The following is a 56,775-nucleotide window of genomic DNA, read 5'->3' on the forward strand; positions in this document are numbered from 1 at the left end:
TTGCAATCGCCGCCGCATAGACCAGCGCGCCCGCGCTCAATGGCTTCAGTTGACGTCTCACTCTTGTGCACCCCTCATCGTTGTCGTTGGATTGATGACGCGATGGCATGGCGGCTATCGCGCCGTTTGCCCGCTGGTGCGAACGTACGCGGTTCACGCGGTGCGTAAAAAGAAAGGGTTAACGAGTGGGGAAGTCGCGACAGCGAATTGCAAGGTGGCGTCGGCACACGCGGCGAGCCTTATGGGACGGACGCGCCGCGATGACGAGGTGCGAGTTTCACGCGATGTTCAACGGGATTGCGGCGGGAAGTGCGATAAACAAAATTGATGGCGGCGTTAAGCCTTTGAATTGACCGGGCGGTACTTCTTTTTCTTAAGCCCGGTGCGTGCCGTTCACTTCAACGTATTCGCGTATCGAGGCGGGATGCGTGCTCGTCAATACGTTCGCGTATCGAGGCGGGATGCGTGCTCGTCAATACGTTCGCGCACCGTTCGGCCGGTTCAGGCAATCGGATATCGGGCGCGAATACATTGCCACTCAGGATCGCGGCGCTTCTCGAATCGAAGGCATTGCCGAGTGTTCGTCAAGCACGCGATTCGAAGCCTCCCGGTTCAGCGTGCTGATTGCGCCCGACGGCCGCGGCGGGCGCGAAATAGCGCGCGACGCACAGCACGTAGGTGATCAGCGCGGAGACGGTGTACATCGCGGATCGTTCCATGAAGAACAGCAGCAGCACGGCGATCGCGAGCAACAGCAGCTCGATGCGAGGCGCGATCGCGGAGAGTTGCAGATCGCGGCGCTCCAGCGCGGTGCCGAGAAGAATCACGAGAGGGATCAGGGCGACGACCATGTGAATCGGTTCGAGGATCGGCGCGGCGAGCAGCATCGTCATGCATGCGAGCGCATAGTCCATGCGTTTGTCGCGGCTGCGGAAGAAAACGAGGTAACACGCGAACACGCAAATGATCGCGGCGAAGATGGTCGAAGTGGCGTGGAGCGTCGCCTCGGATGCGGGCGTGCCGAGCCTTTCGGAGATCGTCTGCAACGCGCCGCGCACCGAGCTGTTGCCGGGCAGCCCGCCCGCGCCAAGGATGTATGTCTGCGCCCGTCCGATCTCGACGGTCAGGTATTCCCAGATCACGCGAAAGCCGAGACGGCTCGCGGTGAAGAGTGTGATCGCGATGGCGCAGATGCCCGCCGATATCACCGTGCGCCATTCACGCCGCAAGAACAGCAGGCCGACGATGGCGAGCGGCGTCACCTTGAAGACGACGGCGAACGCGAGAAAGAGGCCTGCGAACCAGCGATTGCCGCGTTCGATCAGAAAGAAAGACGTTGCGAGGAGAAAGAACAGAAGCTGGTTCGACTGCGCGAGGTATGCGTCGTGCAAAACGGGGAAGCTCAGCAGTGTCACGCCGATCAGCAGCGCGGTCACGCGCCTGTCTTCGCCGCGATAAGACATCTTCGCGAGCAACACCGCGCCGATGATGCACAGCACGACAGACATCGCCACCCAGACGAGCTTCGCGGTGAACGAAGGCAAGAGCGCGAATGGCGAGAAAATCAGCGCGAATTGCGGCGGATAGCAATAGATCAGGATATCGTCGAGATTGGCGCCGAGATTCGACAGGTACGACACCAGACGCTCGTTGTTGTAGATGAGCGACGGATCGTGCGGCGAATTCAGCACGGTGCTGAACGCGTAATAGTAGAAATTGAAATCGCTGAAGGCCCGTGGATGATCGGCCGAATAACTCAGCGAATAGTGATAGATGATCACCATGCGGATCGCGAGAAATCCCGCAGCGACCAGCATCAGCAAAGCCGCGATGATCCGGACGTTATCCGCGGATCTGGCGCCAACCCGAGCGTTCAGCATGGACGTTCTCCCGTGTGCCGGCTAACACGTTGTAGGGCGCGGTAATAATTTCCTTCGCAATCGATTTGCTATTCATCGCACGAAAGCGAGCAGGAAATGGTATGGCGGAACGTATGGCCTACGAATCGTGACAGCATCACAGGGGCCGCGTCAATCGAGTTTTTGCGCACTGCAATGACCGGGCCATTTTTGAAAAACGGATGACGTCCGTTTATTTTTATGCCTCTCGCAATGCGAGAAAGCGAAGCGCTTCATTCGGCCGGTCCGGGGTAGCGCCACGCGAGGCTGTTTTCATCGGCATGGAGCGTCGTGCAGCGTGCGCGCACGCTGCGCAACTCCGCGACAGCGTGGAATCAGCGGAGATGGCGCACTTCCGTTCGCTATTATTCCGCGACGATTTTGTCCTGCGTGCGTGTGTCGAAGTCGGATGCGTCATGACGTTCATGCAACTGGCTCGAAGGCTCGCCGAAGGTGCGGTTCACCATGCGGCCACGTTGCACGGCGGGACGCGCGCCGATCTTGTCGGCCCAGCGGCGCACGTGTTTGTATTCGTGCACGGAGAGGAACTCGGCGGCGCTGTAGAGCCATCCGTTCACGAGGCCGCCGTACCACGGAAAGATTGCGATATCGGCGATGGTGTAGTCGTCGCCGGCGATATAGGCGCTGTCGGCGAGACGCTTGTCGAGCACGTCGAGTTGCCGCTTCACTTCCATGGCGAAGCGGTCGATCGGATATTCCATCTTGCTCGGCGCATAGGCATAGAAATGCCCGAAGCCGCCGCCAAGGTACGGCGCGCTGCCCATTTGCCAGAACAGCCAGGATAGGCATTCGGCGCGCTTGGCCGCCTCTGCCGGCACGAACGCACCGAACTTTTCCGCGAGATAGAGCAGGATCGCGCCGGACTCGAAGACGCGCACGGGCGTCGCGCCGCTGCGATCCACGAGCGCGGGAATCTTCGAGTTCGGATTGATGTCGACGAAACCGCTGCCGAACTGATCGCCATCGCCGATGCGAATCAGCCACGCGTCGTACTCCGCGCCGCGATGTCCGAGCGCGAGCAGCTCTTCGAGCATCACGGTGACCTTCACACCGTTGGGCGTGGCGAGCGAATAAAGTTGCAACGGATGACGGCCCACCGGCAGCGCCTTCTCGTGCGTCGCTCCGGAAACCGGCCGATTGATTTTGGCAAAGTGCCCGCCGTTTTCCCTGTCCCAGGTCCACACGGCGGGCGGCACGTATTCGGGTAACGCGCTCATGCTTCACGCTCCTTCATAAGATGATTCGCACGAGGTTATCAGGTCGACCGAAAACATGCTTGAGTGGGCTTTGTACAATCGGCGCAGCAATTCACGCGAGAAAACGAATGAGCCAGCGCCCGTCCCACAAACCGTTCAGGCCTCGAAAGATGCCGGCGCAGTCGCGCTCCGAAGCCACCGTGACATCCATCGTCGAAGCGGCGGCGCAGGTGCTCGAAAGCGAGGGCTTCGAAGGCTTCAACACGAATGCGGTCGCGCGTCGCGCGGGCGTCAGCATCGGTTCGCTCTATCAATATTTCCCGGGGAAGGATGCGCTCACGGTCGCGTTGATTCGTCGCGAAAGCGCGCGCTTTCATGAAGACGCGTCGCTTGCGCTCGCGAAGCGCAGCGGCAAGGCGGCGCTCGAATATTTGATCGGCGCGGCCGTGCGCCAGCAGTTGCAACGTCCGATGCTTGCGCGTCTGCTCGACATCGCGGAGGGACGCCCGGCATTGCGCGACGAGGTTGCCAAAGGCGAGATGGAGGAACTGGTCCGGACGGTCGTCGGCCGCGCCGCGCCTCGGCATCCGTGTCCCGATGTCGCGGCGGCCGACCTGCTCGCCATCGTCAAGGGCATGGTCGATGCGGCGGGCGAACGCGGCGAGCGCGATCTCGACGATCTGGAGCGCCGCGTTCGGGCCGCTGTTTTCGGCTATCTGTCGAGAAGCGGCGGCGCCTGAATGCGAGCAATCGGATAGAGCGTGGTGACGTCACCCGCATGGCAGCGCGCTTTCGGCGGGTATCCGCGATGCGAGTAGTCGAATGTGAGCTTTTACTTATATTCTGAAGTCCTCGGGCGGTCATGGCATAGGGCCATCGCCCATCGAACCATGAGAGACCGACGAATGAACGATTCGACTCGAGCCATGAAGCTCAATCACCTCAGTTTTCCTTCCGCCGATACGTCCGCGACCGCGCGCTTCTTCGAGCAGTATCTCGGCTTCACGATAGCGGGAACGTGGGACCGCTCATACATCCTCAAGCGCCCCGGCTTCGATGTGGTGATCGATCATGCGCGTGACGAAACGCCGGCGTGGCCGCGTGCGTTTCACATAGGCTTCGAATTGCCGGCCCTCGACGATGTGCGCGACCTCTACGAGCGCTTCAAGTCCGAAGGCGTGGCAATGGAGACGGACATCTTCAACAATGGGCGCGGCTCGCGCTTCTTCTGCCGCGCCCCGGGCGGCGTGATGTTCGAAATGAACACTCGCTCCGACGCCGCGCCCGAGTATCAGAGCACGTTCGATAACTGACGCGGCCACCGCGCGACATCATCGGCCTGCTTCGCGCTTTTCCTGTTCGTCTACGGTAAAGATGGCTTCGGGCATCGCTTCGAGGCGCGCTTTGGGAATGGGCGCGCCGCTTTCGTCCGAAATACCGTATGTGCCTTCCGCGATCTTTTGCAACGCGCGCTCGATATCGCCGATACGTCCGTCGTTCACGTTGCGCAGCGCCTGATTCGCGATGTCCTGCTCCATGCGCTGCGCATCGTCCTCGTACTCTTCGGCCTCCGAGCCGCGCTCTTCCTGCAACCGTCGCGCGTCTGCGATGGTGCCTTCCTCGCCGCCGAGCAGTTCTCGCTTGAGCGCGAGAAGGCGTTCGCGTTGCGTCGCAATGAACTCGTCGCTCAAGCCGCCTGATTGACTGGGCATGATCGTGCTCCATGAAGGAATGTTTATTCCGATAAAGCTATTCACCCGCTGCGATGGAAACGGATGCCTCGCTCGTCAGCATCAGGAACGTGAGCGTTTCGCGCAGATAGAGCTGCACGGTCGTGTCGGTATGGCTCGTATAGCCGATCGACAAGTCCTGTCCGAGATGCAATTCGTAATCGCCGCCACGCGTCGATAACACGCAGCCGCCCTGTAGTGCGGGCGCCCATACGAGATCGCCGCTCACGATGCGCTTGATGTGCTGAATGACCGGATAACCCTGATCGCTCGCTTCGGCGAGCGCGGTATAGGCATCTGCGCCGAGCAGCACGGAGTAGGGACCATCGACGCCCGCAAGGCGTAATTTCTCGAGCGCCTGGCTGATCGCGGCGGGATAGTCGGCGACGTCCGAGGGCAGAAACGTGGGCGCGTTCGAGCTGCCTTCGCGTATGCCGGTGATGCCGGCGGCCGCGAAGCCGTCGAAGATGGCGCTGTCTTCCGCGAGCGCCAGTTCGTTCGCGGCGGTCTTGGCGGGCTGCCAGTCGCCATCGTTCGAGCCGCGCTCCACGCTGTCGACCGCTTCGCGCTGCAATGTGAACGGCACGGTGAGCTGCACGAGTTGCTTCACGTCATACAGCTTCGCGGCGACGCCCTTCTTCGGCGCTGCGATGTTCGTCTGATGACCTGTGCCGATGCCCGCCAGCGCGACGCCGCCGGGACTCTTCACGTCGACGACGCGACGGCCCGCGAGTGCGCGCTTGAAGGTTCGCGCGACTTCCGCTTCGATCTGCGACCATGCGGCGCCGGAGATCGGCGCGAGCTCTCGATGCAAGTTATTCATCTTGTGATGTTCCTTTGAGTGAGCCAATGTTCAGCGTCCCTTCACGGCTATCGTCTTGCGGGTTATCGCCGTCAGAGGACGACGCGGCATCCGGGTTACGGTCGGGGAGCGCGTCGAGCAGATCGGCGGACGGCACGAAGAAGAGGCCGCCCGTCACCGCGCGGCTGTAATCGAGCAGGCGATCGTAATTGCCCGGCGGCTTGCCGACGAACATGTTCTCCATCATCTGTTCGATGGGCGCGGGCGTGCGCGCATAGCCGATGAAATACGTGCCGAACTCCTTCGCACCCGGACGTCCGAATGCCATGTTGTGCCGCAGGATCTTCACTTCCTTGCCGTTCTCTTCGATCGTCGTGAGCGAGCTGTGCGAGCAGGATGGCTTGATCGAATCGTCGAGCTCGACATCGGATAACTTTTCGCGTCCGATGATCAGTTCCTGCTGCTCGACGGTGAGGCCGTTCCACGCATCCAGGTCGTGCAGATACTTCTGCACGATCACGTAGCTGCCCCCGGCGAAATCGGGATCTTCGTCATCGATGATCGTGTAGTGCGCGGCGCGCTTGCCCGAAGGGTTTTCGGTGCCGTCGACGAAGCCCACCATGTCGCGCAGATCGAAGTAGCGAAAGCCGTGCACTTCATCGACGACGGTCACCGCATCGCCGAGCTTGTCGAGCATCTGAGCGGCGAGCTCGAAGCACAGGTCCATGTGATCCGCGCGGATATGCAGGAGGATGTCGCCGGGCGTCGCGATCGCGCGGCGATCGCCGGAGCCGAACTCGCGAAACGGATGCAGCAACGCGGGGCGTGGCGCGCCGAAGAGCAGATCCCATGCATCGGCGCTGAAGCCGCATACGCAGGACAGGTCTGCGGCCGGTGCGCGCGCGCTGACCGCGCGCACCAGCGCCGCGATGTCGCCGCACCATGAGCGCACCGCATCGGCCTTGTCTTGGCCGCGCGCCACGGTGGCGACGATGAAGATCGCACTTCGGGAAATCGGATTACAGACGGCTTGTGGTTCGGGTGTGTTGTTGGGCATCTTATGAGGTCGATTGCGTGAAGCGGTTGCTCGAACCGGTCGTCAGGTCACGCGAGGGCTTGCGTGGTTCGAATGCGATGCTCGCGTGATTCCCCGCGGTAGTGCCGGAGATCCCGGACGCGTCGTGCAAAAGCGCATCCGGGATGAAGAAATCATCTTAGGCGCCGGGCGTGATGGTATGACCGGAGCGTCGTTCGGTTTCAGTCGTGAACCACGTTTGCGCGTGCCGGCGCGTTACGACCCAGGAATGATCGGCGCTGTCAGTGAGGTGCTGCCGGATGACGCGCCGCGCCCGCTCGATACCGTCGCGTACCGCCTCGTCCGAAGTGCGCCACTCCGGCTGGACGGTCTCGGGCCACGGGGCGAACGCGGCTTTGCCATCGCGATTCACGGTCAGATCCGCGACCCATGCGCCGCGCTCGTTGCGTCGCGTCGCAACTGAGATATCGAATCCCGCAAAGACGTCAAAGGCAGATTCCATCTGGTCCTCCGATGCGATCCATAAGATTATATGCTGACGCCTTTCACGCGCTTTGAGCGAAAGCAGTGAACCGACGATACACCAACTCCATCCAAATCATCTTCATCCACCGACAGGAGCGATCGTGAAACTGACTGACTTCGACACGCTGACCTTCGACTGCTACGGCACGCTGATCGACTGGGAAACGGGAATTTTCGAAGGGCTGCGCCCGTTACTGGATCGAGTCAGGCCCGCGCTGACGCGCGATCAGGTTCTGGAAGCCCATGCCCGGCACGAGTCGTCGCAACAGAAGTACACGCCGGGAAAGCGCTATCAGGAGTTGTTGGCCATCGTATATATGCGGCTCGCCGAAGAGTGGTGCGTTTCGTTCACGCAGGAAGAGTGCATTGCCTATGGCCGCTCGATTCGCGACTGGCCCGCATTCCCCGATTCCGCCAATGCGTTGCGCTATCTGAAGCAGCATTACAAGCTCGTGATTCTCTCGAACGTCGACAACGAGAGCTTTACCCATAGCAATGCGAGACTAAAGGTGGAATTCGACGCGATCATTACGGCGGAAGATATCGGATCGTACAAGCCTTCGCCGCGCAATTTCGAATACATGCTGGAAAAACTGGGCGAACGCGGCATCCGCAAAGAAAAGATTCTGCACACGGCCGAAAGTCTGTTCCACGATCACAAGCCCGCGAATGGATTCGGTCTCGCATCGTGCTGGATTTATCGCCGTCATTCGCAACCCGGCTTCGGCGCGACGATGGACCCGGGCGCTCAGCCGAAGATCGACTTCCGCTTCAACAGCATGGCGGATCTGGCGCAGGCGCATCGGGACGAACTGACAAATACGTAGACGCAACGCTGAATTGAATCGGATGACTAACTATGTTCGTCAATTCAAGTAAGCAACTAACCGTCTTTGTCCTTCACCGTCTTCAAAAGCTTCGCCACTGATTTTGTCAGCAGCAAAGCGGCCGGTGCTTCAATCGAAGTCCAACTCGCCGCTGCGTCGCAATATATCCAGACGCCGGATCTGCGCGGGCATGATCCGGCCCAGCGACAGCGGCGGAAGTGCATCGAGAGTGAAGAACTCGACCGCATCGGTTTCCACGCCGATCACATCGCCGGTTCGAACGATCTCGCCGAGGAAAACGAGCTTCCAGATGTGAAAGACCGACGGCGGATGCGGATGCTTCGCCGTATCCCACGCGGCAAGCAGGCGCACGATGTCGACCGTATAGCCGCTTTCCTCGCGCACTTCCTTGGCGGCATTCTCCGCGGGCGACAGACCCACATCGGCCCAGCCGCCGGGAAGCGACCACAGTCCATCGGCCGCTTCGCGCACGAGCAATATCTGTCCGGCGTCGTCGAATACGGCGCATCGCACGTCGAGCTTCGGATTGGCATAGCCCGACTCGAACGCGAAGAGCTCGGCGACCTTGCCTGTTTCCATCGATGCGATGTCGGCGATCTGCTCATGTGCGATAGCTTCGATTTCTTCGTAGCGTTCCTTGTCGAAGACGCCCGTGGTGTAGTGCAGTCCCGTCTGCGCGAGTGCGAGCAGGCGTCGCGCCTGATCGAGTCGTCGATTGGCTGGCATGGTCGTGTTCACTCCTCGGTCTCGATATATGACTGCGCGGTGGCCAACAGCCAGTGCTCGAACGTCCGCAACAGCGGAGCGTTCTGTTTGCGCTCGGGATAGACGAGGTAATAACCTTTGTCGCTCGGCAAGGACAACTCGAAAGGCCTTACCAATTCTTTCGAACGGAGTTCGTGCGCAACCAGAAATCTCGGCACCAGCGCAATCCCGAGGCCTGTCTTGGCTGCTTCGACGAGCATCGAGAACAACTCGTATCGCTGGCCCTTCATGCTGTCGACATCATGCACGGCTGCTTGAGCGAGCCATTGCCGCCACGCGTCCGGACGCGCCGACTGATGCAGCAGCGTAAAGCCGGCGACGTCGCGCGGCGCGAGCTTCGTTTTGCCGGCCAGCAGATGCGGACTGCATACGGCGGTGATTTCCTCGCCGAACAGATACTTCGCCACCGAACCCGGCCACACCGGATCGCCGAAATGAATCGCGGCGTCGAATGGCGTGTCCTTGAAGAGAAACGGCGCGGCTCGCGTGGTCAGGTTGACGACGATGTCATCGTGCGCTGCATAGAATTCCGGAAGCCGCGGAATGAGCCAGCGCGTGGCGAATGTCGGAATGACGGCGAGTTCGAGGATGCCGCCCGCGCTTCGGTGCGCCATCGCGGCCAGCGTGTCGCGCTCGATGCGCTCGAGATTTTCTCGCACGCGCTTCGCATAGATTTCACCCGCTTCAGTGAGGCTGATTCTTCTCTTGAACCGGTTGAAAAGCGGTGTTCCGAGAAACTCTTCCAGGCTCGCGACCTGACGGCCCACCGCACTTTGAGTCAGCGACAACTCTTCGGACGCGCGCGTGAAGCTCAGGTGCCGTGCTGCCGCTTCGAACGCGATCAATGCATCGATGCTCGGTATTTTGCGTCTCACACATCCTTCCTGTTACGCACAACGTTGAGTATTTATATCGTTTGCAGGTCATTAATGGTGCCACGAGAATTGTTCCGACATCACCGCTTTTCAAACGAACGTTCTCCATTTCGACATGAACCATTACATCGACGACGACGCATTCTCTTTCCAGGCTTTCTTGCAGACGCATTTTCCCATGTCGAGGAACGTCATCGACAAGGCGCGCAACTCGTCGTATTCGAAGCTGCTGGAAGGACCGGTTTCCATCATGGCCGGCAATGTGCCGGAACGCTCGGACGCTAACTCGGCCGCCATACTGGGCTACAACTGACGAGAGGGCTGCAGATGCATCGGATCGTAATCGTAGGGGGCGGCGCTGGCGGTCTGGAACTGGCCACACGGCTCGGCAACCGGCTGGGAAAGGCCGGACGCGCGCACGTGACCCTGGTCGACCGTTGTGCCGTGCACGTGTGGAAGCCGCTATTGCATGAAGTCGCCGCAGGCAGCCTCGACACGCATGCGCACGAAATCGCATACGCAGCCCATTCGCACTGGAACGGCTTCACGTTCGTGCATGGAGAAATGACCGCGCTTGATCGCGCGAGCCGCTGCGTGAAGATCGGCCCGGTATTCGAATCCGATGGCAGCGATGCCGAGGTGTTGCCGTCTCGCGGCCTCGAATACGACACGCTGGTGCTGGCGCTCGGAAGCCGGACGCATTTCTTCGGTGTGCCGGGTGCAGAAGAACACGCGATCGCGCTCGACACCCTTGAGCAGGCCGAACGCCTGCGCAAGCGTCTGCTTCAGGTGTGCCTCAGAAAGCGCGCGCACGGCACGACGGACACCAGCGAGGCGGTGGACATCGCCATCATCGGCGGGGGCGCGACGGGCGTCGAGCTCGCGGCGGAATTGCGGCGCATGGAGCACACGTTGAAGCAGTTCAGGCTGCTCTCCGAGAGCCCGCATGCGGCCATGCGCATCACGCTGCTGGAGCGAGGCGATCGTGTGTTGCCCGCGCTCGCGCAAAGAGTATCCGATACGACGCGAGCCACGCTCGAAAAGATGAACATCTCGGTGAGGGTATCGACAGCCGTGACGCGCGTGCTGCCGGAAAGTGTCGATATCGCCGATGGTTCATCGATTCCCGCCGACATCACGATATGGGCCGCCGGCATCAGGGCGCCGGGCGTGCTGGCATCGCTCGATGGTCTCGCCGTCAATCACATCAATCAGGTCAGGGTCACGAGCTCGCTGCAGAGCGAGACCGATACGAACATCTTCGCGCTGGGCGATTGCGCGACTTGCACGTGGACCGCCGGCATGCCGGTGCCGCCGAGGGCTCAGGCCGCGCATCAGCAGGCGATGTTTCTATGCAAGGCGCTCGGTGCGCGCATCGAAGGGCGATCGATCGGCGTCTTCATGTACAAGGATCACGGATCGCTCGTCTCGCTGGGCTCGCCGACGGCGGTGGGCAGCGTTGCGGGCATCACCAGCACGGGGAAGTTCTTCGTCGAAGGGTTTATCGCCAAGCTGATGTACGCGGCGCTCTACCGGAAGCATCTCGTGGCAGTCTCGGGCGTGCGCCGGACGATCTTCGGCATGGCCGCGCACGGACTCGGCCGGCTGCTGGCCCCGAGGGTCAAGCTGCACTGACGCGTCTCATCGCTGCCTCGATTCGAGCGCGCACAACGTGCGCTTCAGACGGTCGATGCGCTGCGCGAGCGGCAGCGTCAGGGTCGGCACTCTGAGCGAATCGATGCGTGCGTGCCAGTATTCGAACGGAAACGTGCCGTCGGAAGCGCGCTGAACGACGCGTTCGAGATGCAGAAGATCTCTTTCGATGATGAATGGAAGCATGGTCATTGAAATGGGGATGCAAGTCCGTGACCGGATCACTGGTCACGGGCCGCAAGGCACGACGACAACGGACGGCCCTCTGGATGACGCTGCGCGCTTTCGTGATCTTCTCTGAGATCATCGGCGCGCGGCGTTGAATTCATATCGTATGAAGCAACGGACGTGCCAGCACCCGAACCCCTGTGCCGGATCGGATCGGGCGCGCGGACCGATGAGAACGAGCGGACGGTCGCGTCCGCGCGGACGAGACGATGTGGACGATTTCGTCCACATCGGCCCGGATCACGAAACCCGCAAGCGCGTGGCCGTGAGTCCGTGCAAGCGAGATTCCTCGCGAAGCGAGGCAAGAAGGTCCATCGCGGCATCCGCGCGCGGCGTGAGGCCGGGCTGGAGCGCGCGCACGCCGCGCTCCAGCGTGTCGATGCTTTCGTCGAGACGGCCGGTCTCGCGCAGCAGCATCGCGAGATGATGCGCGGCGTCGACGCGCGCGGGCACCGAGCCGAGCGCGAGCGCCGTCGAAAGCGCCGTGCGCAATCCCGACTCCGCGGCGCTGGCGTCGCCGAGCGCCCATAACGCGCGCGCCTGCGTGACGAGCAGCTCGCCCATGTAGACGCGTTCCTGGCGCGCGAGCGTCTCGTCGATGGCGTCCACGAGCATGGCCTTGCAGTCCGCGGCGCGGCCCGCGCGCAGCAGCAGTTCGCCGTGCCGCCATGCCTTGAACGAGAAGAACAGCGCGCCGCCGTTGCAGACCATGTGGTTATCGAAGCCATCCAGCATGACGGCTTCGGCTTCGTCGAAGCGCCCGAGCGACGCGATGTGACAGCCGCGCAGCACCTGTCCCACGCCGCGATAAAACGCGAAGCCGTGCTCGATCGACAGGCTTTCCAGCTCGCTCGCGAGCCGCCCGAGCCGGTCCATGTCGTCGAAGAGACACGCGAGCCATGCGGCGCCCTGCAGATTGATCGCGTGCGCGAACGCATGTCCGCCGGCATCGGACGCGCGTTCGATCAGCATGTCCAGCGCGCGGCGCGCCTGATCGAAAGCACCCGTGTGGAAGGCCGAAAGCCCTTCGAACGTCAATGCCAGTCCGGCCAGATCGATGCCTTGCGAACCGGTGCGCGCATCGTGCCGTCCGACGTTCGAGAGATTGCCGCGCGCGAGGCATGCCAACGCTTCCTCGCTGTCGCCGAGCCAGAACAGCGTGTTGGTCAGCGCGACATGCGCTTCATCGAGCGCGACCGGATCGGCGCTGTTTTGCGCGCGTTGCAGCATGTCCTGCGCCGTCGCGCGCGCCTGCTTGAGTTGCAGCGTGGTGAGCTGCGTCGTCCAGATGCCGAACTGGATCATCGCGATTTCACGCGCATCGCAGAGTCCTTCGCCGACGCTCAGCGCGGCCGCATAGCAGGCCGTCGCTTCGGCGTGCAGCCAGCCGTGCACGCTGCGCAGGCTCATGCCCAGCAGGCGATGCGCGTCGAACTGGAGACGGCGCACGTCGTCCTGCTCGCCGTTCGCCTGCAGCGTCTCGAGGCAGCGGCGCAGCAGCGGAACGGCCTCGGCGAAACGGGACTCGTCGATGAGCGCCTGCGCGCGCGACAGATCGGTGCGCGCGTTTTGATGATGCTGCTCCCGCGCCTTCAGCCGCCGCTCGATCGTCTTGCGTCCGACCCCGAGCACGACCGCCGCCGCGCTCTTGTTGCCGCCGGTCCGTTCGAGCGCGCGGTCGACGAGCAGATCCTGCGCGGCCGTGAGCTTGTCGCGGCCTTCGAGTTGCAGGAGCAGGTCGGCGAGACTCGCGCGCGACACCGGCGCGGCTTTTTCGTTGGCGAGAAACGGCGCGAGGGCATCGACATCGATCGTCGTGCTGTCCGCGAGCACGCTCAACTGGCTGACGAGATTGCGCAACTGGCGGATGTGTCCCGGCCACGGATGCATACACAACTGCTTCAGCGCGGCCGCGGTGAACTCGAGCTTGCGCGGATGCTGCGCCGCGAAGTGCGCGATGAGCGACGGAATGTCCTCGACACGCTGTTCGAGCCCGGGCACCGCCAGCACGAACACGGCGAGGCGATAGTAGAGGTCTTCGCGAAAGCGGCCATCGTCGGCGAGCTCGCGCAGATTGCGATGCGTCGCCGCGACGATGCGCCCTTCGAAGCGCAGGTTCGTCGATGAACCGACGGGCCGGAACGTGTGCGTCTCCAGCACGCGCAGCAGTTTCGGCTGCAATGCGAGCGGCAATTCGCCGATTTCGTCGAGCAGCAGCGTGCCCTTGCCGACTTGCTGAAAGAGGCCCTGACGCGTGTCGCCCGCGCCGGTGAACGCGCCTTTCACATGGCCGAACAGCTCCGCTTCGACGAGATGCTCGGGAATCGCGCCGCAATTGATATCGACGAAAGGCTGATCCCGCTGCGCGCCGCTCGCGTGCACGCGACGCGCGACCTGTTCCTTGCCGGAACCCGTGGGCCCGACGATGAGCACGGCATGCCCGGTCGGCGCGATCCGGTCGATCGTCCGCACGAGCTGACGAAACGCCGGCGATTTGCCGATGAGGTTGCCATCCGCGTCGTCGTGGGCAAACGGAACGATTGAGGTACGACTCATTGCTGAGCGCTCCAGGTCAGTGACGCGCGAAAACGGTCTGTGCCGCAGTTAACGGCGTCTTTCCGCGGTTCTTGAACACACTGAAGCCAGCGCCGGCAATTTTACAGCTAGCGCTTCATTTTCTCGTCGTCAAGGCAGCAACAATCCGTATACTCGGAGCTGTGCCTCGGCCCTCATCGGTCGGCATAATGTAAGCCATCACAGAACAATCGCCCTTCGATCCGCGGCCGCAAAACTATGAGCGAACAACGAGTAAAACGAGATCCGGAAGGCACGCGTCGGCGCATTCTCGAAGCCGCCACGGAGCAGTTCACGAAGTTCGGCCTGGCCGGCGCGCGGGTCGACGCCATCGCCACGGCGGCGGGCACGAACGAGCGCATGCTCTACTACTACTTCGCGAGCAAGGAAGGGCTGTACGTCGCCGTGCTCGAAGCGATGTACGTGCAGTTCGCGGAGCGGGAGCAACGGCTCGATCTGTCCGGGCTGCAGCCGGCCGACGCGGTTCGCGAGCTGGCGCAGTCCATCTGGGCGCACTTCCGGGAAAACCCCCAGTGGCTGGGCCTCATCAACAACGAGAACCTGCACGAAGGGCGTTATCTGGAGCGTTCGAGCCGGTTGCGCGAGACCATCTCGCCGGTGGTCGACCTGCTGCGCGTGACGCTCGAGCGCGGCGTGGCAGCAGGGCAGTTCCGTCAGGGCATCGATCCGCTGGACTTCTATGTGACGATGGTCGGCATGGGCTACTACATCGTGTCCAACCGCTTCACCATCGACATCTTCACCGGCCGCAATTACGCCGAGCAAGCTCGTCAGGAAGCGATTTCCGCGATGCATCTCGACATGTTGCTCACCTGGCTGAGCCCGGCGAGCTGACCGAAGGCGCGCGGCTCATCTGATGAAGCCGAGTTGCGCGCTGATCCTGTCGAGAACCGGCTTCTTCTTTTCATTGAACGCGGCCTTGTTCTGCTGAATCAGGTTGTTGCCCTTCGTGTCGATGGAAATGATCAGCGGCCCGAACTCCCGGACGCGGTTGATCCACAAGGTTTCCGGCATGCCGAGATCCTGCCATTCGGCGCCTTCGATTTCCTCGACCAGCGTCGCGGCCAGCACCGCGCAGCCGCCCGGAAAGATCGCGTGCACCGCTTTGTGCTCCTCGCAGCCCGCCGCCGTTTCGGGGCCCATTCCGCCTTTTCCGACGATCAGTTTGACGCCGGTCTGCCCGATAAACTCGCGCTCGAACTTCTCCATGCGCATGCTCGTCGTCGGGCCGATGGACACCATTTCGAAGCTGCCGTCGTCTTTCTTGCGCACGATCGGGCCCGCGTGAAAAATCGCGCCGCCTTCCAGATCGACGGGCAGTTTGCGCCCCTGTTCGATCAGTCTGCGATGCGCGACGTCGCGGCACGTCACGAGCCGGCCTGTCAGATAAACGACGTCGCCGACATTGAGGTCCTCGAGATCTTCGCTCTTGATGGGGGTTGTCAGAACCTTTTTCACAGCACCACTCCTTCGTGGGAAAGCACTTCATAGGACAGGTCGGCATTGATGCGGATCTTGCCGCGACGGTGCGCCCAGCAGCCCGTATTGACGGCGACGCCGATGGTCGACGGATGACGCGCCGACGATTCGATATTCACGCCCATCACGCTGTTGTTGCCCTTCAGCCCTTGCGGGCCGATGCCGATTTCGTTGAGTCCGTCCTCGAGCAGTTCTTCCATCAGCGCGGCGCGCGGATTGTCGCTCTTCGAATCGACGGGACGCAGGATGGCGAGCTTGGACAGCCGCGCCGCGGTCTCGACCGAAGTCGACACGCCGATGCCGACGAGCAGCGGCGGACACGCATTCACGCCGCGCTCGGTGATCACGTCCATCACGAATTCGGCCACGCCTTCGTAGCCCTGTCCCGGCATCAGCACCTTGGCCGCGCCGGGCAGCGTGCAGCCGCCGCCGGCCATATAGACGTCGATCGTGCAGCTATCCTTTTCCGGCACGATGCGCCAGTCGAGCCACGGAATCTGCGTGCCCGTGTTGGTGCCGGTGTTCTTTTCGTCGAAGGTTTCCACGGCGTTGTGGCGCAGCGGCCCCATCTTCGTCGCGCCCGCGGTGGCTTCGCGCAGGATCTCTTCCAGCTCGCCGAGCAGCGGAAAATGGGCGCCGGCCTCGACGAAATACTGAATCACGCCGGTGTCCTGGCAGCTCGGGCGGTCCAGCTTGTCGGCCGCCTGCTGATTGCCGTCCATCGAGTCGTAGATCGACTTGGCGAGCGGATTGGTTTCCAGCGTGCGCAATTCCGCGAGCTTCGCCTTCACGTCCTTGGGCAGGCGCTTGCCGATATAGGCGGTGAATTTGGCCATGGTGTCCGTCACGGACTGAATGGCGAGTTCCTTATCCATGTTGCATTCCTCTGACAACGTATCGAGATTGGGGGACGTGCTTTTCTTTAGTGCGCGGCTGCGTTGCCGTGCGTGACCGCCGGTTTCCGCGAGCGGGCCAGCAGAAGCGTGAGCACGGCGGAGAGCACGAGCAGGCCGGCGACGAAATAGAGTCCGCCGGAGAAGCTGCCGGTCCGATCCTTCATCCAGCCGATCATCGCCGGGCCGGCGAAGCCGCCGAGATTGCCGATCGAATTGATGGTGGCGATGCCCGTCGCGGCGGCGGCGCCGGAAAGGAACGTCGTCGGCATCGTCCACAGGGGCGGCTTGGCGCAACTGATGCCGATGTTCACGAGCGTCAGCGCCGCGATCAGCCCGACGACGCTATTGGCCACCGCCGCGACCACGAGACCGATCGTCGCCGCCACGCATGCCAGCACGACGTGCCAGGTTCGCTCGCCGGTGCGGTCGGAATGGCGCGACCAGAAGACCATCGCGATCACCGAGACGACCGGCGGAATCGCGTTGAGCAAGCCGACCGTCATCGACGAAACGCCCAGTTGCTTGATGATCTGCGGGGCCCAGATGCCGAGCGTATAGAGGCCCGCCGACGTGCCGAAATAGATCAGCGACAGCGCCAGCACGCGCGGATTCGCAAGCCCGCCGATGATGCCGTGCTTCGCGCCGGACGCGGCCCGGCTGGCGGTTTCCGCGTTCATCACGTTGACCAGCCACGCACGCTCGTCGTCCTTCAGCCATTTCGCCTTTTCGGGCTTGTCGGTCATGTAGAAGAACACGACGACGCCGAGGATGAGCGCCGGGATCGCTTCGAGAATGAACATCCACTGCCAGCCGTGCAGGCCCATCACGCCGTTCATTTCGAGCAAGGCGGCGGAGAGCGGCGAGCCGAGCGCCGTGGAGATCGGCGCCGCGGCCATGAAGAACGCGGTCACGCCCGCCCGATGTCGCGCCGGGAACCAATAGCTGAGATACAGGATGATGCCGGGGAAAAAGCCGGCTTCGGCCGCGCCGAGCAGAAAGCGTATGACGTAGAAGCTCGTCGGGCCTTTGACGAACGCCATCGCCGCGGAAATGATGCCCCACGTGACCATCACGCGGGCGATCCACATGCGGGCGCCGACCTTGTGCAAAACGATGTTCGAGGGCACTTCGAACAGGAAATACCCCCAGAAGAAGATGCCGGCGCCGAAGCCGAGCATGGAGGCGGTGAAGCCGAGATCGGTTTTCATCGTGAGCGACGCGAAGCCGATGTTGACCCGGTCGATATACGCGATGAAGTACAGCAGCATGATGAAGGGCACGATGCGCCAGCTGACCTTGCGCAGGGTGCGTTTTTCCAGATCCATATCCATGGAATGTCTCCTTGTTCCGATGACCGGTCGAATGTCTGGGCCGTCTTGCGCGGCCTGTTGTCGTCAGAACCAAGGTTAAAACCGATGGAATCGCTTATGAATCGAACTAGACTTAATACATCCTTGCAAAAAATTCACGAATGAATATGGATTCGGAACTGGGCTTCTTTTGCATGCTGGTGAAACAGGGCAGCCTTGCCGCGACCGCGCGCGAGCTGAATCTGACGCCGCCGGCGGTCTCGCGCCGGCTCTCGGCGATGGAAGATCGCCTGGGCGTGCGCCTGCTGAACCGCACGACGCGGCGCATCGGTCTGACCAGCGAGGGCGAGGTCTATTTCGCCAATGCGCAGCGCATCCTGAGCGATATCGACGATATGGAGCAGCTCGTGTCGAGCAGCCGCGCCGCGCCGAAAGGGCTGTTGCGCGTCAACGCGCCGCTGGGATTCGGGCGCTCCTATATCGGGCCGTCGATTTCGGTCTTCAGTCAGCGTTATCCCGATGTCGAAGTGCAGTTGCATCTCACCGATCGCCCCGTCAGCCTGCCCGACGAGAGCATCGACGTGTCCGTGCGTTTCGGCGAGATGCCGGACTCGCGGCTCATCGCCAAGAAGATCGCGTCCAATCGACGCCTGCTGGTCGCATCGCCCGGCTATCTGCGCGGCGCGAGTCAACCGGGTCATCCGCATGACCTGACGCAGCACCAGTGCATCGTGCTGCGGCAGAACGAATCGGCCTACGGCAACTGGCGCCTGAGCCGCGGCGGGCGCACCGAGACCATCAAGGTGCACGGCAAGCTCAGCACCAACGACGGCGAAGTGGCGCTCAACTGGGCGCTCGAAGGGCACGGCATCTTGATGCGCGCGGAATGGGACATCGCCAAATATCTGCGCAGCGGACGGCTCGTGCAGGTTCTGGCCGACTACGACACGCCGCCCGCCGATATCTACGCCGTGTATCCCGAACGCCTGAATCTCTCGGCCAAGGTCGCGTGTTTCGTCGATCATTTGCGCGGCTATCTCGGCCAGCATGCCGACGGTCCGAGCACGGCCAGCTCGAACTGGTAAGACCGTGTGCGAAGCACCGCCGAACCGCTGTAACGCGTGCGCCGGCGGGAGTAGACTGTTTATGCGGTGTGCTTGCCGCAAAAGGAGGTTGCGATGAGATTCGCCGAAATGTTCAAGCGCAAACGCGGCGCGACGGTTACTCCCGCCGGCGACGCGGAGCCTCATCACGAGGAACACGCGAAGTCGGAGCAGAAGCAGGCGCGCAAGCTGTGGGACGTGATTGGCCGCAATCGCCACAAGAGCGCGAAGTGGCACTAGCGAAGCGGGCCCGGGAACGAAAGTCCCGGGCCCGAAGCATTTTCAGGTCGTGATCCAGTTGGTGTGCGCCGTGAAGACCGATCCGAGCACGGCGGGCAGGTAAGGATTGGGAACGGGCACCGGCTTGCCGTCGACGATCACGAGGCCCATGCGCTGGGCGACCGAAACATGCGCGCCGATATCCTGCGGAAAGGCGAAGGGTCCGCGCGGGCCGGACGGACGCAGCGAGAAGGGCGCTTCCGTCCACGGCGAATGCGACTTGCCCAGAAAATCCGGGTGCAAGGACCACGGCGGCAGCTTGAGACGCACGCCGATGGACGGATCGGCCAGGCGCTTCAGCATCCATTCGCACGCGATATCCGAAAGCCCCGATTCATTGCCCGGATAGCCGCCGCCCACATCCGCATGAGCGCCGGCGAACAACACCTGCGTGATGCCTTCGCGCGTATCCCAGAGGGTCGGCGTGAAGTCGCCGCGTTGCTCGTCGAGACTGATCGCATGGATGCCGAACTTCACCTTCGGACTGAGCGCGGTGTCGGCGAAGCGGAACAGATCGACCGTCGAGTCCTCGCTGTCGAGATAAAGCGGAATGCCGAGCGCGCCCACCGTATCCCATACGCCGATGGCCCGGATTTCATCGACGGGCACGGTGTCTTCGGGCTGCAACTTCGTGAACGCGAGCGACGGATCGAAATTGACGATCTTCTCGAGCAGGCCCTTGAGGCCGCCGCTTGCCGCGTGCGCCGGCGGCCGCGACTCGCGATACTTGCGCCAGGCGAGAATGCCCATGCGGTACGCGAGCGCCTTGTCGTTGATGTCGTATCGGCTCGTGTCGAGCAGGCCGACGCTCGCGATCATCCCGCCGAGCGCGCGCGCCGTGTATGCGCCGCGGCTGAAGCCCATCAGGATGATGCGGTCGCCCGGCTGGTAATGGCGCGATATGAAGGTATGGCCACGCACGATGCGCGCGATGATGCCATCGCCGAATGCGCCGCCCAGCAGTTTCGTGATGACGTTGCGCGAGTCGCCCACGCCGTGCAGATATTTGGCGACCTGTCCGTCCGGCCCCGGCTCCGCGATCTCCTGCTCGGAGGCGAGCAGGGTCGAGGCGGGATCCGGCTCACCGGATAACAGCAGAAATGCTTTAAATACGTTGGTGGTATCTGGAATGCCGTCGTTGTCGTGATCGGTGTTCGGACCGTTCCAGGTTCCATCCGCGCAGAAAATGATGTTCTTGCTCATGATTCACCTTCCTCTCCCTCGTGACGCCGCAAGTGCTCACTCAGTATTTCTTAGTTTCTCGCGGGTCACTCGGCAAGCCGCGCGTCGTCTGCGAACGACGCTTTGGCCGAAAGTGCCTATACGATTTCGCGGGCACGGTGACGCCATCCCGCTCGGGCGCGCAGCCCTCCGCGCAACTTTACTTTTGCGAAAATCCGCGTATATAGACGAAACACTCTTGAATCAGACGCAACGATGAAAGTCACTCTCGACGAGCTTCAGACCTTCGCGACGGTGGTCGACACCGGTTCCATCACGGCGGCGGCCGAGCAACTCGATCAGACGGTTTCAGGCGCGAGCCGCACGCTCCACCGGCTCGAAGAGAAACTGCAGACGACTTTGTTGCGCAGGACGACGCGGCGTCTCGAACTGACGGAAGAGGGCAAGAGTTTTTTGCAGCGCGCAAGAGAGATCATCGATGCGGTGGAGAGCGCCGAAGAGCAGATCGCCGCGCGGCGCGAACGGCCTTCGGGACTGTTGCGCATCGATGCCGCGACGCCCTTCATGCTGCATGTGATCGTGCCGCTCGTCGCGGGATATCGGGAGCGCTACCCGCACGTCGAACTCGAGTTGAACAGCAACGAAGGCGTGATCGATCTGCTGGAACGCCGTACCGATGTCGCGATCCGCATCGGCAGGCTGAAGGATTCGACGCTGCACAGCCGTGCGATCGGCAGCAGCCGGATTCGCGTGCTCGCGACGCCGCAATATCTGGAAGCGCATGGTCATCCAAAGCGCGTCGACGAGCTCGCGAATCATGCGCTGCTCGGCTTCACCCAGCCGGAATCGCTCAATGTCTGGCCGCTGCCGGGACGGGATAACGAGTCTTATCGGATCACGCCGGCCATTGCTTCATCGAGCGGCGAGACGCTTCGGCATCTCGCGCTGGAAAGCGCGGGCATCGTGTGCCTGTCGGACTTCATGACGCTGCGCGACCGGCGCGAAGGCAGGCTCGTGCAGATCCTCGCGCGTTACACGCAGGAAGTGCGGCAGCCGATCAACGCCGTCTACTATCGCAACACGGCGATCTCCGCGCGCATCGCTTCGTTCGTCGACTATCTCGCGCAAGCCGTGCAGACCACGGAATTCGCGCTGACGGGTCATCGCCGATGACGCCGGACTAGCGAAGCGGAGATGACCGGCATGTTCGGAGTCCGAATGCCGGATCGACCGTCGCACGGCGCGCGAGCACCCCCCCACCGTGGGGAGGTGCGCGACGGGTGCCGTTCTCCACACTCCATTGCGTTGTCCCGATTTTCGAGCCGCGGCGTTGTCCTGCCGGAAACCGCAGTCCTCAGTCGATCGTCCGTGGCGCGCATCCCCGAGGAGAGACCAGCATGCCGCATTCCGCAGCCGAACGCCTGCCGGCGCCGCGATATCGTTGCGCCCGTGTTCCCGCCTGGCCGACAGAATCGCGCACGTTCCCCGACGGCACCGTGGTGCTGTCGTCGTCGCCCGCGCCGGCGGTGCCCCAAAACGGCTTCGCCGATTTCGCGGCGTACTGGGCGCAGCGGCGCGGAGCAGCGCCGGCGTTCAGCGAACGCGATGCCGATGGCGCATGGCGCACGATCGCCTGGGCGGAACTCTGGCGTCAGGTGAAAGCCGTCGCGGCGGCGTTGCTCGATCTCGACCTCGGGCCCCGCCGTCCGATCATGCTGCTGTCGGGCAACGCCATCGAGCAGGCGCTGCTGCTTCTCGCGGCCGAGTATGCCGGCATCCCCACGGCACCCGTCTCGCCGGCGTATTCGCAGGCGGGCCGCAGTTTCGAAAGACTGAAGGACATTTTCGGCCTCGTGCGTCCGGCTGCGCTCTTCGTGCAGGACCGGCCCGCGTTCGACCCGGCCATCGCGGCACTCGGCGCGTCCGGCTTGCCCGTCATCGCCGTGAACGGCGCCACTGATATCCGTCATGCGTGGTCGACACTCGCCTCGACCGAGCTGACGCCGGCGCGCGTCGCCGCACTCGCCCGCGCGCGCGCCGCCAACCATCCCGCCGACACGCTGCGCGTGCTCTTCACGTCGGGGTCCACGGGGGCGCCGAAAGCGGTGACCGCGAGTTACGGCAACCTGAAGGATGCGACGGCTTATCTGGCGTATCTGTTCGGCCCGCTCGCCGAGCCGCAGCCGGTTTTCCTCGACTGGATGCCGTGGCATCACACGATGGGCGGCCTCGTATCGTTCGGGCGCACGATGGTGACGGGCGCGAGCTATTATCTCGACGACGGCTCGCCGCAACCGGGGCGCTTCGAGCGCACGCTGCGCAATCTGCGCGACGTCTCGCCGACGATCTTCAGCAGCGCGCCAGCCGCATTCGCGATGCTCGCCCACGCACTCGAGCGCGATGAGGCGCTCGCGCAAAAACTCTTCGCGCGGCTCGTGAGCTTCGGCTACGGTGGCGCCAGTCTCGCGCGCGACGTCTGGGAGCGCATCCAGCGCGTCGCCGAACGCACGGTCGGCGAGCGGATCGCGTTTCGCACGTCGCTCGGCGCAACCGAGACGAACGGCATGGGAACGTATCCGGCGTCGCCCTCGGGCGATCTGGGCAACGTCGGCGTACCGGGTCCTGGCATCGAGACAAAGCTCGTCCCGCTCGCAAGCGACGACGGGCGCTACGAGCTTCGCCTGCGCGGCGGTTCGATCTTCGAAGGCTACCTCGATGCGCCCGAGCTGAGCGCCGCTGCATTCGACGAAGAGCGGTACTTCCGTTCAGGCGATGCCGTGCGGCTCGCCGATCCTCGCGATCCGCTGCGCGGCTTGCTCTACGCCGGACGTATCGCCGAAGACTTCAAGCTCGCGAGCGGCACGTGGGTCCGCACGGGCCACGTGCGGCTCGCGCTGCTGGAGCAATGCGGTCCGCTGCTCACGGACGCAGTGATCTGCGGCCACGACCGCGACTATGTCGCGGCGCTGGCATGGCCGGATATCGCGGCCTTGCGGCGTCTTGCGCCCGCGCTCGACGGACTCGACGCCGCCGCGCTCGTGCGGCATCCGCTTGTGGTTGCGGCGCTGGCCGAACGTCTGGGTGCGCAGGCGGGCACGGGCGCGAGTCTCGTCGTGAGGCGCGTGCTGCTGATGGCCGAGCCGCCGTCGATCGATGCCAATGAGATCGCGGACAAGGGCTACGTCAATCAGGCCGCCTGCCGGATGCGACGTGCGGAGCTGATCGAGGTGCTTTTTCAAGATATGCCCGAGGCTTACGTCGCCTGTCTTCGCTGAGTCGGCCGCGGGATCGCGTTCTGGTGCTCGAACCGGGCACGCGTGCGAGCCCGGTTCGACGTATCACGACATGCAGGCGACGTGAGGAGCGGGCTCACTGCGGTATAGCGCTTCGACGAGGTGCGCGCGGCGCGTGCGTGCGATGGCCTGATTCACATATCCCTTGTCGGAGATCTCGCCCGCGTCCATCGACGGCGGCTCTGCCATCAGCATCACGCGTTTCACGGTGACGCTCGCGCCGGTACCGTGAGCGGCCCCCACGCGCGCCCGAATCGCTTCGATCACGAGCGGATGCGTCACGAGGGCTTGCGCATCCAGCTCTGCGAGCTCCGGCGCCAGCGCACGACAGGCGTTCAGGTTCGGCCAGGCGAGGGCGGTCACATAGCCGCGGTCGTGACCGCAGATGATCGCGTCGTTCAAAAGCGGCGCGCATCGCTCGACGAGACCGAGGCGCACCGCGCCCGTCAAGACCCACGTGCCGTTCCCGAGCTTGAAGTCTTCCGCGACGCGCCCCGCGAATTGTAGGCCGCCGGTGGGATCGCCGGGGACGGCGAGCCGCACCGCATCGCCGAGGCGGTAGTAGCCCTCATCGTCGAAAGCGGCCGCCGTCAGATCGGGCCGCTTGATATAGCCCGCGAACACGAACGGGCCGCGCATGCGGATGTCGTAGCGCCCGTCGCCGCCTTCGAGGGGCACGAGCTTCACCTCGGCGCCAGGCATCGGCACGCCGACATTGCCGGGCGCGTCGGTCGGCCAGCTGCAGAAGACGCCCATGCCGCTGGTTTCGGTGCAGCCGAGTCCCGAGCAGAACGTGATGCGCTCGCCGACCGTGCGCTCGGCCACGATTTCGATACGCTCGCGCACGTCGCCCGGCAGGCTCGCGCCGCCATAGCTGAAGTTCATCACGTGCGCGAAGACGCTGCGTGCGAGCTCGGGATCGCGTTCCAGCTCGCCGACGAGCATGCTCCACGCGGACGGTACGCTGGTCAGCACGGTAGGCGAAATTTCGCGCAGGTTGCGCACGGTTCGCTCGAACTGTCCCGGCAGCGGACGGCCGTCGTCGATGTAGTACGCGCCGCCGAGCGTGATCGTGCGCGTGAAGTTGAGCAGGCCGCCCAGGCCGTGATGCCACGGCAGCCAGTCCAGAAAGACCGGTTGAGGCTCGACCAGCGCGCGAAACATATCGGCGTAGTAGTCGGCCACGGTCTGCATGTTGCCGTACGAAAGGGCCACGCCCTTGGGAATTCCTGTCGAACCGGACGTGAACAGCACGCGCCCGGTTTGCCCGGCGTCGATGTTCGCGCGCGCGGCGGCGAGCGCTTCGCGCCGCGCAACGGTGAGTTCGGTGCGAACGAGGTCGGTCCAGCCGATCTGCCCGTTAGCGGCGCCATTGACTGCAATCACCGGCACTCGCGTGGCCAGGTGCGCGTTGATGTCGCCGAGCGCGCGTGCGAACTGTGCCGCGTCCTGCACGAACACGGCGGCGGGCGGCACGAGATCGACCACGCTCTTCAGGCGCACGAAATCCTTGCTGACGAGCGAGTAGGCCGGCGAGACCGGCGCGGTCGGGACGCCCGCGTATTCGGCTGCCAGCAGCACGACCGCCTGCTCGACCGAATTGCCCGAGAGCAGCATCAGCGGCCGGTTTTCGTCGAGCCCCAGTTCGAGGAGCGCCGCGCCGACGGACCGCACTTGTTGCCAGAGCGCAGTCCATGACAGCGTGCGCCATGCTCCCGCAGCGTCACGCTCGGCGAACGCGATGGCATTGCCGCGCCGCTGCGCCCAGTCCCGAAGAAAATCAGGCAACCCCTGTTTGCCGCTGGCTCGCAGCGGAGCCTCGCAGCGCAGGATCAGGCTGCCGTCCGCGCGGCGCTCGACCGACGTGGGCCGCTCCGGAAACTTCGGCGCGCGCCAGATGCTGTTCGTGCCTGCCGCGCTACGGGCCGTGCCTTGTTTGATGCTTGCTGTCTGCACTTGTCTCGTCTCCTGATTCTGACTTGTTCTTTGTCGATCGTTTCGTACGTGACGCGCGACGGAACGCGCAGAAAGACGCGCACGTGGTGCTCATCCACCGCGTCGCGCCAGTCTTTTTGTCGCGTCTATCGTTTCGGTATCCTATCAGTTAATTCGCGCGCGTGTGAACTACGCGGCTTGTCGGGCACGTTCACGTGAGATCCCGGACCATCGCCCGACTCGGATGAAGGGTGTGCGCACTGGAGAGCGTCCAGCCTGCAAACTTGGAAGCAGACTACCCGGAGCGTCCGCGGATTTGGATAAATGTTTCGATATCTTGAATTACGAATCACGTCAAAACCGATGGCGGGCGCTATGATGCTTTCGCACGTCGCAAACTTGGTGGAGTCCATGCTCTCATGCCGCGCCCCCGTCATCCGGATCCCGATTTCGCCACGACGCTGGCGCATGGACTGGCCTTGCTTCAATGCTTCCGGGTGGGCGAGACCACGCTGAGCAACAAGGCGCTCGCGGAACGCACGGGCCTGTCCAAGGCGACGGTGAGCCGGCTCACATATACCCTCGCCGCGCGCGGCCTGCTCCAGTACGACGTCGATCTGCGCCACTACCGGCTCGGCTCGACGGCGCTGTCGCTTGCTTATCCGCTGCTGGCGGGCATGAAGATTCGGCAGATCGCGCGGTCACGCATGGCGCGCCTCGCCGATCGCGTGGGCGGCCCCGTGTCGCTCGGCATGCGCGACCGCCTGCAGATGGTCTATGTAGAAACCAGTCGCGGCCACGAATCGAGCGCCTTTCGGCCCGACATCGGCGGCTCGCTGCCTATGCTCGCCACAGCCATGGGCCGCGCGTGGCTCTGCCAGGTTCCGGCTGCATTGCGCGCAACGGTGCTCGAAGCGCTGCGCGAAGCGGACGCCGAACAATGGCGCAGCCAGCAGGCGGGTTGGGCGCAGGCCGGACAGACCTTCGCGGCGCACGGCTACTGCGTGTGCGAGGCGGCGTGGCTGAGCGACGGGTATGCCGTCGCGGTCCCGATGCGCCGGGAAGTCGATGGTGAGATCCTCGCGTTCAATTGCGGCGTGCCGCGCGCGCGTCTGACGCCCGGCAAGCTCGAGCGGGAAATAGCGCCGCTGCTGCTGCACATGGTGCGCGAAATCGAAGCCGAACTGGAGCGGCTGTGACCGCGCGCCTGCCGTTGTCGCATGCAGACGAGGAAACGCCCGTGATCGAGCCGGATCGTCAATTCGCGAGCACGCTCGCGAGCGGCCTCGACATCCTGCTCGCGTTCCGGGTGGGCGACACGATTCTCGGCAACAAGGACTTCGCCGAGCGCACGGGCCTTTCTCGTCCCACCGTCGCGCGGCTCACGCACACGCTCACTGAGCTCGGCTATCTACGGCGCGACGCGGTGCTCGGCAAATACCGGCTCGGCGCCGCCGTGCTGTCGACGAATTATTCGCTGCTTGCGGGCCTGCATATCCGCCAGATCGCGAAGCCGCTGATGAAGACGTTGGCCGATCGCATCGGCGGCGCGGTCTCGATCGGGCTGCGCGACGGCACCCACATGGTTTACGTGGAGACGGCGCGTTCGACCGAGCAGATCGCGTTCACGCCCGACATCGGCGCAACGCTACCGATGCTCACCACGTCGATGGGACGCGCCTGGCTGTGCCGCGCGGGCGCGAGGGAGCGCGACGAGACGCTCAACCGGATCAAGCTCATGGATCCCGTGGCGTGGCGCCGCCATGTGCCGCAATTGCCGGCCATCCGCGGCGCGTTCGAGCAGCGCGGCTATTGCGCGTGCCGCGCCGAATGGCGAGACGACGTCTATGGCTTCGCGGTGCCGCTCGGCCGCCCGCTCGAAGGGCGCCTGTTCGTGGTGAACTGCGGCGTGCCCGTCGACGGCATGACGTTCGCCGCGGTAGAAAGCGCGGTGGCGCCCCAGCTCGTCGCGCTGGTGCAGGAGTTGGAGACGCTGCTCGGCATGCGTTGAAACGTCGCCGGGCAGCAGGCGCGACAAGCGCGAGATGCACGACCGGGCTTTTCGTCGAACGAGGAGGATATTTGGACTACCTAAGGAAATTCAGGGAGGAGACGCGCGTCTGGCTCGAAGCGAACTGTCCGTCGGAAATGCGCGAGCCGATGCTCGTCGACGACGACATCTGCTGGGGCGGCCGCAAGTTCCAGTACAGATCGCCGGCACAGCGCCAGTGGCTCGAGCGCATGGGCGAGCGCGGCTGGACCGTGCCTGAGTGGCCGCGCGAATATGGCGGCGGAGGACTCACGCGCGACGAAGCGAAAGTCCTGCGCGAAGAAATGCAGGCGCTCGGCTGCCGGCTGCCGCTCGAGAGCTTCGGCATCGCCATGCTCGGCCCGGCGCTGCTCAAGTATGGATCGCACGCGCAGAAGCTGGAGCACCTGCCGCGTATCGCGCGCGGCGAGATTCGCTGGTGTCAGGGCTATTCCGAGCCGAACGCCGGCTCCGATCTGGCCGCCATCCAGACGCGCGCCGAGGACAGGGGCGATCACTACATCGTCAACGGCCAGAAGGACTGGACCTCGCACGCGGGCAAGTCGGACTGGATCTTCTGTCTCGTGCGCACCGACTTCAAGGCGTCCAAGCACACGGGCATCAGCTTCGTGCTGTTCGACATGAACACCCCCGGCGTTAGCACGCGCCCGATCACGCTGATTTCCGGGAAGTTGCCGTTCTGCGAGACATTTTTCGACGACGTGCGCGTCGAAAAGTCCAACCTCGTCGGCGAAGTCAATGCGGGCTGGGATATCGCCAAGTACCTACTGACGTACGAGCGCGAAATGATCGGCGGCAATGCCACGGGGAGCGCCGGGGGCGTCAATCCGCCGTTGGGCGCCACGGCCCTCGCCGCGATCGGCTGCAACGCGCGCGGCGAGTTCGACCCGAGACCATCCTTGTCAGGCTGTTGATGTCCATTCATTGCACGCGCTGCAACGGCGGCGCCTTCCATCGCCCATCAAGCGCTTCCGGCTTCGGCCAGTACACACGCAACGCAGTAAAGAACGGGCCTCTCGGAGCAGGCAACCAGTTGGACTGCTTGTCAGGTCCAGGAGAATCCGACTGCACATACAGGGTCAGGCCGCCGTCTTTGTCACGCTTCAGTTCCTTCAACATCGGCGAATTGATCAGATAGCGATTGAGCGGGTTAGCAGCCAGCAGCATTGATGGCAACTCGTACATCGTGAGTGACCAGAAAGCATTGGCTGGCGGCAACTGATCTCGCGCAAAGCGCAGCTTGTACCGATATTTCGCACCATCGAGCTTCTCGCCAGCAGAATCAACGAAATACGCCGGGTAAATCGCTTCTTCTTTTGCATTGCCCCAGATGCCGCGCACGGTCCCGGCCATCCGGTAGATGTACTTGTCCTTAAGGAATGCCCGGCTACCGAATACGTCCGAACTACCGATCTCGCCCGCATCCGCGCGTTTGTTGAAATCCGCCAGTGCGGCCCATGCATCGGCCATCCCCGCCTCGACTGCTTTCCTGATCTCCGGTGACAACGTGCGCGAATCAAAGCTTCCGTTTGCACCGATCCCAAGCTTCGCGAAGCGGGCCATCAGACTGGTCTCGGACGGATGCGTAGGGCAGAGACGCAAGACGAAATTCAATTCGTCGAAAAACGCGGTGGACGTCCTCTCCTCTTCCACCGACAGCGGCTTCATGAAGTCGATCGCCGGCGCGGGGGGTGGCGCCTGCATCCCGAGGAACTTCGAGAGCGGCTGCACCTTGTATCCAGCCTGGATCTTCTTGACGTTCTCAAGGTCTGCAGCGTTGAAAAGCTGCGTTCGATAGAAGATGAATGCGAGCTCTGTTTCGCAATGAATGACTTTCTTGATGCCCGGAGGCTTCGTACCTTTCCAGTGCGGTCCGGCAATCAGGAAATTGCCCGCTTCGTTTCCCGTGCTCCGGGAGCCGATGTACGAGAAGATGAACGTATAGAGATCGTTGCATTCCGCCGAGTAGTATCGCCCCTTATCGATCGCAGGCATGGTCAGCACCATTGGCTCCGTGCGAAGGTCCAACCCAAGCTCCGAATAAGGTGTATCCGAGTTCGGCGTCTGCATTGCCTTGTCATCGGCAGTGAAGACATGCGCCGTGTTGTGAACCTCGTTCCATGGTCCCTTATAGTCCGGGCTGTTCTTGTCGACGAAATAGGAATAGAGAATCCGGTAGCTATCGACGATCGGATAGCCGTAAATGTAGGCATCCTTCGCGATCGCGCGTGCCTGTGCTGGCGTCAGTGATCCTGCGAGAGCTGTTGCGGGCATCAATGCGCTGCCGATCACATACGCCGGAACCCCGATTGAAGCCGCGAGCAAGCTGCGCCGCATCGCACCACGTGGTGCCAGCGATTCGCCTTCCTGTCGATTTCCGTGGTCATGGACGCCGGGGCTGCAAGAGTCTTGCTGAACCTGCGGATGAGATAAGATATTGATTGGCTTTGACACGATACCCCTCTATCGGCTAGTTCTTCTTAGTTTTGCTTGCTTGCTTGCAAACAAGCATCTGTCGAATCATAGCAGGGAAGATTGACGCCGTGGGCCGCCCATCCTCGCTGGGCGCGAATCTATCGATTTTTTTACGGAAATTAACGGACAGGCTTTCCGGCAATGATTCATTACAAAGCCAGCCGCCTCCAATTGGTACATCCAAGTGATGCTTCGCATCCCAAAATGCAACACACAAAAACGGACAGCAGGCCGTCGGCCTGCTGCGTTGCCCATCATGACTGCGCTGAACCTGTCACCAGTCAACTCAGCCGCCTTACCTCGTGCTCCTGATGAAGCACACGCATGCTTCATGCTGCACTCCGTCGCTTTATGGTCCTACGCACCGTCCCTCACACGACTACCCGCTGGTTCTCGCGCGGGCTCGACTACTCGGCCATCCGTCAGGATAGCTCTACGCCACCATCGTCGCCTTGACGGCTCCCTTCACCATATCGACTACTTGGCTGGCGCGGCGCAAGCAGCCGTTGCACACGTGGACGACTCTCCAGCCTGACCCTGATGGTTGTTCGTGCCGAGCCGGTCGCGGTTTGGAGTTGCAACTTGCCGACGACATGGCGCGTTCCCCTTGTAGGCATCTCGATCGCATCTGCTGCAGTAACACACGCCTGGTTCACGCAATGATCGGTGTGATCGTTGCCGTCCCCAACACAGCGCGGTGCTGGTTGCGGACAATTCCATCGCATCGATCGTGGAATTATTGCGCCTGTTGTCACGGGCTATTTGATCAAGGACAGCGGTCACGCCGCCAGCTTTGAAGCAGCCTTTGCATTGTGTGTCGGCTTGACGATGTCGGTGGCATCGTAGGGGCATCGGTCGCGAAACCCTCAAGGGTAGTCGAGTTGCTTCGACGGCTACGATCTGCACCGCTCCGGGGGAACGTCCGTGTCTGCGCGGTCAACCGCAGGTATTGCGGGTAGTCAGCCCGCATCCACGATCGATCGCAATAAGTCGGAGTCGGCGATGACATAGTGCGAGTAGGTTTTCCTGATCGCGCCTTCGCTTTCCAGTTGCCGTAACTCGCGGTTGATTATCGGCCGCGAGCAGCCGAGCATGAACGCAAACTCCTCCTGGGAGAGCTTCAGCGAAATCGCCGTGCCATCGGGCGACGGCAACCCATAAGGCTCGATGAGTTGCAGCAACAGCGACGCACAGCGCTGACGCAAGGTCAGTGTTGCATTTTCAACCAGCCGCGAGTAGCTGGTGCGAGAACGCAAGCAAAGCACGCGCATCAACCGATTCAGCAGCCTTGGCTCCGCGGCTACCAGCCGCTGAAATGGCTCCCGCCCAATCAGGAGCACCAGGACATCCGTGTGTGCGACGGCATCATGAATGGCGCCCTGCCCATCGACGAACGGAATCAGGTTCATCAACTGCCCGGCTTGCAGGTGCCCGAGTATGTGACGCTTGCCGACATTGGTGGCGCTGACCTCTAGCACCCCCTCGATCACGACACATAGGCTTTTTACGGCATCGCCACGGTGTGTCAGCGTAGTGCCTCGCGCCAGCACGCGCAAGCGAGCCTCGCTACGAAGGCTCTCCATCGAAGCCGCACTGCAATCTGCAAACCATGGCGTCTGGCGTAACACCTGCGCGCTCAACGCGGCATTTCTTTCGCGCGCTGCATCTGTCATGTTTTTTACAGATATTAAAGAACCGCGTTCATAGAATTGGGCCACGTAACGATTCAGATAATGGAGGAGTCCACGATGCCGAAGGAACAGGGTGCCAGCGCAGCTGGCGTCATTGGCGCACTCAGACGCGCCAAGCTAAGTCATTTTGTGACAGTGCCGGATTTTGTGCAACTCGCGTTGCATCTGGCCATCGAACGTGGAGATAGCGGGCTGTCGCTCGTTCGCACCGCTAACGAGGATCAGGCCGTCTGCACGGCCGCAGGGCTCACCGTGGCCGGAAAACGACCCGTGATCGCCGTCCAGAATCAGGGGTTTTACGCATGCGTCAACACCGTGCGCGCCGTGGCACTCGATGCGCGCATTCCCTGTTTCTTCCTGATCGGGCAATTCGGCCGCGAGACATCCAACTTCGGTGCTGCCTCGACCCAGTCGCGCCGCCGCGTCGTGAACCTGCTCGAACCCATGCTCAACACACTGGGCGTACCGTTCTGGTCGCTCGATAGCGACGATGACTTGTCGTTGGTAGAACAGGCGCTGGATGCCGCCGATAGCCGTCGAGGGCCTGCGGCGTTGATCGTGAACCGCCCGCTTGCCTGGAGCCGGGAGGTCGCGCAATGAGGATCGCAGAAGCTTGCCGGTCGATCGCCCGGGCCGCCGACGGACGTGTGATCGTTGCGACGATGAGCGCCATGCACGGAATGGATCAGCTCGGCTTGACGGAGCGGCGATTGAGTTCGGTTCCGCTGATGGGAGGTGCGGCATCCCTCGGCTTGGGGCTTGCACTGGCACGACCCGACGTCGGTGTGATTGTCGTCGATGGCGACGCCAGTCTGCTCATGCAACTCGGCGTGCTGGTCACCGTCGCGGAGAACGGTCCGTCCGGCTTCGTTCACGTGGTGATCGAAAATGGCGTGCAGTTTGCCGGCGCGTGCGCTCTGGCAGTACCTGGTGCCGGGACAGTGGATTTCACGGCTGCGGCACTGGCCGCCGGCTACAGGCAGGCGTACCGGTTCAAGGATGCCTCGGCTTTCGAGGCGGCGCTACCAGGCTTGCTCGACAAGCCCGGTCCGACTTTCATCACCCTGGAAGTCGATCCCGAGCCGTCGCGCTACGGCCCCGATGCGCCGCTCCCGGAGATTCCCGACCGGCAATTCGAGCGCATGTGCGTGGAAGCGGAACGACTGAGCGTCTGGTACGCGAATCATCGAAATGGGATCATCGCATGACTCAAGCAGAATACTTCGACTATGTAGTCGTGGGCGCTGGATCGTCCGGCGCCGCACTGGCCACGAGACTCGCTGAACGTAGCAAGGGCAGCGTGCTGCTGCTGGAGGCGGGCGCCAGTCGCGAGAACGACTTCTGGGTGCGCGTGCCCATTGGTGTCGCGAAGTTGCTGCACGACGAGGCTTACGTCTGGAAGTTCTTCACGGAGCCGCAAATGCAGCTTGCGGGGCAGAAGATCTACTGGCCGCGAGGGCGCATGCCCGGAGGATCGAGCTCCGTCAACGGCATGATCTACGTGCGCGGCGAGCCGGCGGAGTTTGATCATTGGGCAAGCCTCGGCAACGCCGGCTGGGACTACGCGTCGCTCTTGCCCTATTTCAAGCGACTGGAAAGCGCGATGCTGGGCGACGATTCGCAGCGCGGACGGCATGGCCCGATCTCCATTTCCTCCGTGCAAAACCTCGACCCCAACCCACTCTCCGATGCCTTTATCGAGGCTTGCGCAAGCGCCGGCATTCCGCGCGCGACCGACTACAACGGCGGCGAGTACGAAGGCGTTAGCTATCTTCAGCTTTCCGTCGGCCGAGGCCGACGTTGCAGTACGGCCATCGGCTATCTCCATGGCCGGCGGCATGCGAACCTCCGATTGGTCACGGAAGCGAACGCGTCGCGCGTGATCCTGGAGAATGGACGAGCCATGGGCGTCGAGTACAAGCATGAAGGACAGACTAAGCGCGCCATGGCGGCGCGGGAAGTCATTCTTTGCGCTGGCCCGGTAAAGTCGCCGCAACTGCTGGAACTCTCCGGCATCGGTAATGCCGACAAATTGAAGGATCTCGGCATCTCCGTACAACACGATCTCCCGGGGGTCGGAGAAAACCTGATCGATCACCTGCAATCGCGCATCACGTTCGCCTGCGCACGTGCGATCACGCTCAACGAAATCATGGCGAGTTCAATGCGGCGAAGGTGGATGGGGTTCAAATACATGCTGACGCGACGAGGCGTGATGTCCACACCAGCCAACAGTGTCCATGCGCTGGCGCGCACCTGTCCCGATCAGACCAGGCCGAGCGTCAAAATTCAGATTTCCCATGTCACCGGGGCCGACCGGTATGCCAAGGGCAATGGCCTCGACATGTTTCCCGGGTTCGGCGTGGGCTTCTTTCAACTCCGTCCGGAATCACGGGGCCGCATTCACATCCGGAGCAGAAATCCCGAAGACGCACCTGTGATCGAGCCGCGCTACCTGACCGCGGAAGCCGACAGGATCACTATCCTCGAAGGCCTGCGCCTTGCGCGAGCCGTGTCGCGGCAGCCGCACTTGGCTAGCCTGATCGTGCGCGAGACCCGACCGGGCCCTGACCTTCAGGACGATGCAGGCCTGCTCGACTACATCAAGACTTCCGGGCAGACGAGCTGGCACCCGATCGGCACATGCAAAATGGGGATCGACGACATGGCAGTCGTCGATCCCCAACTTCGTGTGCGTGGTGTGACAGGGCTTCGTGTGGCCGATTCGTCGATCATGCCAACCATGTGCTCGTCCAACACAAACGCTGCGTCGATCATGATCGGAGAGAAAGCAGCGGATCTGATTCTTTCGCAACACGAACTATCGGGGTACGGAGTAATGCTCCCGAGCTGAAGGTTGGCTGCATACAGCAGGCGCAGAGCAAGAAGTCCAGCGCCTGCTGTAGTCCGAGAGGGTTCTGCAAGGACCTGCGAGTACGATCGATTCGTGGCCAGCGAATCGAGCCCGCGCTCGAGTTCCGTACGCTCTTGCGCCTTCGCCTCGACCGACGCCGTCTGATTGTGCGCGAAGATCAGGCCGTTCTTGACGGCGGGCAACTCCTGATGATCCACCAGCCACTGTTCGAAGAACGCCTTCGGCACGTGCTCGGTGATGCCGAAATCCGCCACCGCATGGCGCGAATGGCTACCGGCAAGGGTGTCATGCGGGCATCCATCTCGATCAACCCGCCCGATTGCAGCGCGAGCGCGTTGAACAGCGTCTGGATGTCCGTGTAGATCTCGTTGGCAGTGGCCGTCAACGCGCCATTGGTGACCCACGGTCCTGACGCATTGGCGTTGAACACGTTCGCGCCGGGCGTGAGCGACGGCGACAAGCGTGGGTCGTTGAGCAAGCCGTAGTTCTGCAAGCCCGCGATCCCAAAGAAGTAGCTGTTGTTCTGGAACTTGCCGAGCACGATCGCCGAGGCGATGTTCACCCGCGCCACAAAGTCGATCCTTTTTCTTTATCTTGAACGCAGGGCGGCCGCATGCGCTCTTTCCGTTCGCACTACCCGATGAGGGTGGCCACACGAAAACGCCAATCTGACTTACTAAGCAAGCGCTCGTCTTCGATGCCGGAAGACGACCGAGCGACATGCGTCAGAGACAACGGAGACAAAACGTGGGTGTGCTCAGTGGAATTCGCGTCCTCGAATTCGAGGCGATCGGCCCCGCTCCATTCGCGGTGATGATGCTCGCGGATATGGGCGCGGACGTCCTGCGCATCGACCGGCCTGTCGAACCGGACGACCTCGGCCCGAAACGGGCGGGCAAGCATGTCAACGTGGTCGGGCGCGGCCGGCGCTCCGTGACGCTCGACCTCAAGGAGCCGCAGGCCTGCGAGGCCGCGCTCAAGCTGATCTCGCGCGCGGATGTGTTGATCGAAGGCTTCCGTCCCGGAACCATGGAGCGTCTCGGTCTCGGGCCGCAACAGGCGCTCGCGTGCAATCCGCGACTGGTCTACGGCCGCATGACCGGCTGGGGGCAGACCGGTCCGCTCGCGGCGCGCGCGGGCCACGATCTGAACTACATCGCGCTCTCGGGCGTGCTTTCCGGCATCGGCCGCGATGCGCAAGGCGCGCCGACGCCGCCGCTGAATCTCGTCGGCGACTACGGCGGCGGCGGGATGTTGCTGGCGCTCGGCGTGGTGGCCGCATTGCTGAACGTGCAGCGCGGCGGCGAAGGCCAGGTTGTGGATGCCGCAATGATCGACGGTGCGGCGCAACTCGGCTCGGTAGTCTGGGGAATGCTCGCGTCGGGACTCTGGCGCGAAGAGCGCGCCAGCAACCTGCTCGACGGCGGAACACCCTGGTACGACAGCTACCGCACGCGCGACGGCGGCTACATGGCGGTGGGCGCCGTCGAGGCGCGCTTCTATGCTCAGTTGCTGGACAAGCTCGGCCTCGCCGGAGAAGACCTGCCGAAGCAGCATGATCGACATGGCTGGCCGGTCTTGCGCGAACGTTTCGAAGCGGTGTTCCTGACTCGCACGCGCGACGAATGGTGCGCCGTGTTCGAAGGCAGCGACGCCTGTGTCGCCCCGGTCCTGAGCTTTTCGGAGGCGCCGCGTCATCCGCAACATCGGGCGCGCGGCAGCTTCGTCGAGTCGGGCGGCGCGATGCAGCCGGCGCCCGCACCGCGCTTTTCCGTGACGCCTTCGAAACTCTCCGCCCCCGCGCCCGCACGCGGCGAAGGCGGTCGCGATGCGCTGCGCGCCTGGGGCTTCGACGAAGCCGCCGTGGCCCGGCTGCGCGAGAAAGGGTTGGGTTGCGCCGTCTGAATCCCGTTTGAAACTCCTTTAAACCGTGAACGCGCGGCCAGCGCGATGGACCGTCACGCTTGTCCGATTCGGGGAAGACGTGTGCCGCACTCCGTTACGGGGCGCCTTAATATCCCGGCTTGTCCGATTTCCGGCCACGATTTGTCGCATCAAGTGAGCCGATGCAAGCGAACGGCGACAGCCAGAACGTTCTGGCAGACCGTGTGTACTCAAGGTGAGGATGCTCGCGAGCCGCAAGAGACTCATGCCGATTCGCTCAGATGCCGTTCGAGCCAGAAGACGAACACCGATGCGAGCGGCGAATCCGCGCGTTCCGGCGGCCGCACGATGTGGTACGGATGCCGCGACGGCACGGTAGCCTTGAACGGCCGCACCAGCGTGCCCTCGACGAGATCGTCGCGCACGGAGATGCTGTCGCCGAGTGCGACACCCTGACCGTGCAGGGCGGCCTCGACCGCGATATGCGCATTGCCGATCTCCAGAATGCGCATGCGTTCGGGATGTTCCACCTTGGCTTCCATGAGCCAGCGCATCCACGAACCGGCATGCTCGCAGAACAGCGCATAGTGGCGCAGGTCGTCGGGCGTGCGGATCGCCTTCGGGCCGTTCATCAACGCGGGACTCACCACCGGATACAGCGACGGATGCTCGATCAGCGTGACCGAGCGGTCTTTCCAGTGCGCATCGCCGTAGCGGATGCAGACATCCACGTCAGCCGAATAGACTTCCTTGTCGTCGTTCGACGGAATCAACTTCAGCTTGATCGACGGATAGCGATGCAGAAAGTCGCCGATATGCCGCGCGAGCCAGCGCGAGGTGAACGAGAGCGGCGCCGACACGACGAGATCGCCCGCGACGACGGTCTCGCCCACCTTCGCGACCGCCGTGGCGATCATCTCGAACGCGCCGCGCACCGAGGGCAGCAGGGCTTCGCCCGCCGGCGTGAGCTTGAGCCGTGCCCGCGAGCGAATGAACAGGTCGACGCCGAGCGATTCCTCCAGCACGCGCACCTGATGGCTGACCGCGCTCGCCGTGACGTTCAGTTCCTCGGCGGCCTTGGCGACGGTGGCATGGCGCGCGGTCGCCTCGAAAGCGCGCAGGGGATTGAGCGGCGGCAGGCGGCTACGCATGATCGTTCGACAGTCTCACGGTCGAGATGCTGAGAAAAATTTCATTAAAGCAGGTTCAAAATCTCGCTACAAACAAAAAAATTGTAGGCCTATGCTCGTCGTGAACTCAACGTGACGAGGACGAGGCATGAAGGTGACGGAAGGGACCGAACGGCTGTGGGGCGGACGTTTCAGATCGGCGCCCGCGGCCGAGCTCAAGGCGCTGTCGCGCTCCGAGGAAAGCTTTTTCAGGCTCGCGCCGTATGACCTGGCCGGCTCGAAGGCGCATGCCCGCGAGCTGCAGCGGGCGGGCATATTGAACGCAGACGAACTGCGAGACCTGCTGAAGGAAATGGAGCAGGTGCGCGCCGAATTCTTCGAAGGGCGGCTTGCGCCGTCGCCGCACGACGAGGACGTGCACACGTTCCTCGAGCGCGTGCTGACCGAACGGCTCGGCGCGGCGGGCGCGAAGCTGCGCGCCGGACGCTCGCGCAACGACCAGGCCGCCAACGACCTGCGCCTGTTCCTGCGCGACAAGGCGCGCAGGATCGCTCGCGACGTGATCGCGCTGCAGGATGCGCTCGTCGCTCAGGCGCAGGTGCATCTGCGCAGCTACAGCACGGGCTTCACGCATCTGCAGCCGGCGCAGCCCGTCGTGTTCGCGCATCAGTTGCTGGCGCATGCGCAGGCGTTCTATCGCGATGTCGATCGCCTGATCGACTGGGACCGGCGCAGCGCGCGTTCGCCGCTCGGCGCGGCGGCGCTCGCGGGCTCGGCCATCTGCGTGAATCCGGCGCTCTCCGCAAGCGAGCTCGGCTACGACGGACCCTGCGAGAACTCCATCGATGCCGTCGCGGCGCGCGATCACGTCGCCGAATTCCTGTTCGTCGCGAGCATGCTGGCGGTGGACTTGTCGCGTCTCTCGGAGGAAGTGATTCTCTGGACCTCGTTCCAGTTCCGCTGGGTCGAGCTCGACGACGGCTACGCGACCGGCAGCTCGATCATGCCGCAGAAGAAGAATCCGGACATCGCGGAACTGACGCGCGGCAAGGCGGGGCGTCTGATCGGCAATCTGAGCGGCTTGCTCGCGACGCTCAAGTCGCTGCCGCTCGCGTACAACCGCGATCTCGCCGAAGACAAGAACGCCGCGTTCGACGGCATCGACACGCTCGCGCTCACGCTGCCCGCGATGGCCGGCATGATCCGCACGATGCGCGTGAACGTCGACGAATTGCGCAGGCAGGCGCCGCTCGGCTTCACGCTCGCGACCGAAGTGGCCGACTGGCTCGCGCTCGAAGGCATTCCGTTCAGCGAGGCGCACGAGATCACCGGCGCACTGGTGCGGGTGTGCGAGGAACGCGGCATCGAGTTGTCCGACGTAACGGCCGACATGCTCGCGGCGGTCGATCCGCGCCTTCATGCGGACGTGCTCGATCGTCTCACGCTCGAAGCCGCCGTCGATGCACGCAGTGGTTTCGGCGGCACGGCGCCGGCGCGCGTCGTCGAGCAGATCGATCGCCTGAAGCTGGCGCTCGCGCGGCAGAGCGAATGGGCCAACGAATACGGAGGTCCGACATGTTGAGCGCAGCGGAGCAGACGCAGCATTCGATGACGGCGGAGCCGCCGCCGGCGCTCGAGCGCGTGCGTCGCAGATATTGGGGCCGCTATGTGGCGTCGGCGGCGATCGTCGTCGTGATCGGATATATCGTCGCGGCGTTCGCGCGCGGTCAGATCGAATGGCAGACGGTCGGGCGCTTTCTCACCGCGCGCACGATCCTGACGGGCCTCGTCAACACCATCGTCATGACGATTCTCGCAATGGCATTGGGCATCGCGCTGGGCGTCGTCACGGCGGTGATGCGGCTTTCCAGCAATCCGGTGCTGAGCTCCATCGCGCAAGGCTATGTATGGCTCTTTCGCGGCACGCCGGTCATCCTGCAACTGCTCCTGTGGTTCAACCTCGCACTCGTGTTTCCGACCATCGGCATTCCGGGCGTGTTCGCGCTGCGCACGGTCGATGTGATGACGCCGTTTCTCGCGGCGCTGCTCGGGCTGGGCATCAATCAGGGTGCATATACGTCGGAGGTGGTGCGCGCGGGGCTGCTGTCCGTCGATACCGGGCAATACGAAGCGGCGAAGTCGATCGGCATGCCGCGCCTTCAGGCACTCCGTCGCGTCATTCTTCCGCAGGCGATGCGCGTGATCGTGCCGCCGATCGGCAATGAGCTCGTCGGCATGGTCAAGCTCACGTCGCTCGCGAGCGTGATCCAGTACGCGGAGATGCTGCACAACGCGCAGAACATCTACTACGCGAACGGACGCGTGATCGAGCTGCTGATAGTAGGGGCGATCTGGTATCTCGTCGTGGTCACGGTGCTTTCGTTTCTGCAGACGCGCGTCGAGCGGCGCTATGCGCGCGGCGCGGGCCGGGCGTCGAGCCGTCAGTGAGGAGACACGCATGAATCCAATCGTACGCGCATCGGATGTGCGCAAATCGTTCGGCGAGTTCCAGGCGTTGAAGGGCATCACGCTCGATGTCGCCGAGGGCGAAGTGCTGTGCATCATCGGGCCTTCGGGCTCGGGCAAGAGCACGTTCCTGCGCTGCATCAACCAGCTCGAAACGATCAGCGAAGGATCGCTCTGGGTAAAGGGCGAATTGCTCGGCTATCGGCAGTCGGGCAACAGGCTTCATGAACTCTCGGAGAAGGAGATCGCGCGGCAGCGTCTCGCGACCGCGATGGTCTTCCAGCGCTTCAATCTCTTCCCGCACATGACGGCGCTGGAGAACGTGATCGAAGGCCCGGTGCATGTGCTGAAGCGGCCGCGCGGGGAAGCCGTGAAGGAAGCGCGCGCGCTGCTCGAACGCGTGGGGCTCGGCCACAAGTGCGATGCGTTTCCCGTTGAGCTCTCGGGCGGCCAGCAGCAGCGGGTGGCCATCGCACGTGCGCTCGCGATGCATCCGCAACTGCTGCTGTTCGATGAACCCACGTCCGCGCTCGATCCCGAACTGGTCGGTGAAGTGCTCGCCGTCATGCGCGGTCTCGCCCGAAGCGGCATGACCATGATCATCGTCACCCACGAACTGGGCTTCGCGCGCGAAGTCGCGAATCGCGTCGTATTCATGGATCAGGGGCAAATCGTCGAGGCCGGACCGCCGGAGCAGCTCTTGTCCGAACCGCGCCATGCCCGCACGCGCGATTTCATTTCCGCGGTGCTGGCTTGAGAACGTCCGAAGGTCATTCAATCAATCGATTCCAAAGCGAGCGTTTCATGAAAGCCACTCTTCGTTTGCAAAGTCTCTGTGCATTGTTGTGCGCCGCCGCCTTGCTGCATGTCGATGCGGCCAGCGCGCAAGCGTCCACGCCGGGGAAGAAGGAAATCGTCGCCGCGGTGGTGCCGAACTATCCGCCGTTCGAGTTCAAGGACCCGGAAACCGACAAGCTGACCGGCTTCGACATCGATCTCGGCGAAGCGCTCGCCGCGAAAATGGGTGTGAAGATGGTATGGCAGGAGACGAGCTTCGATCAGATGCTGAGCGCGCTCGCGACCCGGCGCGTCGATATCATCTTGTCGGGCATGACGGATATTCCCGAGCGGCGCGCATCGGTGAACTTTCTCGACTATCTGAAGAGCGGTCCGCAGTTCTATGCGCTGAAAACGCGCGCGGGCGATTTCCCCAACATGGATATGTTGTGCGGCAAGACGATCGGTTCGAGCCGGCGCACGTCGTTTCCGACGAACATCAAGGCGTGGAGCGACGAACATTGCGTGAAGACGGGCAAGAAGCCGATCGCGGTGGTCGGCACCGATGGTTCGTCGGATGCGCGCATGCAACTGCGACAGGGACGGCTCGACGCAGCGGTGCAGGGCGGCGAGACCATGCCGTACCAGAACAAGATCGATCAGAACGCCTATGTGACGATAGGCGCGCCGTTCATGTCGCAATACATGGGCGTCGGCATGGCGAAGGACAACACGGCCGTCAACGACGCCGTCACGAAGGCCTTCGATCAACTGATCGCAGACGGCACCTATCAGAAGATTCTCGCCAAATGGGGCTTGCAGGAACAAGGCGTTCAAAAGGCGCTGATCAATGCAAGCAACTGATACACGATCCGCGAGGCCGCGCTGGCCCGATGGCGAGCGCTCGTGCATCGCGCTCGCGTTCGATCTCGACGGCCCGACCGGCAGCGCCATGCTCGACGGCTCGATCTGGCGCAATCCCGCGTACTTTACGCTGGGCGCCTATGGGCCGTGGCGCGCGCTCGGCAGGATTCTCGATGTGCTCGGCGAGCGCGGCGTGCGCGCGACGTTCTTCATACCCGCGTGGGTGCTGGAGAACTGGCCGTCGCAATGCCGCGAGATCGTGCGCGGCGGTCATGAAGTCGCGTATCACGGCTACCGGCACGAAGCGTTCTGGACGCTCGCGCCGGAGCGCCAGCGCGAGGTCATGGAGATATCGAAACAACGGTTCGAGCGTCATCTCGGCGTGCGTCCGGTCGGCTTTCGCACGCCATCGGGCGACTGGACTGCCGAGACCGCCGGCATTCTCGCGGAGTTCGGCGTGCGCTATTCGAGTTCGATGCGCGGCGACGATCGTCCCTATGTGCTCGATGCGAAGAGCGGCCTGATCGAGATTCCCGCGCGCTGGGAGCTGGACGATTACGCGTCGCTTGCTTATCAGCGCAGGCCGGACTTTCCGGCGGGCCTCGATCGCATCGCGAGCTACGAGACGACGCTCGACAACTGGCGGCGCGAGTTCGACGGCTCGCACGAAGAGGGGCTTTGCATGACTACGCTGTTTCATCCGAAGGTGTCGGGCAAGCCCGGGCGCATCGCGCTCATCGAGGGCTTGATCGATCACATGCTCGCGGCGGGCGACGCATGGTTCGCGACCGGCAGCGAAGTCGCCGACTGGTGGCGGTCGAGCGGACAGGCAAGCGATCAGGCAGGCACATGACGAACGATGCGAAATGGCCGGGCGGCGCCCGCGCGGCCGTGATTCTCACCGTCGATTTCAACGACGATCTCGGCATTCGCACGCGGACGCCGGCTATCGAGAGCCGCGAGAAATCGCTGTCCGTGTGGCGGTATGGCGCGAAGCGCGGCGTGCATCGTCTGCTCGAAACACTCGCCGAATACGATGTGCCTTCGAGCTGGTTCGTGCCCGGACAGGTCGTGCGCACGCATCGCGATCTCGTCGAGCGGATCGACGCGGCGGGCCACGAAATCGGCATCAGCGGCGATGCCTGCGAGGACTTCGATGCGCTCGATCTCGCGCAGCAGAAGCATGCGTTCGACAGCGGCCATGCCGCGCTCACCGCGGCCCTGGGCCGCGCGCCCGTGGGCTTTCGTCCGTTCATCGGCAACTGGGCGCCGGGCTTCGCCGCGCATTTGCACGCGCGCGGCATCGCATGGACTTCGACGTGGCATGGCGACGACCTGCCTTACTACCATCGCGATGCGCCGCTGATCGAATTGCCGTTGCACGCGGAGCTCGAAGACGAGCCTTACTTTGCGTTCAATCTCGCGCCGCCGGTGCCGGTCGGCCAGTCGCGCATTGCGTCGTATCGCGAAGTGCTCGGCAACTGGACGCGCGACTTCGAGGCGTTTCATCGCTTCGGCCTGTGCTTCGTGATGCGGCTGCATCCGGAGATCATCGGGACGGCGGGGCGCATCGGCGTTCTGCGGACCTTGCTCGCGACGATGCGCGCACGCGGCGATGTCTGGTTCGCGACCGGCGCGCAGGCTGCGTCGTGGTGGCGCGAGCGATGCAATGCCAACGAATCGGGACATCCGGTCGAGATTTTCGAGCGTCACAGGAACACCGTCTTATGAACAAGCGAGAGCACTTTCTATCGGACCGGCTCGCGAACTTCATCGCGGATTCGTCGTTCGACGATCTGCCGCATGAGGTCGTCGAGAAAGCGAAACGGCATCTGCTCGATACGCTCGGCGCGGCGCTCGCGGGCGCGCGCACGGAGCCGGCGCGCGCCGCGCGCTCGGCGATGGATTCGACGGGCGACGACATCGTATGGGGCACGTCGCGACGCGCGCATGCACGCGATGCCGCGTTCATCAACGGCGTCGCGGCGCATGCGCTCGAACTCGACGATTCCGGCGGCTGCGATCACTCGGGCGCGGTCGTCGTGCCGGCGGTTTTCGCCGCGCTCGGCCGTGTCGGGCGCCCCGTTTCCGGTCGGGCGTTGCTGCATGCGATCGTGCTCGGCTATGACACCGCGCGGCGCGTGCTCGAAGCGTGCGGCGGCTATTCGGCGCACAATGCGCGCGGCTGGCATTCGACGATGACCTGTGGCGTGTTCGGCGCTGCCGCCGCCAGTGCGCGCGTGCTCGGTCTCGATGCGCGCGGCATCGGCGCGGCGCTCGGGCATGCGGCAAGCTTCGCGGGAGGACTCTGGGGTTTCATTCACGACGGGTCGCAGACCAAGCGCCTGCATTCCGGACGCGCGGCGGAAGGCGGCCTCACGGCCGCGTTGCTCGCGGCGCAGGGGCTGAGCGGCGCGACCCGCGTTTTCGAGGACGTGTGGGGCGGCTTCCTGCGCACGTTCGCGCCCGATTCGGGGAATCCCGAAGCGCTCGTCGCGGAGCTCGGCGCGAACTGGAAGATCATGCGCTGCTCGATCAAGCCGCATGCATGCTGCCGCAGCATTCATTCGGCGCTGGATGCGCTCATCGAACTGACGAGCGGCGGCCCCGTCGCGCATGTGCGCGTGAGGCTCAGCGAATTCGTTCACGGGATGTGCGGCGGCCGCGAGCCGGTCAATCTGGCATCGGCGCAAATGAGCATGCCCTACGCGCTCGCCGCCGCGGTCGTGTTCGGCAATGCGGGCATCGACGCGTTCGTCGGACGCGCGCGCGGGGACGAGCGCGTCGCGTCGATGATGCATCGGATCGTCCTCGAACCGGATGCATCGCTCGCCGATCTCGACGAACCCGAAGTCACCGTCACGTACGCCGACGGCACGGTGCGCTCGCTGCAGGCGACGATCCCGCTGGGCGACCCGCGCCGTCCGCTCGACGATCCGCAACTGCTGACGAAGTACCGGAGCCTCGCGGCCGATGTGATCGGCAACGACGCAGCCGATTTGCTGGCACATGCCGTGTTGAACGTCGAAGCATGCGCGGACGCGAACATGCTCGAACGCCTGCTCGTGGGACGCACCGGGTCGTACGAGATCGAGATCAGCTAGCGGGCACGAGGACGCCGGGCGTCGATCAAAGCACCTTGCCGGGATTCAGGATGCGATGTGGATCGAGCGCCGTCTTGAGCAGTCGCATCACGGCAATTTCGGCGTCGCTGCGTGTGCAGGCGAGGTATGGCCGCTTCAGCACGCCGATGCCGTGCTCGGCCGAGATCGATCCGTCCATGTCCTGAACGACTGTGTAGACGGTGCGGTCGAGTTCGTCCGCGAGTGCGTCGTCGAGCTCGGCGAGCGACACGCCGATATGCACGTTGCCGTCGCCGATATGCCCGAAAAAAAGGCACACGATGTCCGGCCAGCGCGAGCGCAGCGCCGCTTCGCAACGCTCGGCGAACGCGCCGAGCTCGCCGGTCGGCAGGCTCACGTCGAAGTTCATCAGATGCGGCAACTCGTCGATTGCAAGGCCTTCGCGCAGCGTCCACATGTCGCGGGCCTGCCGCTCTGAAGTCGCGAGCGCGGCATCGTCGACGAGCCCCGCTTCGAAGCAGTCGGCGAGACACGTTTCGAGCGTCTGCGCCGCATCGCCGCCCGGCGTGCTGGTCGCGCATTCGATCAGCACCGCGAATCCGTCCTCGCCCGCGAAGGGTGCCGCGACGCCCGGCGTGTGACGGCTGACGTATCGATAGAACGACGGCCACATCGCCTCGAAGCTGACGACCTCCGCTACGGCGCGCATCCGGTCCCACAGACGCAGCACCGCGTCGTAGTCGGCGACGCGGCACATCGCGGTCGCCGGCGCGGCGAGCTTCGGGCGAAGTCGCAGCACCGCGCGCGTGATGATCCCGAGCGTGCCCTCGCTGCCGATGAAGAGTTGCTTCAGGTCATAGCCGGCATTGTTCTTCAGCATGCGGTTCATCGACGACAAGACCGTGCCGTCCGCAAGCACCGCTTCGAGGCCGAGCACCTGCTCGCGCATCACCCCGTAACGAATCGCGCGCGTGCCGCCCGCGTTCGTCGCGATCGTTCCGCCGATCTGGCACGAGCCGCGCGCGCCGAGATCCACGCCGAAAGTGAATCCGGCCGCGTCCGCCGCTTCCTGCACCGTCTGCAACGGAGTGCCGGCCCGCACGGTGATCGTCGCCGCCGCCGCATCGAGCGACTCGATGCCCGCGAACCGTTCCATCGACAACACGATTTCGCCGCCGAGCGCGACCGCGCCTCGCGCGAGCCCGGTCAGCCCGCCCTGCGGCACGACCGGCTGCCGGAGCCGCGCGCACAACGCAAGGGTTCGCGATACGTCGTCGACGCTGCGCGGCCTCACGAGCGCGCGCGGACGCATACCGGGGGCCTCGTTGTACGCGGTGAAGTAGCGCGGATCGATATCCGCTGAGCGCGTGACGAGATCCGCCCCGAGTTCCGCGACGAGCGCGGACTCGATCGCAATCGAGTTCGTTGGCTCGCCGTCCTGTTTGCCGCCGGCGGCGGCGAAGTCGTGGGTCTGCATCAGTTCATTCGGAAGAGACGTTGATGTTGCCGGATTCGGGCGCTCGAGACCGGCACAACACGTCATGCGAGGCGTGACGTGTCCGATCTGCGCCGCGTCATCTTGCGGCGCTGCGGGCATGGTACAACGGCCTCTCGTTCTCGTCGGCAATCGTCATCTCGTAGGCGGTCTTGACACGCTGCTCCCCGGACAGGTCGCCATAGCGTTGCCAGAAGCCGCGTCCTTTCGACTTCGCGACATACATCGCAGTGTCCGCATGGAGAAGCAGGTCGCGCCCGGAGACGCCGTCTTGCGGAAACTCGCTGATACCGACACTTGCGCCGACAGCCACCTGTCTCCCTTCCACGGGAAGTTCGCTATCGAGCGCTTGCACGATCTTCGCGGCGAGATCCGTCGCCGAGTCGGAGGAGTACGCACCTTCCACCAGAACGACAAATTCGTCGCCGCCCAGTCTCGCCACGGTGTGTCCCCGCGATATCACTTGTTGCAGGCGATGCGCCACGGCCACGAGCACGGTGTCGCCGAACGAATGACCGAACTGGTCGTTGATCTGCTTGAACCGGTCCAGATCGACGAACAGCACGGCGAGTCGCTCGCCGTTTGCCGTCGCGTCCTGCACTGCCGCGTCGAGCCTCTGCATGAACATCATGCGGTTCGGCAGGCTCGTGAGCACATCGTGATTGGCCAGATACGCGAGCTGATGCTGCTTGTCGTGTAGCGCATCCACCTGGGACCTGATTTCGCGCCGCATGCGGTCGAAGCAGCGCGCGAGCATGCCGATCTCGTCGGTGCGTTTGAGCGGCAATGCTTCAGTCGCGGTTTCGGCAAAAAAATGCGTGGCCGCGTGGGTCAGTATCTGCAGCGGCCTCGTCAGCGCGCGCGCGAACAGGATGGCGAGCAGGAGCGCCGTCACGCTCGAAAACAGCACCATTCGGACGATCTGATCGCCGAGCAGACTCGCACCGGCCAGCACGCCCGAGAGCGGCTTGCCAAGTCCGAGCACGATGAAGCGATTGCCCGCGGACGTGCCGAACGGCCGCTTCACGAACGCGAGCACCGCGTTGAGCGCCTGCTCCGGGTTGGCGAGCCCGTTGATCAGCACGCTGTTTTGCGCGCGATCGAAGAGCGGCTTCGTCGCGGCGAAGCTGTCCTGCATGAACACGCGGCGTCCTTTATCGAAGCCGAACGCCTGCGAGGCATCGGGATGAACGAGGAAGTCGCCCCATTCGTTGGCGAGATACACCTCATAGTCGGGAGGCAAATCGGTCCGCAGCAGCTTGAGCAGGACGGCGAGATCCACGTCGAGCACCACGACGCCTACGACGACGCCCGCGGGCGTGGCGACCGGGGCGGCGAGGTGCAGGACGGGCTTGCCTTCGGCGTAGTGCGCGCCGCGTTCGCGATTGATGGTGATCGGCCCGATATACACGTGGCCGGGCGCCAGCGCCAGCGTGTCGAACACGTATGCGAACTGGCCTTTTTCCTGCAGGTTTGCGCCTTGAACTTCGACGATGCCGGATCCGTCGCGATCGAAGCGGATTCTTTCCAGCCCGAATTGGTCGCGCGAAATGAGCCGTGCCTGCAGGTAGCCGGGATGATGGAGCATGAAGCTCGAGAAGACTTGCGCGAGACGCGCCCGGTCCGTCTTTGCCTTTACGTCGTCCGACGATTGCGCAACGAGCGCCGAGGACGGCATGCTCGCGAGCACGAGCGCGTCGGCGGCCATGTCGTCGATGGCGACCGAGAAGCGGCGGCCGAGCAACTCGGTCGCAGTGAGAAGATTGCGCCCCGCCTCGCCGACCAGCATGGCGCGGTTGGCGCGATACGCGTAGAAGCCGGTCGATCCCGACGCCAGCACGCCAATGAAGGCAAGCAGCAACGACAGCTTGAACATCAGTCCGGGCCGCATCATGGGAAGCGCTCCGGCCGGTCGCCGGACACGATCCGGCTCCATAGCGACTCGCGCTCCTCGATGTTTTCCACAGGCTGTATCCAGATGAGATGAGCGCTGTCGTTGCTGTAGTCGGACGGCGGGAACAACGTGTTCGCAAGACCCTGTCGCTGCGTGAGCAGGGCGCTCACGTCAGGTTCGAGCATGTAGTTGATCCAAGCGAGCGCGAGCGGCCGGTTCGTGGCCGTTCGGGTTACGGCCCAGCAGTCGAGCCAGGCAAGCGCACCCTCCTCGGGGATGACATAGCCCACATCCGCACCGGCCTTGCGCAACTGCGCGAGCTGCTGGGTGCCGTAGTTGCCGAACATGAGCGCGGCTTTGTGCTGAATGAAGGATGCCGTCGCTTCCTCGGGCAGCGTGTAATAAGTGAGCAGGTTACGCCGCAAATCGACCAGCTTTCGCGCGATCTCGCGCATCTGCGCGTCGGTGAGCCGGAACGGATGAGGGTAGCCGAGCGCCAGCGCCGCGAACGAAAAGTTATGCTGCGCGCTGTTGAAGTCGAGCACCTTGCCCTGATAGCGCGGATTCCAGAGCTCCTTCATGGAGCGCGGTGCAACGGGAATTTGCTTGCGATCGTAGATCAGTCCCATCGACGAATACGTGAAAGGGATCGCGTAGGCTTTACCGTTCCCGGTCAGCCCGTTGATCGACGAAAGCGCGCGAAACTGCGGCAGTTGATGTTGCGTGTTGGGCAGCTTGCCCAGATCGAGCGGAGTGAGCAGGTTTTCCTGCGCATAGCGGTGTATTTCCGCGGTGTTGGCGGCCAGTACGTCGAACGGTGGCTTTCCGCTTGCGTGCATCTTGTCCCACAGCGCTTCGTCGGAGTCCACGAGGGTCACTTCGACGCGTGCTTCGAAGCGAACTTCGAAAGCCTTTACGACATCGTTGTCCGCATAACCCGGCCATGCGAGCACGCGCAGCACGTTTTCCTGGGCGAACGCCGGCACGCTGCACAATGTCAGTGCAAAGCAAACGAGCGCGGCGCCCGGAGCGCCGCAGGAGAAATAGACGCGCCGAAATACGCGCCTTGCAATCGCGCGTGTCCAGGGCCGCCGGATGATTCTCCGGCTAGGCGGTGAAGGAGCAAGGCTCATTTGTCCGTTCTTCTGCCGTCGCATGTAAAGACAACACAATTACGATTTTCGTGTGGCTGTGCCTCGACCGATGATCTGATGCGCCGCGTTTATAGCATCACAGCCGGCTCGATTCGACGGAGCCGAGCGAGAGCGGCGTGCGAAATCCTGAAGCAGCTCCATTGCGTTATCGGTTTTGTCCGGGAGATCTTTAGCCGCGCCGGATTGTTCGACGCCGCAATGCGCGCAAACCCGCCATCGGCAGACGGATGCCGGGTTTTCGAGTGCGGCTACTACGCGTCGTCCCGATCCGCGCGGGTCCTCCCGCCGACTAGCCGCCACTCATTGCCGACCCGGCTCAGAACGTATATCCGACCGACAGGAACGTGACGATCGGGTCCAGTTTCAGCTTGGATTCGCTTCTGACTTGCCCGACGGCCGAGTTCGTCGTGAGCGTCGCGCGTGCCGACAGCCACATGTACGACACCGAGAAGGCCGCCGACCAGTGTTTGTCGAAGTTGTACGACAGCCCCGCGTTCACGACCGGCGCGAACGAATTGCTGATATGCACGCTCGTGGGACCCGTCAAGGCGGTGCCGGTCTGCGGCGAATAGAGGAAGGCGCCGTTCGCCATCTGCTGGCTCAGCTTGACATCCGAAAACCATACATATGACGCGCCCGCGCCGACATAAGGCCGGAACTTGCTCTGGGCATTGAGAAAGTAATACTTGAGCAACAGTGTCGGGCTCCATTCTCGCGCTGTACCGAGTTCGCCCAATGGCCCGAGCGTGCCTTCGCCGTTGAGATGGAATTTCGGCGGGACGCCGGTCACTGCTTCAACGGCGATGTGATCGGTGACGAAGTATTGCAACGTCAGTCCGAATGTATCGGCATCGCTCACGGATGCGCTCGCGCCTTGTTTCGTTACTGTTTGACCCAATGCGGTGACGTTGAACGGACCGCTCGATTCCTGCGGCGCGAAATGCATCCAGCCGGCACTGACCTGGAAATCGCCCGCCGATTGTGCGTGTGCGCCCGTTGCGCATGCCATGCCCAATGCCGAAAGGGCTGCGCAGGCGATATGTTTCAGCTTCATGTCTTCTCTTCTCGTTTCAGATATCAATCGGTGACAGGCGAGCGCATTCGCATCGCCCAGGGCGTGAAACCCCGAGGCGATGAGCGCACAACAACGCAAAGCGGTTAAACAGGTTTCGCTATAGACAGCAGTCGAGGCTTACCCTGAAATATTCGTAACTCATCTCGATGCTGCGCTTGACTGCATGCACCTCGTCGACACCGGGAGCGTTGCCGAGCAGTGTCGCCACGATCTCGAGCGCTTCCCAGGGATGCGCGTCGTCGTAGTGCGCGTGCAGACTGAGCCAGCGCATGGCCTTGCGGCGCATCGAGGTGGGAAAGCTGTTCGCGTAGGTATCGCTGCTGCAAACCAAAGTCGACCACTCGCCGGTGACGCCTTCGATGGCGAAGTTGGTGGCGGCAATGCTCGCGGCAAGCGGGTCGCTGCTACTGCTTTTCCAGCACCAGTGCGACAGTGCATAAGCGAGCGACGGGCCGTTGCCTTTCATCAGCGCGCGCTTGTTCACATCGTGCGCGGCTGCCCAGTCGACCCAGTAGTCCGCGTGGTTTTGCTCGACGCGAATATTGCGCGTCAAATAGCGCCGCGCCAGATCTTCGCCACGCGAATGGCCGTAGCGCACCTTCTGGAGATTCATCGCCATGTAGTGCGGAAACTGCTCGACGACCGGCCAGCCATTCACCAGAAACGCCTCGGCCTGACGCGGCGTCAACGCGGCCTCGCGCATCGCGGCAAAGATCGGATGGTCGACGATCTGCCGCTTGGCGTCGTTCGTCTCGGAGAGCACGTCGCCTAACCAGGCTGGGTAGCTGGCAATGTCCTTCAAATCGCCAACTCGCTGAAAAGTGGGATCCAACATCTCCTCCTACGTCACCTCAAGAAATTCAACGTTTTGCGCCCACAGCACGGGCCGGCCGACATGGAAGCCCTGGACGAAATCAACGCCCATTGCGCCGAGCGCCTGCAGAATCGCCTCACTCTCGACGTATTCCGCGATCGTCATGCGCTCCATGGAGTGGCCGATATCGTTGATCGCCGCCACCATGTCTCTGTTTACGGCATCTTTCAGCATGTCCTTGATGAATCCGCCGTCGATCTTGATGTAGTCGACGGGCAGATGCTTCAGATAGCCAAACGAGGACATGCCGGCGCCGAAGTCGTCGAGCGAGAATTTGCATCCGCGCATCTTGAGTTCGCGGATGAAGCGCGCAGCGGCCGCGAGGTTGGCGACTGCCGTGGTTTCCGTCACTTCGAAGCAAATCGACGCGGGATCGACGTTGCTGATCTCGAACTGGTCTGTCAGGAATTGCAGGAAGCGCTCGTCGCCGATCGAGGCGCCGGACAGGTTGATTGCGTATTGAATGCCTTCGGGATTTCCGGTCCTGGCGAGCGTCGCGAACACCGCGCGCACCACCCAGCGGTCGATGGCGGACATCAATCCATAACGCTCGGCGGCGGGCAGGAAATGATAGGGCGACACGATCTTGCCGCTGTCGCCGACCATGCGCAGGAGCACCTCCACGTGGCGGGGATGCTCGATGGTTTTATGCAGGTCAGCCGGCCTGGCGGGGCGGATTTCCTGACCGTATAGGCAGAACCGGTTGTTCGCCAGGGCGTCCTTGATGCGGCCACACCAGGACATCGCGCTAGCGTGACGCGTGAGCTCCTTGTCGCCGCGCACGGCGAGATGCACCCGGTCGCGACCCCGCTCCTTGGCGAGATAGCACGCGATATCGCCGAAGCGCATCGCGGTCTCCATGTCGAGGCCGCACAGATCGACTAAACCGATGCTTACGCTCGTCGAGAGCTTATGGGTCTCGCACGACCATTCGAACGACGCGACCTGCTGTCTCAGCCGCTCGGCAATTTGCATCGCAGCGCGTTCGTCGCAATCGAACATGAGTGCGGCGAATTCGTCGCCGCCCAAACGTGCTAGCGAGTCTTCTTCGCGCAGGCATTGCTTGATCAGCCTCGCCACTTCGCGAAGCATCGTATCGCCCGCCGCGTGGCCGTAGGTATCGTTGACGACCTTGAATTGATCGAGGTCGATCGTCATCAGCATGCAGGTGCGCTGCGTGCCGTCGACGCTCAATTGGGTATCGAGCGATGCGAACAGTCGGCGCTCGAACTCGGTTCGGTTGAGCAAGCCCGTGAGTCCGTCGTGCGATGCCTGCCATGAAAGTTCAGCGACATATTCGCGCTCGCGCATCATGTTCCGCAACAGCAGCACCACGCCCGTTATCGCGTCGGACGTATCGTGGACAACGGATGTTATTGCCTGCACGGAAGTTTCGAGACCGCCTGCGTTGGTCAGCACCAGATCAGTGCTCGCATCCCATGGCTGCTCGCCGCGCAGCGCCTGCTCGATCAGGTCGACGGGCTGGCGATCCCATTCGCGCGCGATGGAGACGAGCTCGGTCAATGGACGGTTCACGCAGCCGGCCGCGTCGCGGCAGAAGAGCCGTTCGGCCGCCGGGTTGATGAATTCGACGAGACCGGTCGGTCCGACGGAGATCACGGCCTCGCCGATCGAGCCGAGCGTGGCCTTTGCGCGCGCCTCGCTTCGTCTCAGTGCATGTTCGGACGCGATCCGGGCCGTAATGAAGCGCCGCGCGTACCACACCGACAAGGAAACCAGCAGGACCGCGACGACCACGTTGACGGCGAACAGGAGTAGCGCGGTCTTGCGGAATGCGACGCCGAGCACATCGGCGAAAGCGCGCGAGATGGGTGCAATCGCCGAATTGATGTTCCAGATTTCGTCTTTCAGGAACTCGACCTGGAGCCGGTCCGAAGGGCCGGCCTTTTTGGCGATGCGAAGTTCGTTCGCGGCAGTGACGAGTTGTTCGACGAGCGCATCGCCGCGCGTCCAATAGGTAACGGCTTGTTCAAAGTAGCTTGCGCGCCGGAAAGTCATGAAGACCCAAATGACCGAACTGACGTCGGCGGGATCGACGCCGCTCGCCAGCAGCGCCGTTCGCGCTGTGTCAGGGTCGGGACGGGCGCCGTCGAGGGCGAGGCGCGCGCGCTTCAGATTGAGCGGAAACGAGATCGCGCTTTCGTATTGGCGAAACGCTTCCTCCTCGCCGGTCTGCGCGTAGCGGATCAGGTAGAAGACTGCGTCCTTCTGCCCCTTCGACCATGTACTCTCACCGCCGATGTATGCACGCACCGAGGACATGATCGACAGGCTTGTCGCGACCAGTGCGAGCAACGACGCGACGACTGCCACGAACGGTCCCGTGGTCTTGAACAACTGTCGATTGGTCTTCGATGCCGCTGGCATATCGAGCCTTGCTTTGAATTTTTCAGTGACGTCGCGGCAACAGGTCGCCCATTCCGGCCGTGATCTCCGCAGACGATCCGAACAGCCGGTTTGCCGACGAAAAGATCAGTCGCTTCGTTCTATAACGGCGCGGGGGATATGAACTTGAGGATCTATTCGAAAGCTGAAAGACGGGCTGCGATGGTACCGCGAGGAATCTTGAAGTGAAGGGTTTGATTGGACGAATCGGGCCGACTGTTGTTTTCTCGCATGCGGAATTCTTTGCGAGGGCTGAGCGAGGTAGGCCGGTCAAGCTTGTTGAAGAACGAACGTTCGATTGCCAATCCGGATGGTCTGCAAAGCGCTCGCAACATCATTTCGGATGGCGAAATAAATCATCGACCCCTGACTCACGAACCGGGTGGGATGCGACGCCAGGTTACGACTACAGCGATGAAGAAAGCGACATAAGCGAGGGCGAACACCCAGGCCGGCAAGTCCAGATACAACAACGTACTTACCCAGTGCTGAATGAAACCTTGCGGACCAGGCTGCCCGACACGGAGATAACTTTCCAATACGGTCAGCGGGCATGGAAGATCGAGGACCGCGAGCGTCGCCACGATCCCGATAGCCACGACATGAGTCGTCCGGAAGACATGATTTCTCGCCCAGGAGCGTCTCGCGCCTGCGCCGATCCAGATAGCGATCAGGCCACCGACGATGAATAGCACGACCAGTGCGTGCAGCGCGAGAACGATATCGGCGGGCGAGGGCATTGGATGTCCGCTTGGTTTATCGATGACATGTAACGACGTCCGCCAGACCCGCGATAGGCTCGCCTTTGTGCGCTTTCGCAGTGCCCTTTGCGCGACGGTTGGGCGAGCATGCCCTGCGATGATGCGTTCAATCGAGGCGGACGCCCATCGCTCAAGGTCTGCCAGATTGGCACGCTTCTCGCTAAAGCCTGAAGCGGAGTATAAGCGGCTAGCGCCAGGCGAATCGTTCGCTTCGGCGTGGGGCATTGCTCCTGGGGCGCATCGCGCGCCCACGTCGACCATGTCGGCGTTCGAACGAAATCGCCGGATTTCGACGACAGGACACGCAGTATTGCCCCTGACTCTCGAACGTCCTCATGGTCTTCCAATGTTCTCATTCGGGAGCCATTCATGCGTTTCATTCGCCGCCTTTTTTGCACCGCTGTTCTCTGTGCGGCCGCCCTTACCGCTCACGCCGACGATCGCATCACGCTCCTCACGAGCTGGTACGCACAAGCCGAGCACGGCGGCTTCTATCAAGCTGTCGCCACCGGCCTCTACAAGAAGGCCGGACTCGATGTCACCATCAAGATGGGCGGTCCGCAGGTCAACGGCATGCAGTTGCTCGTTGGCGGCCAGGCCGACTTCATTCTGGGCTATGACTTTCAGGTTCTGTCGTCCATCGAGGCGGGCATTCCTGTCGAGACCGTCGCCGCTTCATTCCAGTTCGACCCGCAAGGCATGCTCACGCACGACGACGTGAAGCGTCTGGGCGATCTCAAGGGCAAGACGATTCTCGTCGCCGGTTCGGGCCGTATGTCGTGGTGGCCGTGGCTCAAGGAAAAGTACGGCTATACGGAGGGCCAGACGCGTCCCTATACCTTCAACCTTCAACCCTTCTTCGTCGACAAGAACGTGGCGATGCAGGCGTATCCGTCCTCGGAGCCGTTTCAGGCCGAACGCGCCAATGTGAAAACGCACTTCTTCCTGTTCGCGGATGACGGCTATCCGCCGTACAACACGACCCTCGTCGGCATGAAGAAGACCATCGACGCGAAGCCGGATGTGGTGGCGCGCTTCGTGAGGGCCTCGATGGAAGGCTGGAAAAGCTATCTGTCCGATCCGGCGCCGGGCAACGCGCTCATCAAGAAGGACAACCCCGAGATGACCGATGCGCAACTCGCGTTCGGCGTCGCGCAACTGAAGACGCTCAAGCTCGTGACGGGTGGCGATGCGTCCACGCTCGGCATCGGCGCGATGACGGACGCGCGCTGGAAGAAGACCTACGACTACATGGTGTCGGCGAAGCTGCTCAAGGCGAGCACCGACTACAGGAGCGCCTACACGCTGAAGTACGTGCAGAACGCGAAGGTCATGCCCTGAAGGCATCGAGCGAAGCGCCCACCTACAACGAGGAACGACCCCATGCTGGTGACACGCCAAAAAGTCTTGCGCCGCTTCTGGTACGCAGTGATGCCCATGTCCCATCTCGACGATGGCCCCAAACCGTTCACGCTGCTCGGCGAGAACATCGTGCTGTGGAAAGGAGCGGGCGGCAAGCCGCACGCGTTGCGCGACCGCTGCTGCCATCGCACGGCGAAGCTCTCGAAAGGCTTCGTCGATGCGGACGGCAACATTGCCTGCGGTTATCACGGCTGGACTTACGACTGCACCGGCCAGTGCGTGAAGATTCCGCAGAATGGCGCGGGCGAGATTCCATCGCGCGCGATCGTGCAGTCGTATCGATGCGAGCAACGCTACGGCTATGCGTGGGTCGCGCTCGACGATCCCTTGCAGCCCATTCCCGAATTTCCGGAAGAGAGCGCGCCGGGCTATCGCCGCATTCTTCAATTCTACGAGCAGTGGAACACCAGCCCCTTGCGCATGATGGAAAACTCGTTCGACAACTCGCACTTCAGCTTTGTGCATAAATCGAACTTCGGGCTATTCGATCAGCCGAAGCCGTCGAAATACGAATTTCGTCCCGGCGAATGGGGCTTCGAAGCGGAGACGCGCGTGCCGATCCGCAACCCGGAGGCGAGCTTTCGCATTACCGGCACCACGGACGACATCACCGAGCGGCATCTCGTCAACCGCTGGTTCATGCCGTTCGCGCGGCGCTTCGGCTGCATGTATCCGGCGAGCGGCATTCACCACATCATCTACAACTGCGCGACGCCCATCGACGATAAAACGATGATGCTCGTGCAGTGG

At 63.1% G+C, this 56,775-nt stretch carries 52 protein-coding genes (1 of these 52 only partly in view); 26 read left to right on the forward strand and 26 right to left on the reverse strand.

The annotated features are described in order from the left end of the window. Positions 1 to 584 precede the first annotated feature (584 nt). Positions 585 to 1,880, reverse strand: a complete 1,296-nt coding sequence (locus tag U4Y90_RS15955; protein WP_321795844.1) for a glycosyltransferase family 87 protein — start codon at positions 1,878 to 1,880, stop codon at positions 585 to 587. Positions 1,881 to 2,263: 383 nt separating this feature from the next. After that, a complete protein-coding gene (gene yghU / locus U4Y90_RS15960; RefSeq protein WP_321795846.1) occupies positions 2,264 to 3,136 on the reverse strand; it encodes a glutathione-dependent disulfide-bond oxidoreductase in 873 nt (290 codons plus the stop codon). A gap of 107 nt (positions 3,137 to 3,243) precedes the next feature. Between yghU and U4Y90_RS15965 the strand changes: the two genes are divergently transcribed. Continuing rightward, complete coding sequence (locus U4Y90_RS15965; protein ID WP_321795847.1) at positions 3,244 to 3,855, forward strand: TetR/AcrR family transcriptional regulator; 612 nt, start codon at positions 3,244 to 3,246, stop codon at positions 3,853 to 3,855. Between the two features lie 186 nt (positions 3,856 to 4,041). Continuing rightward, the gene (locus U4Y90_RS15970; protein ID WP_415749361.1) at positions 4,042 to 4,428 is read left to right on the forward strand and encodes a VOC family protein; all 387 of its coding nucleotides are present in this window, start codon (positions 4,042 to 4,044) and stop codon (positions 4,426 to 4,428) included. Positions 4,429 to 4,446: 18 nt separating this feature from the next. Here U4Y90_RS15970 and U4Y90_RS15975 read toward each other — a convergent pair whose 3' ends face one another. The 4 genes from U4Y90_RS15975 to U4Y90_RS15990 all read right to left on the reverse strand — a co-directional run bounded on the left by U4Y90_RS15975 (position 4,447) and on the right by U4Y90_RS15990 (position 7,185). Next, the gene (locus tag U4Y90_RS15975) at positions 4,447 to 4,827 is read right to left on the reverse strand and encodes a TraR/DksA family transcriptional regulator (protein WP_321795851.1); all 381 of its coding nucleotides are present in this window, start codon (positions 4,825 to 4,827) and stop codon (positions 4,447 to 4,449) included. Between the two features lie 37 nt (positions 4,828 to 4,864). Continuing rightward, positions 4,865 to 5,668, reverse strand: a complete 804-nt coding sequence (locus U4Y90_RS15980) for a family 1 encapsulin nanocompartment shell protein (protein WP_321795853.1) — start codon at positions 5,666 to 5,668, stop codon at positions 4,865 to 4,867. Then, positions 5,661 to 6,704: a Dyp-type peroxidase gene (locus tag U4Y90_RS15985; protein WP_321795855.1), complete on the reverse strand. Its 1,044-nt coding sequence runs from the start codon at positions 6,702 to 6,704 to the stop codon at positions 5,661 to 5,663. Before U4Y90_RS15985 ends, U4Y90_RS15980 begins: the two co-directional genes overlap by 8 nt. A 157-nt stretch (positions 6,705 to 6,861) precedes the next feature. Continuing rightward, positions 6,862 to 7,185: a DUF6566 family protein gene (locus U4Y90_RS15990; RefSeq protein WP_321795857.1), complete on the reverse strand. Its 324-nt coding sequence runs from the start codon at positions 7,183 to 7,185 to the stop codon at positions 6,862 to 6,864. A 124-nt stretch (positions 7,186 to 7,309) separates the two neighbouring features. On the opposite strand from U4Y90_RS15990, the gene U4Y90_RS15995 reads away from it, so the two are divergent. Continuing rightward, on the forward strand, positions 7,310 to 8,035 hold the full coding sequence (locus tag U4Y90_RS15995) for a haloacid dehalogenase type II (protein ID WP_321795858.1): 726 nt from the start codon (positions 7,310 to 7,312) through the stop codon (positions 8,033 to 8,035). A 129-nt stretch (positions 8,036 to 8,164) separates the two neighbouring features. Here the strand turns inward: U4Y90_RS15995 and U4Y90_RS16000 are convergent, their stop codons facing one another. Continuing rightward, the gene (locus U4Y90_RS16000) at positions 8,165 to 8,782 is read right to left on the reverse strand and encodes an NUDIX hydrolase (RefSeq protein ID WP_321795860.1); all 618 of its coding nucleotides are present in this window, start codon (positions 8,780 to 8,782) and stop codon (positions 8,165 to 8,167) included. Between the two features lie 8 nt (positions 8,783 to 8,790). After that, positions 8,791 to 9,696, reverse strand: coding sequence for a transcriptional regulator GcvA (gcvA, locus tag U4Y90_RS16005; RefSeq protein ID WP_321795862.1), 906 nt, complete (start codon positions 9,694 to 9,696; stop codon positions 8,791 to 8,793). Between the two features lie 115 nt (positions 9,697 to 9,811). On the opposite strand from gcvA, the gene U4Y90_RS16010 reads away from it, so the two are divergent. After that, complete coding sequence (locus U4Y90_RS16010) at positions 9,812 to 10,009, forward strand: hypothetical protein (protein WP_321795863.1); 198 nt, start codon at positions 9,812 to 9,814, stop codon at positions 10,007 to 10,009. Between the two features lie 14 nt (positions 10,010 to 10,023). Continuing rightward, positions 10,024 to 11,331, forward strand: a complete 1,308-nt coding sequence (locus U4Y90_RS16015; protein ID WP_321795864.1) for an NAD(P)/FAD-dependent oxidoreductase — start codon at positions 10,024 to 10,026, stop codon at positions 11,329 to 11,331. A gap of 6 nt (positions 11,332 to 11,337) precedes the next feature. On the opposite strand, the gene U4Y90_RS16020 is transcribed toward U4Y90_RS16015, so the two are convergent. Together U4Y90_RS16020 and U4Y90_RS16025 are read right to left on the reverse strand one after the other, a co-directional pair. Beyond that, entirely contained in the window at positions 11,338 to 11,541 is a 204-nt protein-coding gene (locus U4Y90_RS16020) for a hypothetical protein (protein WP_321795865.1), read from the reverse strand. A gap of 276 nt (positions 11,542 to 11,817) precedes the next feature. Further along, positions 11,818 to 14,133: a sigma 54-interacting transcriptional regulator gene (locus U4Y90_RS16025; protein WP_321795866.1), complete on the reverse strand. Its 2,316-nt coding sequence runs from the start codon at positions 14,131 to 14,133 to the stop codon at positions 11,818 to 11,820. A gap of 237 nt (positions 14,134 to 14,370) precedes the next feature. Here U4Y90_RS16025 and U4Y90_RS16030 point away from each other — a divergent pair, with 237 nt between their 5' ends. Further along, positions 14,371 to 15,006 carry a TetR/AcrR family transcriptional regulator gene (locus U4Y90_RS16030; protein ID WP_321795868.1) on the forward strand — a complete coding sequence of 212 codons (636 nt, stop codon included), beginning with the start codon at positions 14,371 to 14,373 and terminating at the stop codon, positions 15,004 to 15,006. A 15-nt stretch (positions 15,007 to 15,021) separates the two neighbouring features. Here the strand turns inward: U4Y90_RS16030 and ttdB are convergent, their stop codons facing one another. Genes ttdB through U4Y90_RS16045 form a run of 3 tightly spaced genes read right to left on the reverse strand, consistent with a single transcriptional unit; the run spans position 15,022 to position 17,878 of the window. Further along, positions 15,022 to 15,630 (reverse strand): L(+)-tartrate dehydratase subunit beta, encoded by a 609-nt coding sequence (gene ttdB, locus U4Y90_RS16035; RefSeq protein ID WP_321795870.1) that lies wholly within the window; start codon positions 15,628 to 15,630, stop codon positions 15,022 to 15,024. Further along, on the reverse strand, positions 15,627 to 16,526 hold the full coding sequence (ttdA, locus tag U4Y90_RS16040; RefSeq protein WP_321795872.1) for a L(+)-tartrate dehydratase subunit alpha: 900 nt from the start codon (positions 16,524 to 16,526) through the stop codon (positions 15,627 to 15,629). Before ttdA ends, ttdB begins: the two co-directional genes overlap by 4 nt. 47 nt (positions 16,527 to 16,573) lie before the next feature. Then, the gene (locus tag U4Y90_RS16045) at positions 16,574 to 17,878 is read right to left on the reverse strand and encodes an MFS transporter (protein ID WP_321795874.1); all 1,305 of its coding nucleotides are present in this window, start codon (positions 17,876 to 17,878) and stop codon (positions 16,574 to 16,576) included. A gap of 140 nt (positions 17,879 to 18,018) precedes the next feature. On the opposite strand from U4Y90_RS16045, the gene U4Y90_RS16050 reads away from it, so the two are divergent. Next, a complete protein-coding gene (locus U4Y90_RS16050; protein WP_321795875.1) occupies positions 18,019 to 18,942 on the forward strand; it encodes a LysR family transcriptional regulator in 924 nt (307 codons plus the stop codon). Positions 18,943 to 19,035: 93 nt separating this feature from the next. Continuing rightward, complete coding sequence (locus U4Y90_RS16055) at positions 19,036 to 19,200, forward strand: hypothetical protein (RefSeq protein WP_321795877.1); 165 nt, start codon at positions 19,036 to 19,038, stop codon at positions 19,198 to 19,200. Positions 19,201 to 19,242: 42 nt separating this feature from the next. Here the strand turns inward: U4Y90_RS16055 and U4Y90_RS16060 are convergent, their stop codons facing one another. Further along, positions 19,243 to 20,442: a DUF2235 domain-containing protein gene (locus tag U4Y90_RS16060; RefSeq protein WP_321795879.1), complete on the reverse strand. Its 1,200-nt coding sequence runs from the start codon at positions 20,440 to 20,442 to the stop codon at positions 19,243 to 19,245. Between the two features lie 234 nt (positions 20,443 to 20,676). On the opposite strand from U4Y90_RS16060, the gene U4Y90_RS16065 reads away from it, so the two are divergent. Together U4Y90_RS16065 and U4Y90_RS16070 are read left to right on the forward strand one after the other, a co-directional pair. Continuing rightward, a complete protein-coding gene (locus U4Y90_RS16065) occupies positions 20,677 to 21,594 on the forward strand; it encodes a LysR family transcriptional regulator (protein ID WP_321795881.1) in 918 nt (305 codons plus the stop codon). A 224-nt stretch (positions 21,595 to 21,818) separates the two neighbouring features. Continuing rightward, entirely contained in the window at positions 21,819 to 23,696 is a 1,878-nt protein-coding gene (locus U4Y90_RS16070) for an AMP-binding protein (RefSeq protein WP_321795883.1), read from the forward strand. A 63-nt stretch (positions 23,697 to 23,759) separates the two neighbouring features. Here U4Y90_RS16070 and U4Y90_RS16075 read toward each other — a convergent pair whose 3' ends face one another. After that, a complete protein-coding gene (locus U4Y90_RS16075; RefSeq protein ID WP_321795884.1) occupies positions 23,760 to 25,670 on the reverse strand; it encodes a feruloyl-CoA synthase in 1,911 nt (636 codons plus the stop codon). Positions 25,671 to 26,068: 398 nt separating this feature from the next. On the opposite strand from U4Y90_RS16075, the gene U4Y90_RS16080 reads away from it, so the two are divergent. From U4Y90_RS16080 to U4Y90_RS16090, 3 genes are all read left to right on the forward strand, one after another. Continuing rightward, the gene (locus U4Y90_RS16080; protein ID WP_321795885.1) at positions 26,069 to 26,848 is read left to right on the forward strand and encodes an IclR family transcriptional regulator; all 780 of its coding nucleotides are present in this window, start codon (positions 26,069 to 26,071) and stop codon (positions 26,846 to 26,848) included. Further along, positions 26,845 to 27,660: an IclR family transcriptional regulator gene (locus tag U4Y90_RS16085; RefSeq protein WP_321795887.1), complete on the forward strand. Its 816-nt coding sequence runs from the start codon at positions 26,845 to 26,847 to the stop codon at positions 27,658 to 27,660. Before U4Y90_RS16080 ends, U4Y90_RS16085 begins: the two co-directional genes overlap by 4 nt. Before the next feature lie 71 nt (positions 27,661 to 27,731). After that, on the forward strand, positions 27,732 to 28,613 hold the full coding sequence (locus U4Y90_RS16090; RefSeq protein ID WP_321795889.1) for an acyl-CoA dehydrogenase family protein: 882 nt from the start codon (positions 27,732 to 27,734) through the stop codon (positions 28,611 to 28,613). Positions 28,614 to 28,620: 7 nt separating this feature from the next. On the opposite strand, the gene U4Y90_RS16095 is transcribed toward U4Y90_RS16090, so the two are convergent. Both U4Y90_RS16095 and U4Y90_RS16100 read right to left on the reverse strand, forming a co-directional pair. Beyond that, on the reverse strand, positions 28,621 to 30,153 hold the full coding sequence (locus U4Y90_RS16095; RefSeq protein ID WP_321795891.1) for a DUF1254 domain-containing protein: 1,533 nt from the start codon (positions 30,151 to 30,153) through the stop codon (positions 28,621 to 28,623). 980 nt (positions 30,154 to 31,133) lie between these two features. Then, positions 31,134 to 31,892 (reverse strand): Crp/Fnr family transcriptional regulator, encoded by a 759-nt coding sequence (locus tag U4Y90_RS16100; RefSeq protein WP_321795892.1) that lies wholly within the window; start codon positions 31,890 to 31,892, stop codon positions 31,134 to 31,136. A 30-nt stretch (positions 31,893 to 31,922) separates the two neighbouring features. Between U4Y90_RS16100 and U4Y90_RS16105 the strand changes: the two genes are divergently transcribed. The 3 genes from U4Y90_RS16105 to U4Y90_RS16115 are packed head-to-tail and all read left to right on the forward strand — an operon-like array spanning position 31,923 to position 34,719. Next, positions 31,923 to 32,465 (forward strand): thiamine pyrophosphate-binding protein, encoded by a 543-nt coding sequence (locus U4Y90_RS16105; RefSeq protein WP_321795893.1) that lies wholly within the window; start codon positions 31,923 to 31,925, stop codon positions 32,463 to 32,465. Then, complete coding sequence (locus U4Y90_RS16110) at positions 32,462 to 33,073, forward strand: thiamine pyrophosphate-dependent enzyme (RefSeq protein WP_321795894.1); 612 nt, start codon at positions 32,462 to 32,464, stop codon at positions 33,071 to 33,073. Before U4Y90_RS16105 ends, U4Y90_RS16110 begins: the two co-directional genes overlap by 4 nt. Then, positions 33,070 to 34,719: a GMC family oxidoreductase gene (locus U4Y90_RS16115; RefSeq protein WP_321795895.1), complete on the forward strand. Its 1,650-nt coding sequence runs from the start codon at positions 33,070 to 33,072 to the stop codon at positions 34,717 to 34,719. The genes U4Y90_RS16110 and U4Y90_RS16115 overlap by 4 nt, the downstream gene beginning before the upstream one ends. 178 nt (positions 34,720 to 34,897) lie before the next feature. Here U4Y90_RS16115 and U4Y90_RS16120 read toward each other — a convergent pair whose 3' ends face one another. Next, positions 34,898 to 35,311, reverse strand: coding sequence for a hypothetical protein (locus tag U4Y90_RS16120; RefSeq protein WP_321795897.1), 414 nt, complete (start codon positions 35,309 to 35,311; stop codon positions 34,898 to 34,900). Positions 35,312 to 35,487: 176 nt separating this feature from the next. Between U4Y90_RS16120 and U4Y90_RS16125 the strand changes: the two genes are divergently transcribed. Beyond that, the gene (locus U4Y90_RS16125) at positions 35,488 to 36,645 is read left to right on the forward strand and encodes a CaiB/BaiF CoA-transferase family protein (protein WP_321795898.1); all 1,158 of its coding nucleotides are present in this window, start codon (positions 35,488 to 35,490) and stop codon (positions 36,643 to 36,645) included. A 242-nt stretch (positions 36,646 to 36,887) separates the two neighbouring features. On the opposite strand, the gene U4Y90_RS16130 is transcribed toward U4Y90_RS16125, so the two are convergent. Further along, positions 36,888 to 37,775 (reverse strand): LysR substrate-binding domain-containing protein, encoded by an 888-nt coding sequence (locus U4Y90_RS16130; RefSeq protein WP_321795899.1) that lies wholly within the window; start codon positions 37,773 to 37,775, stop codon positions 36,888 to 36,890. Positions 37,776 to 37,902: 127 nt separating this feature from the next. On the opposite strand from U4Y90_RS16130, the gene argH reads away from it, so the two are divergent. Genes argH through U4Y90_RS16165 form a run of 7 tightly spaced genes read left to right on the forward strand, consistent with a single transcriptional unit; the run spans position 37,903 to position 44,965 of the window. Further along, positions 37,903 to 39,336 (forward strand): argininosuccinate lyase, encoded by a 1,434-nt coding sequence (gene argH / locus U4Y90_RS16135; protein WP_321795900.1) that lies wholly within the window; start codon positions 37,903 to 37,905, stop codon positions 39,334 to 39,336. Further along, positions 39,330 to 40,202, forward strand: coding sequence for an amino acid ABC transporter permease (locus tag U4Y90_RS16140; RefSeq protein ID WP_415749362.1), 873 nt, complete (start codon positions 39,330 to 39,332; stop codon positions 40,200 to 40,202). Before argH ends, U4Y90_RS16140 begins: the two co-directional genes overlap by 7 nt. 10 nt (positions 40,203 to 40,212) lie before the next feature. Then, the gene (locus U4Y90_RS16145; RefSeq protein ID WP_321795902.1) at positions 40,213 to 40,977 is read left to right on the forward strand and encodes an amino acid ABC transporter ATP-binding protein; all 765 of its coding nucleotides are present in this window, start codon (positions 40,213 to 40,215) and stop codon (positions 40,975 to 40,977) included. A gap of 47 nt (positions 40,978 to 41,024) precedes the next feature. After that, complete coding sequence (locus U4Y90_RS16150) at positions 41,025 to 41,861, forward strand: ABC transporter substrate-binding protein (protein ID WP_321795903.1); 837 nt, start codon at positions 41,025 to 41,027, stop codon at positions 41,859 to 41,861. Continuing rightward, positions 41,848 to 42,714, forward strand: coding sequence for a polysaccharide deacetylase (locus U4Y90_RS16155; RefSeq protein WP_321795905.1), 867 nt, complete (start codon positions 41,848 to 41,850; stop codon positions 42,712 to 42,714). Before U4Y90_RS16150 ends, U4Y90_RS16155 begins: the two co-directional genes overlap by 14 nt. Continuing rightward, on the forward strand, positions 42,711 to 43,592 hold the full coding sequence (locus tag U4Y90_RS16160) for a polysaccharide deacetylase (protein WP_321795907.1): 882 nt from the start codon (positions 42,711 to 42,713) through the stop codon (positions 43,590 to 43,592). The genes U4Y90_RS16155 and U4Y90_RS16160 overlap by 4 nt, the downstream gene beginning before the upstream one ends. Further along, positions 43,589 to 44,965, forward strand: coding sequence for an MmgE/PrpD family protein (locus U4Y90_RS16165; protein WP_321795909.1), 1,377 nt, complete (start codon positions 43,589 to 43,591; stop codon positions 44,963 to 44,965). Before U4Y90_RS16160 ends, U4Y90_RS16165 begins: the two co-directional genes overlap by 4 nt. A 25-nt stretch (positions 44,966 to 44,990) precedes the next feature. On the opposite strand, the gene U4Y90_RS16170 is transcribed toward U4Y90_RS16165, so the two are convergent. The 7 genes from U4Y90_RS16170 to U4Y90_RS16200 all read right to left on the reverse strand — a co-directional run bounded on the left by U4Y90_RS16170 (position 44,991) and on the right by U4Y90_RS16200 (position 54,582). Further along, entirely contained in the window at positions 44,991 to 46,421 is a 1,431-nt protein-coding gene (locus U4Y90_RS16170) for an FAD-binding oxidoreductase (RefSeq protein WP_321795911.1), read from the reverse strand. Positions 46,422 to 46,518: 97 nt separating this feature from the next. Next, positions 46,519 to 48,333 carry a diguanylate cyclase domain-containing protein gene (locus U4Y90_RS16175; protein WP_321795913.1) on the reverse strand — a complete coding sequence of 605 codons (1,815 nt, stop codon included), beginning with the start codon at positions 48,331 to 48,333 and terminating at the stop codon, positions 46,519 to 46,521. After that, entirely contained in the window at positions 48,330 to 49,466 is a 1,137-nt protein-coding gene (locus tag U4Y90_RS16180; RefSeq protein ID WP_415749363.1) for an ABC transporter substrate-binding protein, read from the reverse strand. Before U4Y90_RS16180 ends, U4Y90_RS16175 begins: the two co-directional genes overlap by 4 nt. Positions 49,467 to 49,803: 337 nt before the next feature. After that, the gene (locus U4Y90_RS16185; RefSeq protein WP_415749366.1) at positions 49,804 to 50,535 is read right to left on the reverse strand and encodes an OmpW/AlkL family protein; all 732 of its coding nucleotides are present in this window, start codon (positions 50,533 to 50,535) and stop codon (positions 49,804 to 49,806) included. A 124-nt stretch (positions 50,536 to 50,659) separates the two neighbouring features. After that, entirely contained in the window at positions 50,660 to 51,397 is a 738-nt protein-coding gene (locus U4Y90_RS16190) for a TenA family transcriptional regulator (RefSeq protein WP_321795917.1), read from the reverse strand. Positions 51,398 to 51,403: 6 nt separating this feature from the next. After that, a complete protein-coding gene (locus tag U4Y90_RS16195; RefSeq protein WP_321795919.1) occupies positions 51,404 to 53,824 on the reverse strand; it encodes an EAL domain-containing protein in 2,421 nt (806 codons plus the stop codon). 389 nt (positions 53,825 to 54,213) lie between these two features. Further along, positions 54,214 to 54,582 (reverse strand): DUF2784 domain-containing protein, encoded by a 369-nt coding sequence (locus tag U4Y90_RS16200; protein ID WP_321795920.1) that lies wholly within the window; start codon positions 54,580 to 54,582, stop codon positions 54,214 to 54,216. 390 nt (positions 54,583 to 54,972) lie between these two features. Here U4Y90_RS16200 and U4Y90_RS16205 point away from each other — a divergent pair, with 390 nt between their 5' ends. Continuing rightward, positions 54,973 to 55,944 carry an ABC transporter substrate-binding protein gene (locus U4Y90_RS16205; RefSeq protein ID WP_321795922.1) on the forward strand — a complete coding sequence of 324 codons (972 nt, stop codon included), beginning with the start codon at positions 54,973 to 54,975 and terminating at the stop codon, positions 55,942 to 55,944. A gap of 42 nt (positions 55,945 to 55,986) precedes the next feature. Then, positions 55,987 to 56,775, forward strand: the 5' portion of a protein-coding gene (locus U4Y90_RS16210) for an aromatic ring-hydroxylating dioxygenase subunit alpha (protein ID WP_321795923.1). The gene runs 246 nt beyond the window's last position; the window shows 789 of its 1,035 coding nt (coding positions 1-789); its start codon is at positions 55,987 to 55,989; the stop codon falls past the right edge of the window.

This window comes from Caballeronia sp. J97 (genome assembly GCF_905220305.1).
Lineage (GTDB): Bacteria > Pseudomonadota > Gammaproteobacteria > Burkholderiales > Burkholderiaceae > Caballeronia.

Bases quoted from the DNA above. Each gene is read 5' to 3' on its own strand.
- U4Y90_RS16130 (WP_321795899.1), bottom strand. From the start codon at position 37,775: ATGCGTAGCCGCCTGCCGCCGCTCAATCCCCTGCGCGCTTTCGAGGCG.
- U4Y90_RS16195 (WP_321795919.1), bottom strand. From the start codon at position 53,824: ATGCCAGCGGCATCGAAGACCAATCGACAGTTGTTCAAGACCACGGGA.
- U4Y90_RS16055 (WP_321795877.1), top strand. From the start codon at position 19,036: ATGAGATTCGCCGAAATGTTCAAGCGCAAACGCGGCGCGACGGTTACT.
- U4Y90_RS15985 (WP_321795855.1), bottom strand. From the start codon at position 6,704: ATGCCCAACAACACACCCGAACCACAAGCCGTCTGTAATCCGATTTCC.
- U4Y90_RS16045 (WP_321795874.1), bottom strand. From the start codon at position 17,878: ATGGATATGGATCTGGAAAAACGCACCCTGCGCAAGGTCAGCTGGCGC.
- U4Y90_RS16165 (WP_321795909.1), top strand. From the start codon at position 43,589: ATGAACAAGCGAGAGCACTTTCTATCGGACCGGCTCGCGAACTTCATC.
- U4Y90_RS16115 (WP_321795895.1), top strand. From the start codon at position 33,070: ATGACTCAAGCAGAATACTTCGACTATGTAGTCGTGGGCGCTGGATCG.
- U4Y90_RS16050 (WP_321795875.1), top strand. From the start codon at position 18,019: ATGAATATGGATTCGGAACTGGGCTTCTTTTGCATGCTGGTGAAACAG.
- ttdA (WP_321795872.1), bottom strand. From the start codon at position 16,526: ATGGATAAGGAACTCGCCATTCAGTCCGTGACGGACACCATGGCCAAA.
- U4Y90_RS16140 (WP_415749362.1), top strand. From the start codon at position 39,330: ATGTTGAGCGCAGCGGAGCAGACGCAGCATTCGATGACGGCGGAGCCG.
- U4Y90_RS16175 (WP_321795913.1), bottom strand. From the start codon at position 48,333: ATGATGCGGCCCGGACTGATGTTCAAGCTGTCGTTGCTGCTTGCCTTC.
- U4Y90_RS16170 (WP_321795911.1), bottom strand. From the start codon at position 46,421: ATGCAGACCCACGACTTCGCCGCCGCCGGCGGCAAACAGGACGGCGAG.
- U4Y90_RS16180 (WP_415749363.1), bottom strand. From the start codon at position 49,466: ATGAGCCTTGCTCCTTCACCGCCTAGCCGGAGAATCATCCGGCGGCCC.
- U4Y90_RS16155 (WP_321795905.1), top strand. From the start codon at position 41,848: ATGCAAGCAACTGATACACGATCCGCGAGGCCGCGCTGGCCCGATGGC.
- U4Y90_RS16020 (WP_321795865.1), bottom strand. From the start codon at position 11,541: ATGACCATGCTTCCATTCATCATCGAAAGAGATCTTCTGCATCTCGAA.
- U4Y90_RS16105 (WP_321795893.1), top strand. From the start codon at position 31,923: ATGCCGAAGGAACAGGGTGCCAGCGCAGCTGGCGTCATTGGCGCACTC.
- U4Y90_RS16030 (WP_321795868.1), top strand. From the start codon at position 14,371: ATGAGCGAACAACGAGTAAAACGAGATCCGGAAGGCACGCGTCGGCGC.
- U4Y90_RS16200 (WP_321795920.1), bottom strand. From the start codon at position 54,582: ATGCCCTCGCCCGCCGATATCGTTCTCGCGCTGCACGCACTGGTCGTG.
- U4Y90_RS16110 (WP_321795894.1), top strand. From the start codon at position 32,462: ATGAGGATCGCAGAAGCTTGCCGGTCGATCGCCCGGGCCGCCGACGGA.
- U4Y90_RS15955 (WP_321795844.1), bottom strand. From the start codon at position 1,880: ATGCTGAACGCTCGGGTTGGCGCCAGATCCGCGGATAACGTCCGGATC.
- U4Y90_RS16065 (WP_321795881.1), top strand. From the start codon at position 20,677: ATGAAAGTCACTCTCGACGAGCTTCAGACCTTCGCGACGGTGGTCGAC.
- argH (WP_321795900.1), top strand. From the start codon at position 37,903: ATGAAGGTGACGGAAGGGACCGAACGGCTGTGGGGCGGACGTTTCAGA.
- U4Y90_RS16015 (WP_321795864.1), top strand. From the start codon at position 10,024: ATGCATCGGATCGTAATCGTAGGGGGCGGCGCTGGCGGTCTGGAACTG.
- yghU (WP_321795846.1), bottom strand. From the start codon at position 3,136: ATGAGCGCGTTACCCGAATACGTGCCGCCCGCCGTGTGGACCTGGGAC.
- U4Y90_RS16160 (WP_321795907.1), top strand. From the start codon at position 42,711: ATGACGAACGATGCGAAATGGCCGGGCGGCGCCCGCGCGGCCGTGATT.
- U4Y90_RS15965 (WP_321795847.1), top strand. From the start codon at position 3,244: ATGAGCCAGCGCCCGTCCCACAAACCGTTCAGGCCTCGAAAGATGCCG.
- U4Y90_RS16010 (WP_321795863.1), top strand. From the start codon at position 9,812: ATGAACCATTACATCGACGACGACGCATTCTCTTTCCAGGCTTTCTTG.
- U4Y90_RS16080 (WP_321795885.1), top strand. From the start codon at position 26,069: ATGCCGCGCCCCCGTCATCCGGATCCCGATTTCGCCACGACGCTGGCG.
- U4Y90_RS15990 (WP_321795857.1), bottom strand. From the start codon at position 7,185: ATGGAATCTGCCTTTGACGTCTTTGCGGGATTCGATATCTCAGTTGCG.
- U4Y90_RS15970 (WP_415749361.1), top strand. From the start codon at position 4,042: ATGAAGCTCAATCACCTCAGTTTTCCTTCCGCCGATACGTCCGCGACC.
- U4Y90_RS16145 (WP_321795902.1), top strand. From the start codon at position 40,213: ATGAATCCAATCGTACGCGCATCGGATGTGCGCAAATCGTTCGGCGAG.
- U4Y90_RS15975 (WP_321795851.1), bottom strand. From the start codon at position 4,827: ATGCCCAGTCAATCAGGCGGCTTGAGCGACGAGTTCATTGCGACGCAA.
- U4Y90_RS16150 (WP_321795903.1), top strand. From the start codon at position 41,025: ATGAAAGCCACTCTTCGTTTGCAAAGTCTCTGTGCATTGTTGTGCGCC.
- U4Y90_RS16060 (WP_321795879.1), bottom strand. From the start codon at position 20,442: ATGAGCAAGAACATCATTTTCTGCGCGGATGGAACCTGGAACGGTCCG.
- U4Y90_RS16000 (WP_321795860.1), bottom strand. From the start codon at position 8,782: ATGCCAGCCAATCGACGACTCGATCAGGCGCGACGCCTGCTCGCACTC.
- U4Y90_RS16070 (WP_321795883.1), top strand. From the start codon at position 21,819: ATGCCGCATTCCGCAGCCGAACGCCTGCCGGCGCCGCGATATCGTTGC.
- U4Y90_RS16025 (WP_321795866.1), bottom strand. From the start codon at position 14,133: ATGAGTCGTACCTCAATCGTTCCGTTTGCCCACGACGACGCGGATGGC.
- U4Y90_RS16190 (WP_321795917.1), bottom strand. From the start codon at position 51,397: ATGTTGGATCCCACTTTTCAGCGAGTTGGCGATTTGAAGGACATTGCC.
- U4Y90_RS15980 (WP_321795853.1), bottom strand. From the start codon at position 5,668: ATGAATAACTTGCATCGAGAGCTCGCGCCGATCTCCGGCGCCGCATGG.
- U4Y90_RS16205 (WP_321795922.1), top strand. From the start codon at position 54,973: ATGCGTTTCATTCGCCGCCTTTTTTGCACCGCTGTTCTCTGTGCGGCC.